We start from the raw sequence: 55,222 nt of genomic DNA, 5'->3' as shown, positions 1-55,222 counted from the left end.
CGGGGGCCGGTCCGCCGGGTTCCGGGGGTCAGAAGTCGAGCAGGCGCTGGGCGGTTTCGCGGTAGTGGCGCAGGGCGACGCGGAGCTGTTCGGTGTCGGCGTTGCCCTGTTCCCAGGTCGTGTGCAGGGCACGGCGGCGGGCGGCCAGGGCCTCCGGGAGGAGGGCGGACAGCTCTTCGTAGATGCCGTCGGCTTCCTGTACGGCCTCACGGGGGCGGTCGACGAAGCCGTTGACGGCGTGGTCGAGCCGCTGCCGCAGCTTGTCCCGGGCGTCGGAGGGGAGCAGAGGTTCGGAGGCTCCCGCCCGGCCTGAGGCTTCGGCCGGGGTGGTCGCGGAAGGGCCGCCGGGTGCGCCGGGCGTGCCCGCGGGGTAGTCGGTTTCGGTGCCGGGCAGGCCGGCGTACACACCGGGTACGGACTCGGTGGCACCCGACGTGGTGGTGGGCGGCGGCGCGGTCGGCTGCTGCGCGCCGCGGTCGCCCTCGTACGCCGCGGCTCCGCGCTCCGGCGGCGGCATACCCTCGCTCGCCGCGCGCTCGCCGGGCTTTTCGACGGGACCGGTTCCGCGTTCGTCGAAGGTGCTCATCGCGCACCGCCTTCCGCGGTGTCGTGCCCGTGGCCGCGGCCGTGCGTCCAGGGAGAACGCAGCCGGTCGCCGAGCCGCCGGGCGGTGGGCTTGTCGTGCCGGGTGCCGTGGTGGCCGGCCGACGGGGCGTGCCCGTCGCGGGCCGGGTCGGTACGGCCGTGTGCCGTGCCGTCGCGGCCGTGGCCGCGGGGGCCTCGCGGGCCGCCGGAACGGCCCGATCCGGCGTCGAGCAGTTCGGTGAACAGGGCGCGTGCGTGCACCACGGCGGCGCGCAGTTCCTCCGTGCCGGCGGCGTTCTCGGGCCGGTTGTTGCGGGCGCGTACGGCCGTCTCGTGGGCCTTGCGGTAGTCGTGGACGCCGTGCGCGTGGTGGACGGAGAGGGCGTCGGTCTGCTCGTCGTAGGTGTCGGCCGGGTAGCCGCGTTCGCGGGCGAGTCGGCCGATCAGCAGGTCGGCCTCGACGACGGCCTGTTCGGGCTCGTCGACGAACTGCCGCTGTACGGCCTCCCACCGCTCCTCGTACTGCAGGCGCAGCTCGGCGGTCAGCGGCGCCGGACGGAACGCGCCGTGCCGGTCCAGCCGTTGGTTCAGTTCGCGTTCGGCGGCCGCGTGGTCGCCGTCGTGCACGGCGACGGCCCGTTCGTACTCGGGGCCGAATCGCTTGCGCAGCCCTCTGCTGCCGCTGCGGGCGACCTTGGCGCGGGCCATGAGGACGAGAGCGGCGATCACCAGGAGCGCCACGATGGGGACGATGATCAAGGTGATGGACATACGGGGCGGGTAGCCCCGCCGCCGGGCGCCAAACCCCGCCTGGTGACGGGCCGGTGGGAGGAGAGAGGGGAGAAAAGAGGGGAGGGAGAGGGGGTGGGATCGGGGAGAGGAGCGGGGCAGCCCGGCCCGTAAATCGGGGGTGGCAGCCCGGCTCGTCAATCACGGGCAGCAGTCCGACCCGTAAATCGCGGGCGACGGTCCAGCTCGTAGATCACGGGCAGCGGTCCGACCCGTAAATCGCGGGCGACGGGTCCGGCTCGTACCGCACAATGCCGCCATGACTGACGTTGCCACCGGACTCCGTACCGGGACCTGGGATCTCACGGTCGAGCCCGATGACTCGCCCGCCGCCACGGCCCTGTTCCGTGAGTATTACACCGAGGTCGCTCAGCGATACCACACTCTGCACGGGTGGCCGCGGATCACGTCCGAGGAGATCGACGAGGGCGTGGCGGAGTATCCGACCGGCCAACTCGTGCCGCCGGGCGGTGCGTTGTTCATCGCCCGGCAGGCGGGCGAGGCCGCCGGGTGTGCCGGGCTGCTGCTCATCGACGGCGGGCGTACGGCGGAACTGAAGCGGGTGTTCGTCCGCGAGCCGTGGCGCGGTCGGGGCGCGGCGGGCGTGCTGATGCGTGCCGTCGAGCGGCGTGCGGCGGAACTGGGCGCCGAGCGCCTCCGGCTGGACACCCGGCGGGATCTGACCGAGGCCGTCGCGCTGTACCGCGCGTACGGGTACGCGGAGATCCCCGCCTATAAGGAGGACCGGTACGCGGACCTGTTCTTCGAGAAGCGGGTGATGGGCAGCGGAGGCTGACGCGGGTGGAGGGGGACGGGTGGACTGGGACGGGTGAGAGAAGGCGGCTTCGGCTCGGCGGAGTGCCGGATTCAGTGCGGCGTCGCCGGTGGCCGCCGCTTCCGCGCGTCGCCGTGGTGCGGGCTCTCCTCGTCCGAGCCGCACAGTTCCGTCGTCAGCTCGTCGACCAGTTCCGTGAGGTCGGTCGGCCGGTCCTCGGTCCACCAGTCCCCCAGCAGTTCGGCCAGTGACGCGCGGCGGGCGGTGGCCAGCCGCTCCGCGACCGTACGGCCCTTGTCGGTGAGGACCAGCGGCAGCCCTTCCCGTACGGCCAGGCCGCGCTCCTCGATCTGCCGGGTGGCCTCGGCGATCACCCGGATCGGCACGATGCTGCGTTCGGAGAGCAGTGCGGGCTCCACCGAGCCGTAGCGGTTGATGCGCAGCAGCATCCAGCTCGCCGTGGGCTTCAGGTCCAGCCCGGCCTTCTCGGTGATCCGCTCGTAGACCGCCTTGCGGCCCTCCAGGCTGCCCAGCTTGGACAGTGCGCGGCAGACCTCCTCGTACGAGGAACGGTGTACGGGGTTCGAGGAGAGCACCTCGGAGGTGTCGGGTGCGGTGACGCCGCGGCGCAGCGGCTCCTCGCGCAGGAACCAGGCCAGGACGAAGGCGATCAGCACGACCGGGACCGCGTAGAGGAAGACGTCGGTGATGGAGGTCGAGTAGGCGTCGAGCACGCCGGACGCGGCGTCGGGGGGCAGCTGTCCGACCGTCCGCGGGTCCTCCGCGATCCTGGACGGGTCGGTGCCGGGCGGCAACTGCTTGCCCGCGAGGGCTTCGGCGATGCGGGGCCCCAGCTTGTTGGCGAAGATCGTGCCGAAGATGGAGACGCCGAAGGAGGAGCCGATCGAACGGAAGAAGGTGGCGCCGGAGGTGGCGACGCCGAGGTCCCGGTAGTCGACGGCGTTCTGCACGATCAGCACCAGGACCTGCATGACCAGGCCCAGCCCGAAGCCGAAGACGAAGAAGTACAGGCTCATCACGGCGGTGCCGCTGGACGGGCCGAGCTGGTGCAGGAGCAGCAGGCCGACGGCCGTGACGGCGGTGCCGGCGATGGGGAAGAGCTTGTAGCGCCCGGTACGGCTGACGATCTGCCCGGACCCGGTCGAGGACAGCAGCATGCCGATGACCATCGGCAGCATGTGCACCCCGGACATGGTCGGGGAGACGCCCTGCACCACCTGGAGGAAGGTCGGCAGGTAGGTCATCGAGCCGAACATCGCGAAGCCGATGACGAACCCGATGACCGCGGTGAGGGTGAACGAGCGCAGCCGGAACAGGCGGAGCGGCAGGACCGGTTCGGCGGCCCGCCGCTCGACGGCGACGAACACGGCCAGCAGCACGAGCCCGAGCACGCCGAGGCCGATGATCTGCCAGGAGCTCCAGCCGTAGCTGACGCCGCCGAGCGAGGTCATCAGGACGAAGCAGGCGGCGACCGCGGCGATCAGGACGGTGCCGGGGTAATCGATGCGGTGCGGGGTGCGGCGGACCGGGATGTGCAGCACCGCGGCGATGACGGCCAGCGCGACGATCCCGATGGGTACGTTGATGTAGAAGACCCAGCGCCAGCTCAGGTGGTCCACGAACAGGCCGCCGAGCAGCGGCCCGAGCACGCTCGTCGCACCGAACACCGCGCCGAACAGGCCCTGGTAGCGACCGCGGTCGCGAGGCGGCACGATGTCGCCGACGATCGCCATCGACAGCACGATCAGTCCGCCGCCGCCCAGCCCCTGCACCGCGCGGAACGCGATCAGCTGCGGCATGTCCTGCGCGATGCCGCACAGCACGGACCCGATCAGGAAGATCACGATGGCGGTCTGGAACAGCCGCTTGCGCCCGTACTGGTCGCCCAGCTTGCCCCACAGCGGGGTCGCGGCGGTCGAGGCCAGCAGGTACGCGGTGACCACCCAGGACAGGTGGTCCAGGCCGCCGAGGTCGCTGACGATGGTGGGCAGCGCGGTGGCGACGATGGTCTGGTCGAGTGCCGCGATGAGCAGGCCGAGCAGCAGCGCACCGATCGCCACGAGGACCGTCCGGCGGGACTGTCCCTCGCCGGGGACGGCCGGAGCGCCGGTGTCCTGCGCCATGAGCGTCTCCCTTCGTCCGGGCGGGGGCGGGCTTCCTTCCATCCTGTTCGTTTCGGTGGGATACGGCCTGCTGAGGGGCGTGGGGGCCCGGTGGCTGCCGGAGGCTCCCTGTGCAGGAAGGGACCGAACCGGGATAATCACTGACCGATCGAGGGCTTCAGGAGGGGGAACGCTCGTGACGGCTGAGACCTGCCCGCACTGCTCGGCACCCGCGCGCGACGACGGCCGCACGAGGTGCCTGTGCGAGGCGGCCGGCGCCGAGGACTTCGATCCTTTGCGGGTACGTCCGTACGTGCGGCTCCCGGAGGGGGCGGACGCCGCCGGGGCTGCGGCGGGCGCGGCGGCGGAAACGATGCGCCCCGAACCGCGTCCCGCGCCGCGGTTCGGCTCCCGTACGGTGCCGCCGTCCGGGTCGCGGACGGGGGCGCGGGCGGCGGCGCGGACGGCGCGGTCCGGGTTACGCGCGGGCTCGGGCTCCGGCGGGCCGGGTGGGCCGCAAGCCGGTTCGTACGCTGGTTCGCATTCCGGCTCGCATTCCGGCTCGCACGATGATTCGTGCGCTGATTCGTGCGCCGATTCGTATGCCGGTTCGCACGCCGGGGTGGAAGCGGGCGGGGAGGCCGGGGTGGAGTCCGGTCCGTACGGTGCCTCCCGCCGCCGGAGGAAGCAGGCGGCCCTGGCCGCCATGGCGGTCTCCGCGGCGGCCCTGGCCGCGGGCGCGGTGCTGCTCAGCGGCGCGCTGCTGTCCGACTCGGACGAGGACCATGCCCTGCCGCCCGACCACCGGCACATGCCCAGCGCCGCTCCGGCACCGGGCACCGGCGGCGACAGCCTCGGCGGCGGCCCAGGCCGCAGCACCGCGCCGCCGTCCACCGTTCCCACACCGTCTCCTCACCGGGTGAGCCGGGCGCAGCCGCCGCCCAGCCCGCCCGGCGCCCCGTCCCCGTCACCCAGCCCTTCGACGGCCTCGCACACGGCCACGGCGTCCGGCAGCATCACCAGCGCGCCGGAGAGCCGTGCGCCGAGCAGTCCGCCGGGCGGGCCGATCGTGCTGCGGGAGGGGGCCAGCGGGCCGGAGGTCGTGGAGCTGCAGCGGCGGCTGGAGCAGGTGGCCGTGTACCCGGGCCCGGAGGACGGCCGCTTCGGCTACGCCGTACGCGAAGCCGTCGCCTCCTACCAGCGGTTCTACGGGCTACAGCAGGACCCGTCCGGTGTCTACGGGGTGCAGACCCGCCGGTCGCTGGAGGCCCGTACGGTCGAGCCGTGAGGCGGGGGTCGGGGGCATGGGGCCGTGAGGCGGGGACCTGAGGGCCGGGGGCCGGGGCTGGGGACCGGGACCGGGGACCGGGGCCAGGGCAGGGCCGGAGACCCGGGGCGCGCCGCTGCGGTGCGCGCCGTTCGAGGGGGCGGTTGACCACCGCCGGGGTGCTCTTTGTATCGTGTAGGAACAAAGTGGTTCCGCCCGCACTCCCTGACCGGCGGGCGGAGCCGCTTGACTCTTTCCTCAGCGCCCAGGAGCCCGCCGATGCCGGCAACGACCACGCTCATAGCCCGCGCCCTGCTGCTGGACATGGACAGCACCATCGTGAACTCCGAGGCCGTCGTCGAGCGCTGCTGGCGCCGCTGGGCCGCCGAGCAGGGCCTGGACGCGACCGAGGTGCTCAAGGTGGTGCACGGCCGGCAGGGCTGGGCCACGATGGCCGCGCTGCTCCCCGACCGCCCGGTGGAGCTGAACCACGAGGACAACCGGCGGATGCTGGCGCAGGAGACCGCCGACGTCGAAGGCGTCGTGCCGGTCCCGGGCGCGCCCGCCTTCATGGCCGCCCTCGCCACGCTCCCGCACGCGCTGGTGACCTCCGCCGACATCGCCCTCTCCGACGCCCGTATGGGCGCGGCCGGGCTGCCGATGCCGGCCGTACGGATCACCGCCGAGTCGGTCAGCGCCAGCAAGCCCGACCCCGAGGGCTTCCTGAAGGGCGCGGCCGAGCTGGGGTACGCGCCCGAGGACTGCGTGGTCTTCGAGGACTCCGAGGCGGGCATCGCGGCCGGGCGGGCGGCGGGGATGCGCGTGGTCGGCGTCGGCGAGCGGGCCGGGGCCTTCGGTCCCGACGTCCACGTACGCGACCTGGAGCAGATCCGGGTCGAGGCGCTCGCGGACGGGTCGATCGCGCTGCACGTCGAGGGCTGAGCGGACGGGTGGGGCCACCGGACGGTGGCCCCTGGTCCTCGGCCGTGAGCCGTGAGCCGTGAGCCCTCAGCCGTCACCCCTCAATCTTTCAGCGGTCAGCGGTCAGCGGTCAGCGGTCAGCGGTCAGCCCACGATCGCCTCGTACAGGCTGAACCCCGCCAGCAGCACCATCACCCCCGCCGCCACCTTCGTGATCAGCTTGAGCGGTACGTACTTCATGAGGGTGCGGCCGCCGAGGATGCCCAGGCCCGCCACCGCCCACAGGGCCAGCACCGCGCCGACACCCACCGAGACCGGGTCGTCGTAGCGGGCGGCGAGGTTCGCGGTCATGATCTGCGTCAGGTCACCGAACTCGGCGACCAGGATCATCATGAAGCCCGCCCCTGAAACCTTCCAGAAGCTCTGGTCGGCGGGCTTCTTGACCTCTTCCTCGTCCTCGTCCTTCTTGAAGAGCAGGACCGCCGCGCCGGCGAGGAAGAGCACGCCGACGACCGCCTGGACGAGGCGGTGCGGGAGCAGGGACAGCACGCTGCCCGCGGCGATGGCGAGCGCGACGTGCACGGCGAAGGCCGCGGCGACGCCGACGAAGACGTACGAGGCGCGGTAGCGGGTGCCGAGCATCAGCCCGGCGAGGGCGGTCTTGTCCGGCAGCTCGGCCAGGAAAACGACGCCGAAGACGACGGCGGCGACGGTGAAACTGAACACGGGGTGTCTTACCTCGATCGGTCGGGCCGCACCGAGGGGCCCGGAAAAGGGGTCGCTTCGGCACGGCAGCGTCCCTTGCGCAGACGTGTGTCTGCGCAAACACTGCGGCCGAAGGTCTCGCTGGCGCGGCAGGGACACCGGTCACCTGTCGCGCTCCGGGCGCCGGCCCACCGCGGGCGGCCTGTCACCTGGGCGGTGACGGCCGACGGGCGGGCAGTATGTCGACGGTCCGGCGAAGAGCTACTCCCCTTCTGCTGTGACCAAGGGTACGCGGTGCAGCCGCCCGCGGGCCACCAGCTCCAGCACCACCGCGACGGCCGCGGCCTGTACGGCGAGCAGGGCGACGAGCACGAACATCTGCACCGCGCCCGCCTGAACGGGTGAGGCGCCGCCGAGCAGCATCCCGACGAATGCGCCGGGGAGCGTGACGAGTCCCACGGTGCGGGTCTGGTCCAGGCCCGGCAGCAGCGCGTCGGACGCGGCCGGGCGGGCGACCTCCATCCGGGCCTCCCGGTCGGGCAGGCCCAGCGCCAGCCCCGCCTCCACCTCCCCGTGCCGCGTCTCCAGCTCGTCCAGGGCCCGCCGCCCGCCGAGGACGGTGGCGGTGAGGGCGCCGCCGATGAGGATGCCCGCGACGGGGATGAGGGTGATGCCGCGCGGCGGGACCAGGCCGGTGAGCAGCAGGGCGCCGACGACCGGGACGACCCCGGCGGCGAGGGGCGCGGCCGCCCACCACCAGGTGCGGTTCGGGGTGAGGCGGCGGCCCGCCGTCCGTACGGCGACCGTGAACATCAGTACGAGGAAACAGAGCAGCCAGGGCACGGACCGTACGACCCAGCCGATGAGGTACGAGACGGCGGCGAGCTGGAGGGCGGCGCGCAGGCCGGCGAGGGCGATGGCCCGCGCGTGGCCGAGACGGGCGAGCGCGGCGACGGCCACGGCGGCGGCCAGCAGGGCGGCGAGGACGACCGCGAGGGTGGCGTTGACCGGCAGCAGCACGCGCTCACTGTAGGGCAGCCGTGGATGTGTGCGGCGCGTGCGCCACGGCGGAGGGAGGCGTTCCGTACGGCGGAGGCGGGCATTCCGTACGGCGGAGGCAGGCACTCCGCGCGACGGAGGCGGGCGTGCGCCACGACGGGGGCGGGCGTTCGATTCGGCGGAAGCGGGCGCTCCGGAGAGGGCGCACGCGCCCGCGCGCGCCGCGTCCCGGTCCGCCGGGGGCGGGTGACGTCATGTCAACCCCTTGAACTGACGTGGGCATGTCGTCACTCTGTTACCTGGAGCCCGTCCGGTGGTAACCCCACGGCGCCACCATGGACTCCGTCCCGCACCTCAACTTCCCCCCACATACAGGGAGTTACGATGCCCAAGGTCTACGCGCGTCGCGTATCGGTCGCCGCCGGTTCCGCCGCCGCTCTCGTCTGCACGCTGGTGCTCGGCACCCAGAGCGCCCAGGCGGCGCCGCCCACCCCGCCGGACGCCGCCACGGCCCGTACGTACCTCGCCCAGATCAAGGAAGCGCCCCAGGGCTCGCAGGACGGCTACAGCCGCGACAAGTTCCCGCACTGGTCCGACCAGGGCAAGAACTGCAACACGCGCGAGGTCGTGCTCAAGCGGGACGGCGAGAACGTACAGACCGACGGCAAGTGCGCCGCGACGAGCGGCACCTGGAAGTCGGCCTATGACGACGGCGTGTGGACCAAGGCGTCCGACGTGGACATCGACCACGTCGTACCGCTGTCGGAGGCGTGGAAGTCCGGCGCCTCGAAGTGGACGACCGAGCGTCGCAAGCAGCTGGCCAACGACCTCACCCACTCGCAGCTGATCGCCGTCACCGACAACGTGAACCAGGAGAAGGGCGACAAGGACCCGGCCAAGTGGCTGCCGCCGAAGACCTCGTACCACTGCACCTACGCTCGGATGTGGGTGTCGGTGAAGCACGAGTACGGGATGACCGCCGACTCGGCCGAGAAGGCGGCGCTGAAGAAGGTCCTGGACGGCTGCTGAGCACCGTCGAGAGCTACTGATGAATGGTTACTGCCGCGGTCGGTCGGCCCTATTCGGAGGCTGCCGCCGAGGGCTGCCACTGAGGGCTGCCGCCGAGGGCCGCCCGCGAGGACCTGCCCGGGGCTGCCGCCGAGGGGCGCCCCTGAGCGGGTCCTCAGCAGGACCTGATCGGCTTGTGACCGAATAGGGCAACCGTACGACCGGATGGCTCCGTCTTTCTCCGGGAGGAGGCCGGAGCTGTCCCGTCGCCCTGCGACCGGCTCCTATCCTCTGAGCACAGACGTACGGGCACCGGCCCGTACGAGGGGAGGATCGCCGATGGCCGTGCTGCTCCTGGGGCCGCTGCTGCGGTACGTGGACGAGATCAGCGCGACGGTGTGGGTCGAGACCGACCGGCCCTGCGAGGTGCACGTCCGCTGCGAGAACGGCGCCGGCGGTGCCGAACGCACGTGGCAGGTGGGCGGGCACCACTACGCGCTGGTGCCCGTCGCCGGGCTAACGCCGGGCAGCGAGACCCCGTACCGGGTCCTGCTGGACGGCGGGCAGGTCTGGCCGCTGCCCGACAGCCGCTTCCCGGACAGCACGATCCACACGCCCGCGGCCCCGGGCGACGATCCCGCGGACCAGCACCTGCGCGTCGCGTTCGGCTCCTGCCGCTGGGCCGCGCCGCCCGCCGACTCGCACGACCCGGTCGGCCCGGACGCCCTGGACACCCTCGCCGCCACGCTCGCCGCCGATCCCGCGCGACAACGCCCGGACGTCCTGCTCCTGTTGGGCGACCAGGTGTACGCCGACCAGACCTCGGACGCGACCGCCCAGCTGCTCGCCGCCCGCCGCGACACCTCCGAGCCGCCCTGGAAGCAGGTCGCGGACTACGAGGAGTACACCCATCTCTACGCCGAGTCCTGGCTCGACCCCGAAGTGCGCTGGCTGCTGTCCACCGTCCCCAGCTGCCTGATCTTCGACGATCACGACGTCATAGACGATTGGAACACCTCCGCCGCCTGGCAGACCCGGATGCGCGCGACCTCCTGGTGGCGGGAGCGGCTGCTGGGCGGCCTGATGTCGTACTGGGTGTACCAGCACCTGGGCAACCTCTCCCCCGCGGAGCTGGAGAAGGACGAGCTGTACGCCCGCGTCCGCGCGCTGCCGGACGGCACGGACCTGGTACGGGAGTTCGCCGCGGCGGCCGACGCCGACCCGGGCTGCGCGCGCTGGAGCTACCGCCGCGACTTCGGCCGCGTACGGCTCGTCATGATCGACACCCGCGCCACCCGCGTCCTGGACGAGGGGCGGCGGGCGATGCTCGACCCGGCCGAGGCGGAGTGGCTGCGCGAACAGATACTGGCCGACCACGGCGCGTACGACCACCTGCTGATCGGCAGTTCGCTGCCCTGGCTCCTGCCGAACCTGATCCACGACGCGGAGGGGTGGAACGCCGCACTGTGCGCCGGGGCGCGCGGCGCGCGCTGGGCACGCCGGAGCGAATCGCTGCGACAGCGGGCCGACCTCGAACACTGGGCGGCGTTCCCGGAGTCGTTCGCCGCGCTCACCGACCTGCTCGTCGAGGCCGGTTCGGGCGACGCGGCACCGGCGACGGTGTGCGTACTGTCCGGAGACGTGCATCACGCGTACGTGGCCGAGCCGCACTGGCACGACGGCTCCGAGCCCGCAGGGCGCGTACTCCAATTGACCTGCTCGCCCGTGCACAACAGCATCCCCGCCACCATGCGGGCCGGCTTCCGCTTCGGATGGAGCCGCCTCGGCCGCCGACTGGGGCACGCACTGGCCCGGCACGCCCGGCTGGACCGGCCGTCGATCGGCTGGCGCCGTACAGGAGGCCCGTGGTTCGGCAACCAGCTGATGACTTTGACGCTCAACGGGCGTGCGGCGCGACTGCGGCTGGACCAGGCGCAGGACGGGAAGAGCGGGAAGGACGGGAAGAGCGGGAAGGACGGGAAGGACGGGAAGGACGGGAAGAGCGGGCAGAGCGGGAAGAGCGGTGGGGTGCGGCTGGTCTGCGCGTGGGACGAGGTGCTGACGGGGCGCCAGGAGCGGGACGGGTAGGCGTTGGGGCGGCTGACGGAGGGGCCCAGAGACTTCTGGGGCTTCTGAGGCTTCAGGGACCCCCGTGACCTTCGGGGCCACCATGGCCTTCGTGGCCCTCGTGACCCCCGAGGCTTCAGGGCACTCCGGAGCCTTCGGTGCCGCCCAGGACCGGATTCGGTGGCCCTTACAAGCACAAGTGCCCGGCACGCAGGCGACACTTCACGCCATGACCATTTTCGGCCAACGGCCGGAAGTGGCCAGATGTTGAACTTGCAAGTACCGTTTAGGCCTCCCTAACCTTTCCCCTTGTCGGTTCCCGTCCCCGAAACCGCAGGAGTCACTTCATGTCCGCTCACTCTCCGGTGACCGAGTTCACCGAACGAATCAAGCCGCACGTGCTCTCGCTCTTCCGCATCGTCACCGGACTGCTCTTCGCCTGCCATGGCGCGTCCTCGCTGTTCGGCATCCTCGGCGGCGCGATGGGCAAGGGTCTGACCGTGCCCGCGGGCACCTGGCCCGGCTGGTACGCGGCCGTCATCCAGCTCGTCGGCGGCGTCCTGGTGATGCTGGGCCTCGGCACCCGCGGCGCGGCGCTGATCAGCTCCGGCTCCATGGCGTACGCGTACTTCTCCGTGCACGCGGGCCAGTCCCTGTGGCCGCTCCAGAACGGCGGCGAGCTGTCCGTGCTGTTCTGCTGGGCGTTCCTGCTGCTCGTCTTCACCGGCCCCGGCACCTGGTCGCTGGATCGCCTGTTCTTCGGCGCACAGCAGCCGGCCGAGGCCACGGCGGGCGCCCAGCGCGAGCCGAGCGCGGCCTGACGCGAGCCCGGCGGCCTTCCCGGCTGCCACCCGGCGATGAGCGGCGGCCCCCGGTGTGCACCGGGGGCCGCCGCTCGTTCGTACGGGCCGGGATCGGGCCGGGCCGGGTCGGGACCAGGCCGGGTCGGGTCGGGTCGGGCCGGGCGGGGCGTCGTCAGAAGATCTTCGACAGGATGCCCGAGACGGCCTTCGCGGCCTCCTTCGACTGGTTGAACGGCACGGAGTAGCACGCCACCACCCGGCCGGCGGTCCCCGCCACCCCGGCTCCGGTCGCGGTCCGCCGCTCGTGGATCACCACGGACCGCGCCTCGCCCGACCGGAAGCGCCAGGCGTGCCGGGACTCGGCGACCCCCTCACCGCGCTCGTTGGTCGTGAAGTCCAGCCAGACCTCGTTCCTCGGGTTGGCGTAGGCCGGGTTCACGGACGGCGTGCGCGGGTCCTTGCGGTGCTGGTAGTGCGGCCCCGAGGAATCAGGGCGGACACCGCACGTACCCGTGTGGACGTGTGCTCCGTAGGTGCGGTTCGCCACCAGGTCGGCCACCCGCAGGCCGACCCGGGTCCGCTTGCCGTCGGCGCGCTCGCTGACCGTGACGCGGGAGTTCACCGGCACCAGCCTGGGGTCATAGGTCAGCGCCCGGCTCAGCATCGCGCCGTTCGGCTTCGTGAACTGCGCCGCGATCGTGACGGAGTAGTCCTGGTTCACGGTGTTCTTCGTGACCTTGTCGCCGTCCGCGGCCGCGGCCGCCGGTGCGAGCAGGAGTCCGCCCGCCGTGGCGAGGACCGCCACGGAGGCGCCTGCCGCCCTGGCTGCCGCCCTCGTCCGCGGCCCGCCGCTCCCGGCCCGCTCCCCGGCCTGCGCCCCGGCCGTGGCCCGCTTCTCGTCCGCGGGCGGTTCCGCCGCGCTTCCCGGCGTCGTCGATGGCTCCCTCAACCTCTGCATCCGTGTCTCCATTCGTGTGCCGTTCCGCTCCGGAGCACCCTGTTTGCGCGCTTCACAAGGCACTTATATCGGCACATACCATTCCCAAAGCTGCGCTCTTTTGCGCCACGGCCGGAGCAGACGGGTGACCGTGTCGCCCGGGGTGGTTCCTCAGGGGTGTGAAGCCAACAACACCGTCCGCCCCGGAACGTCACCGTGGCCACGCCAGGCGTACGCTGTATGGCGGTATAGCCGCCCCAGCCGCCGATGCGACGTCGCGGCAGGGGTTCGGACCGGGAGAAGGACGTTGTTGGAAAGCCTGGGGCCGTTGAGCGGCACCCCTTGGGTCTACGCGATCGTCGGTCTCTCCGTACTCCTCGACGTCTTCGTGCCGATCCTGCCCAGCGGCGTTCTGGTGATCACCGCGGCCACCACGGCCGCGGGCACCCGCACCGCGGCCGGCGCGGTGGGCGTCTCCAGTTCCGTTCGCGGTGACGCCGACCTGGCCGAGATGCTCGCCCTGGTGCTGTGCGCCGCGACCGCCTCCGTACTCGGTGACATGGTCGCCTACCGGCTCGCCTGGCGCGGCGGCGACCGGTTCGACCGCGCCATCGCCCGCTCCCGCCGCCTGACCGCAGCGCAGGAACGACTCGGCGCGGCACTGATCCGGGGCGGCGGCGGCATCGTCGTCCTGGCCCGCTTCGCGCCCGCCGGACGCTCGGTGGTCAGCCTGGGCGCGGGGGTCGCGCACCGTACGATCCGGGAGTTCCTGCCGTGGTCCGCGCTGGCCGGGCTGGCCTGGGCCGTGTACGGGGTGAGCCTGGGTTACGTGGGCGGCCAGTGGCTGGGCGCGTCGTGGATCAGCGCTGCCGTGTCGGTGTTCGCGCTGTTCGCGGCGGGGTCGGCGGCTGTCTTCCTGATGCGCAGGCCGGAGCGCCGGGCGGCGGCGTTCCCGGCGGCGGGCACGGACTGACCGGCTGTCCGGCTGTCCGGCTGTCCGGCTGTCCGGCTGTCCGGCTGTCCGGCTGTCCGGCTGTCCGGCTGTCCGGCTACGGGCCGTTACCGCAATGCAACGGTCCTGATCACCGGCTACCGGCCACGTACCGGCCGACCGGATTCCGCCCTGCGGGGGACGGGTCCGGGGCCGGATTGTCAGACCCCGGTGCGACCATGTGGGTATGAACAACTGGCAGTGCCGCCCCGAGACTCCTGAGGACATCCCGGCCGTCCGCCGGGTCAACCTCGCCGCCTTCGAGACCGCCGGCGAGGCGGACCTCGTGGACGCGCTGCGGCGTGACCCGGCGGCCTGGCTGCCGGGCCTTTCGTACGTGGCCGGGCCCGCCGCCGGGTCGTACGTGACCGAGTCCGCCGCCGGGCCGTCCGGCCGCGCAGCGGCGCCCGCGCCCGAGGCCACACCCGTCGACGCGCCCGTCGCCACACCCGTCGTCGCGCACGCACTGCTCACCCGCTGTCACATATCCGGCGAACCGGCCGTCGCTCTCGCGCCCTGCGCCGTGCTGCCCGAGTACCACAAGCAGGGCGCCGGCAGCGCCGTCATCCGCGCCCTGCTGGACGCGGCCCGGGCGGCCGGCGAGCGGACGGCCGTCGTGCTGGGGCACCCGCCGTACTACCCCAGGTTCGGCTTCGAGCCCGCCTCCCGCTTCGGCATCCTGCCGCCCCAGGAGTGGCCGGACGAGGCGTTCCTGGCACTGTCCCTGGACGGCGGCGCGCCCCCGCGCGGCACCGTGCGCTATGCGGAGGCGTTCGGCATCGAGTGAGGAGGGGGGCCGGGAGGCAATGGGGGCTGATCCTGATGGCTCTGATGGCTCTGATGGATCTGCCGGCTCCGTCTCCCCTGCCGGCTCTGTCTCCCTTCCTTCCGCTCCTCTTCCTCCCGTTCCTCTTCCTCCTGCTACTCCCCCTGCTCCCCTTCCGTGCTCCGCTCCGGCTCCTCCGGGACGACCGCTACCGGGCACACCGCGTGCAGCAGTACGGCATGGGCGACCGAGCCGAGCCGGCGGCCGACGGGCAGGCGCCTGCGGTGCCGGGCGACCACGACCAGGTCGCTGGCCTTGGACGCCTCGACGAGCTGCCCGGCCGCGTCCGCGCCCCGCAGCTCGACCGTCACCGGCACTTCGGGGTGCCGCTCCCGGTGCGGCGCGAGCGTCTGCGTCACCTGCTCGGCCAGCGCGTTCTCGTACTCCTGCTGGGTGCCTTCATAGGCCGCCACGTATTCGAAGGCCGGCGGGGTCAGCATCGGCCAGGCATAGCCGGAGACGACCTTGAGCCGCGCATCCCGGCGGCTCGCCTCGGCGAAGGCGAAGCCGATCGCGCCCGGCTCGTCCGAGGAGGCGTCGACGCCCAGCGTGACCTGCGGCGGGCTGGGGCGGACCACCTCGCCGTCCGGGCCGAGTTCGGCGCCGGAGCGGTCCGGGCGCGGTACGACCACCACGGGCCCTTCCGAATGCGCCGCGCACGCCATGCCGTTCGAGCCGAGCAGCAGGCTGGCGAAGCCGCCGCGCCCGCGCGAGCCGAGCACGAGCAGCTGCGCCTCGGCACCGAGGGCGGGCAGCAGGGTGTCGGTGAGCCCGCTGAGACTGCGGAATTCGATGCCCGGCAGACCGGCCGTGTCGGCCTGCCCGTCCAGCGTCTTGCGCAGTTCGTCCAGGACCGGGTCGCCGATGCCGGATTCCGCCGCCGCACGGCCCTCCGAGGTGACGTACGGCCAGACGTGTACGACCTGGAGCGGCGCGGAGCGCAGCCGGGCCGCCTCGATCGCCCAGCGCAGCGCGCGTTCGCTGTCGGGAGATCCGTCCACCGCGACAATGACCGGCAGGGTGTCCATATACGCCTCCATACGACCAACAGCGTGTGCTATGCCCAACTATTTCCATACTCCTACCCCGTGCGGCCACGGCGACAGGGGACAAAGGTCCCTCCCCGGCACGGAGTAGAGTCGAACGTCACTTCTCAGCCCCTTACCTGGGACGCAATGAACACACTTCAGGCCCCGCAGGCCGTCACGTGGACCGAGGCCGGTGCGAACCGCTCCGCGCGCTGGCGTTCCGAGAGCGGCACGCCGGCGCCCCGCCGGGTGGTCGTCGCGGACGACCGTACGAAAGCGGACGACGCCTACAAGCTCGCCTGCGAGGGCACCGCGCTGCTGTGGCGCGGCGACTTCCACAACGCCCGTCAGCTGCTGACGGCGCTCGCCCGCCGTATCGACCGCCGCCCGCGCAAGCGGCCGCCGGCCGACCCCGCCCAGGCCTTCCACCAGCACCGGGCCGCGCAGAGTCAGCGCTCCCGCATCCTGGGCATGCTGCTGGTGCCCCTGGACCCCGGGTACGGCCTCGCCCTGCGCCGCGCGCCCGACGTCCGGGAGGCGTGCGTCCAGGCGTACGGCCCGGATGACGCGGGCGGCCCGGATGGCCCGGACGGCCCGCGCGGCCAGAACGATGCGAATTGCACGGATGGCGCGGATGGTCCGGATGGCGCGGACGGCCCGGACGGTGCGAGGGGCGGGCGCGATGACGCGGATTCCGCCCTGCCGCTGATCGTTTCGCTGCGCGAACTGCTCGGTGTGATCGGCGCGTACGAATGGCGCAGAAACGGTGTGGGCATTCCGGCGCTCGGCGGCGACCGCGTCCACCCGTACTACGGCGTCTTCTCGCCGGTGCGCGGCGAGTACGTCGACCTGGTGGCCCGCGCACCGCTCCCGTCCGTCGCGGGTCCGGCGTTCGACATCGGTACCGGCACCGGAGTCCTGGCCTCGGTGCTGGCCCGGCGCGGCATGGACCGGGTCGTGGCCACCGACCAGGACCCGCGGGCGCTGGCCTGCGCGCGGGAGAACACCGAACGGCTGGGGGTGGCCGACCGTGTGGAGGTCGTGGAGGCCGATCTGTTCCCGGCCGGACGCGCGTCGCTGATCGTCTGCAACCCGCCGTGGGTCCCGGCGAAGCCCACCTCCCCCGTCGAGTACGCGGTCTACGACCCGGGCAGCCGCATGCTCCTCGGCTTCCTGAACGGCCTGGCCGCGCACCTCGAACCGGGCGGCGAAGGCTGGCTGATCCTCTCCGACCTCGCCGAACACCTGGGGCTGCGCTCCCGCGCCGAGCTGACCGCCGCGTTCGACGCGGCGGGGCTGACGGTGCTGGACCGCCTGGACATCCAGCCGCGGCACCCCCGCGCCCGCGACGCAGCCGACCCCCTGCATGCGGCCCGCGCCGCCGAGGTGACGTCGCTGTGGCGGCTGGGGGTGGTGGGGATGGTGGGGGCGTGAGCATGGGAAAGCGTGCGCACATGAGCACGTGAGCACGTGAACTTCCGTGCCCGGGGCCGGGCACCGAGCACCGAAGCACCGAAGCACCGAAGCACCGAAGCACCGAAGCACCGAAGCACCGAAGCACCGAAGCACCGAAGGAGGATCAGGGACCGCGATCATGGAACCGCAGCAACTCACCGCACGTGCCCGGCGCCTTGCCGCCTCCGCCACCCCGGACCGCCGCCGGATCCTCGGCATCGCGGGGCCGCCCGGCGCGGGCAAGTCCACCCTGGCCGCCCGCCTGGTGTCCGAGCTGGCCGGTTCGGCGGCGCTCGTCCCCATGGACGGTTTCCACCTCGCCGAGGCGGAGTTGCGCCGCCTGGGGCGCACGGACCGCAAAGGCGCCCCTGACACCTTCGACGCCGCCGGGTACGCAGCCCTGCTCGCGCGGCTGCGTACCCCCGCGCCGGACACCGTCGTCTACGCCCCGGCCTTCGACCGCCGCATCGAGGAGCCGGTGGCCGGCAGCATTCCCGTGGCGCCGGGCGTGCCGCTCGTCGTGACCGAGGGCAATTACCTGCTGCTCGACGAGCCGTCGTGGGCGCGGGCCAGGGACTGCCTCGACGAGGTCTGGTACGTGGATCTGGACGACGCGGAACGGGTGCGGCGCCTGATCGACCGGCACGAGCGCTTCGGGAAACCGCGCGCACTCGCCGAGCGGTTCGTACACGCCTCGGACGAGGCCAACGCGCGCCTGGTGGCGGCCGGGCGGGAGCGCGCCGATCTGGTCGTCGGATTCGGGCCGGAGGCGGAGGCGGGGGCGGGGGCGGAGCCAGGGCAGAAGCCGGGGTCTGAGCCCGAGCCGAGGCCGGAGCCGGGGCAGGAGCCGAGGCCAGGGCCGGAGCCGAGGCCAGGACCGGGACCGGAGCCGAGGCCAGGGCCGGAGCCGAGGCCAGGGCCGGAGGGGTAGGCGTAGATGCAGGCGTAGGCGGAGGCGTAGGCCGAATCGGTCTCGCGGCGGTCGGTTTCCGTCACCGCGTCTTCTCGTAGACCTCTATGCGGCGGCCGACGCTGTCCGTCCGGTCGGTCCGCTGGAAGTGCTGGTCGAGGACGCGGAGCTTCTCGGCCTCGCGTACCGGGGCCGGGGGCGCGGCGCGGCGGGTGTCGGTGACGACGATGATGCGGGACTTGGCCAGCATCGCGGTGCGTATGTGCTCGGCGCTGCTTTCGACGCCCTTGATGGTGGCGGAGGCCGCCGGGTCCTCAGCCAGCGCGAGATCGTCCAGACCGGTGAACGCCGACGGCGTCACCAGCGCCGTGTCGCGGCGCGCCGCCGGTATGAACACCACGCCGTCGCCCGTGTGCGCGGCAGCCGCGACCCGGTCGGCCGCCCGCAGCACGTCGTCCGCCCGGCTCTTCGGCTCACGCAGGCCGGTCTCCACGGGCAGCAGCGCCACGAAGGCCAGCGCCGTGACGCCCGCGAGCAGCGCCCACGTACGGAACGGGAGGGCCTGGACGGCCGCGGCGATGCCCACGCCGAGGAGCAGGGCGAAGCCGATGTTCGTGTAGAGGACGTAGCGGTCGAGGTAGACGGGCTCCACGACGACGGAGGTCAGCAGCAGGCCGCACTGCGGCACGGCGAGCAGCGGCAGTCCCACGGAGGCCGGTGACAGGGGCGCGCGGCCACGGCCGGGGTACGGAACCCGAGCGCACACCAGCGCCACGAGCAGCAGAACGGCGATGCCCAGCAGCGTGGAAACGGCGACGGGCTTGATCCACGACACCTGGTCCGACTGGGCCCGGCTGGCCTGGATGAGGGGCAGCGCGCCCGCCAGCACCACAGCGGCGGACACCGACCAGGGCGCCAGCAGGGAACGTTCACCGCGGCGGCGGGCGATCAGCACCGTGACGGCGTGCGCGGGCAGGGCGAACAGCGAGAACCAGTTCAGCAGGGCCGTGATCAGCATGATCGCGACGTACCCCGCCCAGTGCAGCCGGCGGCGGCGCGCGGTGGCCGACGTACGGGATGAGGCGTGCGAGGCGCTCACCAGGAGCTGGGTGGCCATCGCCGTACCGGCCGTGACCAGCGCGTATGCCCGGCCCTCCTGGGCGTAGTGCTGGATGTTGGGTATCAGTGCGAGCGCCAGTCCGGCGGCGAGGCCGGCCCACGGCCCGGCGAGGCGGCGTCCGGCCGCGGCGGTGGCGGCAGCGGCCGCGGCGACGGCCAGTACGGACGGCATCCGGAGCACGGCCGGGCCGGTGCCGAAGAGCTCGAACACGCCGTGCATCAGCACGTAGTAGAGGCCGTGCACGATGTCCACCTGGCCGACCATGTCCCAGATCTCCGCCACCGAACGCTGCCCGACCTGCCAGGTCACGGCCTCGTCCCGCCACAAGCTGTCCTCCCGCCGGATGCCCCACAGGCCGAGCGCCAGCCCCAGCAGCGCGGGCAGCACCGGCACGGCGAGCCGCACGAGCGCGGGGGCGGAGCCGGTGGACGCGGAGCCGGAGAGTGCAGAGCCGGTGGACGCGGATGTGGTGGAGGCGCCGCGTTGCGCGGGAAGGGCGGTTACCGGTGTGGCGGGGGCGGCTTCAGCGGACATGACGAGGACTCTACACTGCACGTATACACCAGATGTATACGCCTCGTGTGCAGTCCACTGCCTGCTCAACTTCGCAGGTGCCGGGGTGCCGTCCCACCCGTACGAACGGAGCCCCGGCACAGTGCTCGACCAGACCGCCGCCCCGACCGCCGCCCCGACCGCCGTCCAGGCTGCTGACCGGACCGCCAGCCGGGCCCCCGGCCCCCCTCACCTCGATGCCGCCCCCCGCACCCGCCCCCGAAAACGCACGGCGCTTCTGCCGCTGCTCGCCGTCTGGTTCCTCTCCCGGCTCTGGCTGGTGCCGGCGGCGCTGAAGATCAGCCCGTTCGTGGGCGGCGGCGGCCTCGATCCGTCCGTGAGCAAGGTCTACACCGGCTGGTACGCGGTCCTGAGCGGCGGCAGCTTCCCGCTGCACGACGTGAGCTGGCAGTACCCGCCCGGCGCGGCCCTGCCGATCCTGGCCCCCGGCCTCGTTCCCGGCCTCGGTTTCGGGCACGCCTTCATCGTGCTGGCCGCCCTGTGCGATGCCGCGATCTTCGCGCTGCTCCTGTGGGCGGCGCGGCGCCGCGGCCGTTCCCTGGCCGCGCCCTGGCTGTGGACCGCGGGTCTGGCCGTACTCAGCACCATGCCGTGGAACCGGTTCGACCTGCACGTGACCGCCCTGGCGATGCTCGCCCTGGTGGCCGCGTCCGCGCAGCGCGTCCGGGCCGACCGGGTCTTCGGCGCCGTGACGGCGGTCGCCGCCGTCATCAAGGTCTGGCCCGCGCTGCTGCTCGCCGGTACGTCGCGGGGCCGTCGCACCCGTACGGCCTGGACGGCCGCCGCCGTCACCGGCGCCGCCGTGACCGCCGGATTCGCCCTCGCCATGCCGCACGCGTTCGCGTTCCTCTCCGCCCAGGAGTCCCGCGGCATCCAGATCGAGTCGGTCGGCTCCCTGCCGTTCCATCTGGCCCGGCACCTCGGCTGGAGCGGTACGTGGGCGGCGAAGGACGGGTCGCACGAGTTCGTCGGACCGTGGGTGAGCGGGGTCAGCATCGCCATGCAGGCGTCGACCGTGCTGGCCTTCGGCTGGCTGCTGTGGTGGCGGCACCGTTCGGACCGCGCCGCCGCCCGGGTCCTGCCGGACGCCGCGCTGACCGCCACGCTGCTGTTCGTGGTGACCAGCCGGGTGATCAGCCCGCAGTACATGGTCTGGCTGCTCGGCCTGGCCGCGGTCTGCCTGCTGCGGGGCGACACCACCCAGCGCCCGGTCGCCCTGCTGATCCTCGCGGCCTGCCTCTTCACCACGCTGGACTTCCCGCTGCTGTACCGCGGGCTGCGGGACGACGCGTCCTGGCTGTCCATCGCCAACCTCTACGTGCGCAACCTGCTGCTGCTCGCCGCGGCCTGGCTGTCCGCCCGCCGCCTGTGGCACGGGACGGTGCCCGCACGCCACCCTTCCTGACGGGGTGACGGGGTGGCGGGGTGACGGGGGCGGGCGGCAGGAAGCGGGTGGCAGGGGGCGGGCGACGGAGCGGCGAGGTGGCGGGGATGCCGGGAACTTCGGCGCGCTCTCATCCGTACATTCAGCGGATTCCGCGGAACCCGCGCGGTTTTCCCGGTTGTGGCACGTTCAGTGACACCGTCGATGTCATCATGACACCATGAGTGTCACCGAAGGCAGCGCGGACTCCGCCGAGCACCTCGCGTACGAGGTGATCCGCCGCCTCTGGCCGCTGCACCGGACGGTCGTACGCGCCGTGGAACGGGAACTGGCGGGTACGGGCCTGACGGCCGGTCAGTACGCGCTGCTGGACGCCCTGCGCGCGCAAGGCCCGCGAACCGTGCCGGAGCTGGCCCGCGCCCTGGAACTGGACCGGCAGCCGGTGCAGCGCTGGGTGAACCACGCGACGGAACTGGGCCTGCTGGAGTCCCTCCCCAACCCCGCCCACCGGCGATCCCCCCTGATCCGCCTCACGCCCGACGGCTCCGAGGTCATGAACTCCCGCCGGCAGTCCGAGGCGGCCGGACTGCGACGCGCGCTGGCCGGAGTGCCGGCCGCCGACGTGGCCACCGCGCTGCGTGTGCTGGACCGCCTCGGCGAGGAGTTCCGGGCACCGGCCCGGGACGATCCGGCACACCCGCCCCTCTCCCCGGCGATCCCGGCGACCCCAGCGGCCCCGGCAGCCCAGGCACCCCAGGCACCCCAGGCACCCCAGGCACCCCAGGCACCCCACCCGACACCAGCACCCCACACAGGACGGCACGGAGCATGACGACCGAAGAAATCCAAGAAGCGCACAGCGGCGTCTGGCCCGGGGTCGAGGTCGAGAACGACACGGTCCCGGTCGAGAACGGTGAGCTGTTCTACGAGGCGGCGGGCACCTGCGCCGAGGGCGACCCTTCGGTGGTGCTGCTTCACGGCGGGATGCTCGATCAGCGCATGTGGGACGAGCAGTTCACCTGGCTCGTCCGGTCCGGTCTGCGCACGGTCCGCTACGACGCGCGTGGCCACGGCCTGTCCTCCACCGTCGACGGCGACTACGCCAACCATGAGGACCTGCGCACCCTCCTGGACCACCTCGGCATAGCGAGCGCCATCCTCATCGGCCTCTCGCACGGCGCACGCATCGCCCTGGACATGGCGCTCGCCCACCCGGACCGCGTCTTCGCGCTGGCCCTGGCGTCGCCCGGGGTGAGCGGCCGGGCCTTCACCGACCCGTTCCTCCTGGAGCACATCAAGGAGCAGGTGGCCGCCGTCACCGATGAGGAGGACGGCACGGAGCGCTACATCGAGCATTTCCTGCGCATGTGGGTGGACGGTCCGCACCGCGGCCCCGACGCCGTGGACCCGGCCCTGCGCGAGCGGATGCGGGCGTCGGCGGACGCCAACGTGGTCGTGCACGCGGATGGTGCGGGCGCCGGTATGCCGATCGAGGTCGGCGCGTACGAGCGGCTGGCGGAGATCCGCGTACCGACCCTGGTCCTGGACGGTGATCTGGACAGCTCCGACATCTCCGCCAACGCCCACGCCATCACCCTCGCCGTGCCCGGCGCCCAGCGGGTACGGATTCCGGGCGCGGCCCACATGGTGAACCTGGAGAACACCAGCCACTTCGACCACGCCCTTCACGGGTTCCTCTCAGGGCTGCCGTACTGAGCCCTGCGCGCCCCCTTGCCCGCCACCCACCACCCGCAACAACCCGCGCCCCGCGGCCCCGCGCGCGCTCTGCACCCCGCCCCTGCCGTCCGGCGTCCGAGACGGGGTGCAACGATGAGCGGGTCATGATTGCGGGGCGTGTTCTCAGGGGCTTGCGGGCCGGGGCGTTCGCGGCGGTGTGTGTGCTGCTCGCCGCCCTCGGCCACGCCCTGATGTCCGACGCGCCCGTGCCCTGGTGGGTGTTGCTCGGCGCGCTGGCGCTAACGGCCTGCGGGGCGTGGTGCCTCGCCGGACGCGAACGAGGGCCGCTGTTCGTGACCTCGCTGACGCTGGCGACGCAAGCCGCACTGCACTCCGCCTTCTCCTTCGGCCAGTCGGTGGCGGCCGGGATGTCCGCCGCCGGCACCGGAGGCGAGCAGGCGTCCCTGGCCCAGCGGTGGGCGGCCTCGCTGATGTGCGGCACGCTCGGCCCGATCCCGCAGCACGAGGCCGTACGGATGCTGCACGACGCGGGAGTCGGACGGCGGTACGGCGAGGCCATGGCCGAGATGCAGGGGATGCAGGGGATGCAGGGGGCTCATGGGATGCACGACATGCACTCCATGCAGTCCATGCACTCCCTGCATGACATGCCGGGCATGGGCGGCAGCATGACCGGCATGGTCGCTGCGCACGTGCTCGTCGCGCTGCTGAGTGCCTGGTGGCTGTGCGGCGGCGAGCGGGCGGCGTTCCGCGTCGTACGCACCGTCTCCGTACGGCTGTTCGTGCCGCTGGTGCTCGTCCTGCGCGCGATCCTGCCGGTGCCGCCCCGGCCTGCCCGCCCGGTACGCCGCGAACCCCGGCAGCCGCTGCGGCGGCTGGTCCTCGTCCACGTCATCTGGCTCCGTGGCCCGCCCCGGGAGACAGCTGTCTGCTGACAGCACGGTCACACCCAGGACTTGCCACCTCTTACGCCAAGCCGCGTGCCTCGTGCACCGCGCCGCGTACTTCGTGGTCCCAGGTCCTGGTCCTGGTAATCGTCACCGGTCCCGATCGCCGTCGCCCCTTGTGTCCGCGGCCGGGCCGGATCTCCCGAAGGACTTCTGATGATGACTCCTGTCCTCGCCGTCGCCGTGCGCGGCGGACCGCCGCAGCCGGTCGAGCAACCCGTCCGACGCCAAGGCACCCGACGCCAGGGCACGCGGCTTCAGGGCGTCCGACGCCAGAGCACCCGGCGTCAGAGTGCCCGGCGCATCCGTGGCATCGGCCGCTTGTCGCGCGGCCGCCGAGGTGAGCTGCTGCAGCCGGGCGGCCCGCTCCGACCAGAGACGGCAGTCCGCACACCCCGCCAGGTGGGCGTCGAGCAGCCCGCCCGTGACACCCGGCGGCAGCTCTTCACCGTCCAGGCGGGCGGACACGGCGGTTCGTACGCGCGAGCACTGCATGCCCCCATCCTCCCCGACATGCGCAGCCTCGGCTCCGCGGCCAGCGACAGGGAGGTGCGGCGTGCGCGATGACGGCGCGGTGACGGCCTGGGCCCTGGCGGCCCGTACGGGAGACGAGACGGCCGTGGAACGGTTCGTCCGCGCGACACAGCTGGACGTACGCCGCTACGTCACGCACCTCAGCGGCGACGCCCAGGCCGCGGACGACCTGGTGCAGGACACGTATCTGCGGGCCCTGCGCAGCCTGCCCCGTTTCGAGGGGCGGTCGTCGGCCCGTACCTGGCTGCTGACCATCGCACGCCGGACGGTCGCCGACCGGCTCCGGTCGATGGCCAGCAGGCCCCGGCTCGCCGGGACCGACGACTGGCAGGCCGCGGTGGAGCGGGCGCAGCCGCGTGGCGTGCCCGGTTTCGATGAAGGCATCGCCCTCGCCGAACTGCTGTCGGCGCTGCCCGCGCCCCGCCGGGAGGCGTTCGTGCTGACCCAGTTGCTGGGCCTGCCGTACGCGGAGGCGGCGGTGATCGCGGACTGCCCGGTGGGGACGGTGCGTTCCCGTGTGGCGAGGGCCCGCGAGACGCTCGTGGCGTTGCTGGCGGAGGAGGAAGGGGAGGCGTACGCCGGGCGCCTGCCTGCGTCGGCGCGCGCCCGCGTGCCTGTGCCAGCGGGTTCCGCTGCCTGAATCGGCCGGTTGAAGAATCCGGGACCTGGGGCTCGGGGCCTGGAGCATATGCCCCAGGCCCCGGGCTCCGGGCGCCCCCGCGGCGTCCGACCGGGTCAGGGCCGCAGCTGTCCCGGCCGTACGGCCACGGCCTCCACCGTGACGGGCCCGCTGTCGCGGAAGTGCAGCGTGAACGTGAGCCGGTCGCCCGGTGCGAGACGCGGCGGCGGGCTGACCATGACGTCCACACCGGTCGGCGCCATGCGCAGTTCGCCGCGCGCCGGGACGGTGACGGCGCCGGCCATTTCCATCCGGTGCGCCCCTTCGGCGACCTCGACGTCGCGGCCGACCATGGCCCGGAGCCCGGCGGGCCCGGTGACGCCCGTCAGTTCGTCAGGGGTGGTGCCGGTGTTGCTGATGGTGAAGAAGGCGGCGGTGACTTCCGTGTTGGAGGCGGTGAGGATACGGCCGTCGGTCACGCGCAGCCGGGGCGGAGTGCCCGCGTTGCCGGTTGCGGTCCAGGCGGTGAGGCAGCCGAGCGTCAGCACGCCCGCGAGGAGCGGTACGGCGGCTGAGCGGAGGGCCGCGCGGGCGGCGCTCGGGGTATGCGTGCTGTCCGTGGCACGTGTGGTGAAGAGAGTCATGGGGTGTCCCCGGAAAGCGCGGAGGGAGTACGGGAGTCAACGGAAGGAGTGCGGAAGCCGTCGGAGGGAGTACGGGAGTCGGCCGAGGGAGTACGGGAGCCGTCGGCGGGAGTACGGGAGCCGTCGGCGGCCGGGGGGCGCGTACCGCCTGCGGCGGCGTACGCGGCACGTCCGCCGCCGCCCCGCTGCCCGCCACCCCGCGCCCCGCCACTCCGCTGTCGGCCGCCCGGCCGCCACGCCCGCAGTCGCAGGCTGTTGCCCACCACCAGCAGCGAACTCGCGGACATCGCGGCAGCCGCGATCATCGGGTCCAGCCGCCCCACGGCGGCGAGCGGCACGGTGACGAGGTTGTAGCCGAAGGCCCAGACGAGGTTGGCGCGGATGGTGCCCAGCGTGCGCCGGGCCAGCCGTACGGCGTCGGGTACGGCCTGAAGGTCCTCGCGCAGCACGGTGACGTCGGCGGCGCCGATCGCGGCGTCCGCCCCGCTGCCCATGGCGATGCCGAGGTCGGCGTGTGCCAGGGCGGCGGCGTCGTTGATCCCGTCCCCGACCACCGCGACCCGGCCGCCGTGCTCCTTCAACGTGGTGACCAGCGCGGCCTTCTCCTCCGGGAGGGCCCCGGCGTGGATCTCGGTGATGCCGAGGTGCCCGGCGACGGCCCGCGCGGTCGCCTCCCGGTCCCCGGTGGCCAGCACCGGGCGCAGGCCGAGCCGGCGCAGGTGGTCCACGGCCCGGTAGCAGTCGGGCCGCAGTGTGTCGCCGACGGCGATGACGGCTTGCGGGGTGCCGTCGACGGTCACCAGTACGGCGGTGTGTCCGGCGGTCTCCGCGGTACGGACCGCGTCCGCGAGCCCGGCGGGCAGCTCCGCCGGCTCGCCGGGCCGCCCGACGGCCACCGAGCGGCCGCCCACCTCGCCGGTCACACCATGGCCCGCGGTCGCGGCGAAGTGGCGTGCCGTGGGTGGCGGCCGGTGGTCGGCGAGGGCTTTGCGGCGCAGGTCGCCGTATGCCGTGATGGCACGTGCCAGAGGGTGTTCGGAACCGTGCTCCACGGCGGCGGCCAGGCGAATGGCTTCGTCGGCTTCGGAGTTATGCGCTGTCCCCGTTGCCTGTGTTGTCCCTGATGCCGGTGTTGCCTCCGCTGCCTCGGCTTCCCCCGTTACCTCCGCTGCCTGCGTTACCCCCGTTGCTTGCGTTGCCTCCGCTGCCTGCGTACGAGCCGTCACGGCGACCACGCTCATCCGCCCGGTGGTCAGTGTGCCGGTCTTGTCCAGCACCAGGGTGTCGATGCGCCGCAGCCGCTCCAGGGCCTGCGGCCCGCTGACGAGGATGCCCAACTGCGCGCCCCGGCCGGTGGCGGCCAACAGGGCGGTGGGGGTGGCCAGTCCGAGGGCGCAGGGGCAGGCGACGACCAGGACGGCCACCGCGGCGGTCACCGCGGCCTGCGGGTCGGCGCCCGCGCCCAGCCAGAAGCCGAGGACGGTGACGGACACCGCCAGCACGGCCGGGACGAAGACGCCCGCGACCGCGTCGGCCAGGCGCTGCACCCGGGTCTTGCCGGTCTGCGCCTCCTCCACGAGGCGGGTGATCCGGGCCAGCCGGGTGTCCGCGCCGACCGCGTCCGCCCGTACTTCGAGGAGGCCGCCCGCGTTCACCGCGCCGCCGACGACCGCCGAGCCCGGCGCGACCTCCACCGGGCTGCTCTCGCCGGTGACGAGGGAGAGGTCGAGGGCGGAGCTGCCGTCCACCACCGTGCCGTCGGTGGCCACCCGCTCCCCTGGCCGTACGAGGAACCGGTCGCCGACTTGGAGCCGGTCCACCGGGATACGGCGCTCCACGGTGGCGGCGCCACCCTCGGCGAGGCCGCCGGAGGCACTGCCGGAACCGCTGCCCGCGGCGTCGGCCGGTACCCGTACGGACACGTCCTTGCCGACCAGTTCGGCCAGCGCCCGCAGCGCGGACCCCGTACCCCTGCGCGCCCCGGCCTCCAGCCGCCGCCCCGCAAGGACGAACAGCGGTACGCCGACGGCCGCTTCCAGGTAGATGTGCGCGGTGCCGCCGCTCAGGAAGAGCGCGTACGTGGACCAGGCGAAAGAGGCGGCCACACCGAGGGACACCAGCGTGTCCATCGTCGCGGCGCCGTGCCGCAGGCCGCGTGCCGTGCGGAGGTGGAACGGCAGCGCGCCCCAGACGGCGACGGGTGCGGTCAGCGCGAAGCAGAGCCACTGCCAGTTGCGGAACTGCCAGGCGGGGACCATCGACAGGACGAGTACGGGGACGGACAGCAGCGCGGTGACGAGGAGACGACGGCGTTCGGTGTCCGACGTCTCCTCGACGGGGGAAGCCGACCCGGCGGGGGAAGCCGACTCGGCGGGGGACGCAGATTCGGCTCCCCTCGCTGAGGCCGTTGCCGGGTCGGGAAGTTGGCTCTCCGGGAGCTGCGCCGTGAATCCCGCGCCCTCGACTGTCGCCACGAGTTCGCTCACGGCCAGTGCGGCCGGGTGGTGGACACGGGCCTTGCCGGTGGCCAGATTCACCGTGGCGGTCACCCCGTCGAGTCGGCCAAGCTTCTTCTCCACCCGGTTCACGCACGCGGCGCAGGTCATCCCGCCCACCGTCAGAACGGTGACACGCTCGCTCATCCCATCCCACCCATGCCGTTCATACCGTCCACGCCGTCCACGGAGCCGCTGCTCCCGGGTTGTTGTGGGGCGCCGGGAAGCGTGCCGCCCGGCCGGATGCCCGGCGCCACCGGACCGGCGGCCGACCCCGCCGCGTACGCGCACACGAACAGGACGGCGAGCAGCGCCACGAACCCGATCACCGGTTTCGCGGGCAATACGAAGGAATAACGCCGCACGAGAGGCATGGCCGCTCCGATACACAGACGACGGAAAGCCGAAAAGGCTGAAGGGCGAGAAACAAGAGAATGCGAGGAGGCGGGGAGGTGAGGAGACGAGGAGGTGAGGAGACGAAGCAGCGAAGCGGCGAACCGGCGGGAAAGCCGGAAAGGCCGAACGCCCGAAGCGGCCATCGTGGCACGGCAACCGGCCCCCGACCCCTCCGGAACCGCCTCCCCACCCACGTGAGGTTTGTCCTGGCCACACACCGGAACCGGCCCGGCCACCCGCCCGACTACCTAAGGTTCCGACCGCAATTCGCAACGCCCGGCGACGCCCCGCGCCGCAATCCCCGAACCGCGCGGCAATTCCCGTACACAACGCCGGGAACTCACCGCTCTTTCCGCCCGACCTCTGAGTGAAGCGTGCGCACGCATCGTCGACCGGGCGCTGTGACTGGTCGCTATGTCCGGTCGCTGTGGCCGGACCACCGCCCCCCCCGCCCGGAACTCGCCTTCTGACCAGACTCCCGCTAGGAGCCCACCCGCCCATGCACTCGCCCTCGCGCCTGCCTTCGCACCTGACTTCGCACCCGCCTGCACACCCGCCTCTGCGCCTGCCCGAACCGCTCCCCTTGTACGGAGCGGACTACAAGCGTGACCCCTACCCCCTCTACGCCGAGCTGCGCGAACGCGGACCGGTCCACCGAGTCCGGTTCCCGAGCGGGGTCTGCGCCTGGCTCATCACTGGCTACGAGGCCGCCCACCAGGCGCTGAACGACCCCCGGCTGGGCAAGCACCACTCCCGGGGCAACGCCGCCTGGCGGGACCGCGCCTCGATCATGCCCGAACCGCAGCACTCACAGCTCCAGGTCCACCTGCTGCACCAGGACCCGCCCCGGCATACGAGCATGCGCCGCCTGATCACCGACGCCTTCGCCCCCAAGCGGATCGCGGAACTCCGCCCGCGCTTCGAGCAGCTGGCGGACGCGCTGCTGGACGAGTTGCCGCCCGCGGTCCCGGAGCACGGCGGCAGCATCGACCTCGTCGCGTCGTTCGCCGCCCGCTTTCCCTTCCTCGTACTCGCCGAGGTCATCGGCCTGCCGGACGCGTTCACCGCCCGCTTCGACCGGGACTGGGGCAAGGTCGTCCAGCCCGTCGGCCCCGACGATCCCGGCCGACCGGCGTACGAGGCGAGACTGCGCGGCCTGCAGGGCTACATAGCCGGGCTGGTACGCCACAAACGGCAGGAACCCGGCGCCGACCTGCTCTCCCGTCTCGTCACCGCCCATGACGAAGGCGCCCTGGACGGCGCCGAACTGGACTCCATGATCTTCCAGCTGCTCGTCGCCGGGCAGGAACCCGTCACCAACCAGATCACCACGGCACTGACCGCTCTGCTCCGCCACACTCACCACACTCACCCCCCGCACCGTCCCCGTCACTCCGACCACTCCCACCCCCACTCCCGCCCCCTCGCGGCGCTGCGCGACAACCCCGCACTCCTCCCCCGCGCCGTCGACGAACTCCTCCGCTACGACAGCGCCTTCGAGCTGACGACCTGGCGCTTCCTCGCCGAGGACGCGGACGTCTCCGGCACCCGTATCCCGGCCGGCGACTCCGTGATCGTCTCCCTGTGCGCGGCCAACCGCGACCCGGCCCGCTTCCCCGCGCCCGACACCCTGATGCTCGACCGGTCCCCCAACCCCCACCTCGCCTTCGGCCACGGCATCCACTTCTGCCCGGGTGCCACGCTGGCCCGTACCGAACTGCACATCGCTCTGGAGACGCTGCTCCGCCGACTGCCGAACCTCCGCCTGGCCGTACCGGACAGCGCGCTGAACTGGGTTCCGGCGGTGCTCGCACGGGGCGTCAGCGAGCTTCCGGTCACGTACGGCCCGGTCACGTACGGCTCTCCCCCGGTCACGTACGGCCCGGTCACGTACCAATCCCCTCCGGTCACGTCCGGCCCCCTCACGGAGGAACGTTCCGGTGCCGCTCGCGGCTGCCCCTTCGGTGCCACCGGAGAGGCCCGGTGAACAGTACGGCAACCGACATCCTCACCGCCCTCCTCCCCCACCTCCGCACCCTGGAGCCACCGGCTCCAAGCGAGGCCGCCCCCGTTCCCACCGGCGCCCCCGCCCCCGCGCCCGCGCACTTCCCGTACCAGCTACGCCAGCTGGAGGAACTGGTGGCCGCCCGGCGTCCCATCCGCTTCACCCTCCCCGGTTTCCCCTGCAAGTCCCCCAACCCCGCCAAGGTCCTCGGCCGTCTCCCCGACGAAGGCGAACGCCTGGCCCTGCGCTTCCTCGACGACCTCTGCGCCGGGATGAGCGAGCGGTACGCGCCGGGCGTGCAGCTCGTCATCTGCTCGGACGGGCACGTTTTCAGCGATCTGATCGGCGTCCCCGACCCGCACGTCGACGCGTACAACGACGCGCTGCGCGCCATGATCCGTACGGCCGGACTGTCCCACCTCAGCACCTTCGACCTGCGGGACGTCTACGGAGACCTGCCCTGCGACGTCAAACGCGCGCAGGTACACCGCCGGTACGCCCCGTCCCTGGACTCCCTCCGCGCCGAGACCCGGAGTACGGCCGCCCGGGGCGGCGAAACGTTGCGCCTCTATCGCGGCATCACCCGTTTCCTGTTCGAGGACGCCACCGGCTTCGAGGGCACCCGCTCCGCCCTGCAACGTACGTGCCGCGGCCGCGCTTACGGGGTCATCCAGCGCAGCCGCGCCTGGGGCGCGCTGATCGCCGGGCACCATCCGGACGCCGTACGGCTGTCCATCCACCCGCAGCCGCGCGGCGCGGCGAAGTTCGGCATCCGGCTGCTCGACGCGCCCGACGTGTGGATGACGCCTTGGCACGCGTGCGTGCTGCGGGATGCGGACGGCGGCGTACGGCTGATGCGCGCGGCGGACGCGGCGGAGCACGGGCGGCTCGTCCATCGGGACGGCCACCCGAGCCACTACCTGTCCGAGGCCGGGCGGCCGGTACGGGGACAGACCGCGGGGCCGGTACAGCGGGGCCTGTACCCGGAGCCAGTACGGAACCTGCCCCCGGAATCGGTACGGAGTCAGGCCGCGGGGCCGGCGGTCCCGCGCTGATCGACGGCGATCAGCGGGTCCCCCGTCAGCGGGTGGTCGACCACCGCCGCCCGCACCCCGAACACCTCGGCCAGCAGCTCCGGCGTCAGCACGTCGCGCGGCGCGCCGGACGCCACCACCGCCCCCTCGGATAGCACGTGGAGCCGGTCGCAGACCGCAGCCGCCGCGTTCAGGTCGTGCAGCGAGACGAGCGTCGTACAGGCCCGGCCGCGGAGCAGGGCCAGCAGCTCGACCTGGTGCCGTACGTCCAGGTGGTTAGTCGGTTCGTCCAGTACGAGGACGTCCGGGGCCTGGGCGAAGGCGCGGGCGAGCAGGGCCCGCTGCCGTTCCCCGCCGGAGAGTGCCGAGAACCGCCGCCCGCCGTGCTCCGCCAGCCCCACGTCGGCCAGGGCGCGGGCCACCGTCTCCCGGTCGGCGCGGTCGTCGCCCGCGAACGCCCGTTTGTACGGGGTGCGGCCCATCGCCACCACCTCGTGGACGGTGAGTTCGAAGTCGCCGCCGCGTTCCTGGGGCAGGGCGGCGATGTGCCGGGCGGCGCGCGTCGGCGGCATGGCCCGGATGTCCTCCCCGGCCAGCAGCACACGGCCCGCTTCGGGGCGCAGGTGCCGGTAGACCGTACGCAGCACCGTGGACTTGCCGCTGCCGTTCGGGCCGACCACCCCCGCGATCTCGCCCGGCGCGGCCATCATGCGCACCCCGGCCACCACGCACCGTCCGGCGTAGGACACCCGCAGATCCTCGATGTCGATCCGCAGTCCCTGCCCCCGGCCCTGCCGCAGCTCACTCATGCTCGTGCTCGTGCTCGTGCTCATGTTCCCGCTCCCGCTCCCGCTCCCGACCGCCGGTCGAGGACGTACAGCAGCACCGGCGCGCCGATCAGCGCCGTCACCACGCCCACCGGCAACTCCTGGCCGTCCATGGCGGTACGGCACACGATGTCCACCACGACCAGCAGAAGCGCCCCGGTCGCCGCGGCCAGCGGCAGCAGCCTGCGGTGGTCGCCACCGACGAGCAGCCTGCACAGGTGCGGCACCATCAGCCCCACGAAGGCGACCGACCCGGACACCGACACCAGGACGCCGGTCAGCAGGCTGGTCACCACGAACAGCAGCCGCCGCAGCCGGACGACGTCCACGCCGACGCTCGCCGCCGTCTCGTCCCCGATCGTCAGCGCGTTCAGCGCGCGGGCCCGCGCCAGGAGGACCAGCAGCCCGGCCGGCACGACGAGGGCCGGCAGGACGAGCGTGCCCCAGGTGGCGCCGCCCAGGCTGCCCATCAGCCAGAACAGCACGCCGCGCGTCTGCTGCTCGTCCCCGGCCTGCAGGACGAGATAGCTGGTGAACCCGGCCAGGAACTGCCCGATGCCGACCCCGGCCAGCACCAGCCGCAGCGGCGCGAAGCCACCGCCCCGGCGGGCCAGCGTCCACACCAGCACGAACGACGCGAGCGCCCCGGCGAAGGCAGCCATCGACAGGCCCATGCCGCCGCCCAGGCCGAACACCCCGCCCGTCCCCGCCATGGCGCCCGCCCCCAGCACGATCGCGGCCACCGCTCCCAACGACGCGCCGTTGGAGATGCCCAGCAGGTACGGGTCCGCCAACGGGTTGCGCACCAGCGCCTGGGTGGCCGTACCGACGAGCCCGAGGCCCGCGCCGACCAGCGCGGCGAGCAGCGCTCTGGGGACCCGTAGCTGCCAGACGATGAGATCGTCCGTACCCGGCCGGGGCGGCTCACCGCCCAGCCGCCGCAGCACCACCGACCACACTTCGGCGGGAGTGATGTCGGTGGCACCGAGCGCGACGGCTGCGGTCAGCGCGACGAGGAGAGCTGCCAGCAGCCCGAGGACGAGCCAGACGGTACGGGTACGGAGTGCACCGGAGGCCATCAGCGGCCCGCCCCGGCCTCAGCAGGAGATTCGGCCCCAGCAGGAGACCCGGCCTTGGCCGGAGGCCCAGCCTCGCCCGGAGACCCGGCCTTGGCCAGACGATCCGGGTAGAGCGTCTCCGCGATCCGCCGCACCGTATCGGCATTGCCCACCCCGGCGATGGTCGTCCGCTCCGAACCGATGCGCAGGAATTTGCTTTCCCGCACCGCGCGCAGCCCCGCCGTGGCCGGGAATTCCCTGAGGAACTTCTCGGCCTCGTCGAACGCCTTCGTATTGGCCGCGGCGCTCCCCCGGTTCCGTACGCCGAGCTGAATCCAGTCCGGGTCCTTGCCGACCACGTCCTCCCACGACACCGCCTTGAAAGCGCTCGCACAGTCCGCGAAGACGTTCCGCGCCCCGGCCTCGGTCAGCACCGCGTTCGCCACCTGCCGGTTGCAGACGGCGACGGGCTGTTTCGTGCCCGCGTCGAAATCGAAGAAGAAGTACGACGGCCGCTTCGCAGCGGGTACGTCCGCGATGGCCTCGCGCACCGAGGAGACCTTCTTCTCCATCTCCGCCACCAATTGCACCGCACGCTGCGAGGTACCCGTGACCTGCCCGAGCCGCCGGATGTCGCCCTCCACAGCGGACAGGTCCCGCTGTGGCACCTTCTTGCGCGGCGCGCACGCAGTCGAGGCCAGCTGGACGTGCTTGATTCCCGCCGCGGTGAATTCCTCCTCGGTCGGGCCGGCCGCCGCGCCGCCCATGTTGCCCATCGACGCGAACGTGTCGATATAGACGTCGGCTCCGGAACCGAGCAGCTTCTCCTTCGGAATCACCGTCTTTCCCAGTACCGGAATCTGCTGCGCCCGGACGTCGAGCGCGGGCGGCAACGTCCCCTTCCCCGGCGGGAATCCGGTACCGATGACCCGGTCGCCCGCTCCCAGCCGGAGCAGCATTTCCAGGCTCGCCGCATTGCTCGTGACGATTCTGTGCGGCGCTGCGGAAAACGTCGTCCGCCGCCCGTCGCAATCGGTGACCGTGACGGGAAAACCACCCGCCGCACCGGCCCGGCCGTCCGCGGCGTCCGCCGCCGTACGCCCGTCGGCGCTGCCGCAGCCGGTGGCCAGCGCCGCCACCACCAGCACCGCCGCCACCGCCGCCGTCACCGGCCGGCCCCCGTTCACCGGCCGATTCCCGGCCACCGGCTTCACCAGATCCACGCGTGGACGCATACGTCCGCTCTCCCTGCCTCTCGACTGCCCGGCGGCCCGCGCGTGCGGGCCCAGGACCAGGTAGTCGAGCGGACGGCGCCCCGGGTTCCCGTCATATCGGTCCGACGATCACGGCGCTACCGGACGTTAGAGTGTCCGGGCCGTGGTGTCGGGAAGACCGGTGAAGACCTTCGGGTCCAGGCCGGAGCGGCCCTCGCCACTGTGATCGGGAAGTTCCCGCCCCGTTCCGTACGCGCCTGCCGCCCGTACGGAGCCACTGGCCGCAGCCCGCGGCCGGGAAGGCAGGGGCGGGCGCGTACACCCGTCAGCCAGGAGACCGGCCACGGCATCTCACGAACTGATCCACGAGGTGCTGGAGCGTGACCACCGGATGCCCCTGTCCGCCGATTCCCCTTCCCCTTCCCCAACTCCGCCCCCATCCCCATCCCCTTCCCCGTCTCCTGCCTCCCCTCCGTCCGGATTCCGGTGGCGGCGCCAGGACACCGTGCGGACCGCGGGGCTGATGGCGGTCATAGCCGCTCTGCACGTCGTCGCCTTCGGCGTGCTCTTCCTGCTGGTCGTCCCGCAGCACTACACGGTGGGCTCGCAGGTCTTCGGAGTCGGCCTCGGTGTCACCGCGTACACCCTCGGCATGCGGCACGCCTTCGACGCCGACCACATCGCCGCCATCGACAACACCACCCGCAAACTGATGGCCGACGGCAAGCGCCCGGTCTCCGTGGGATTCTGGTTCGCGCTCGGGCACTCCAGCGTGGTCGTCGCGATGGCGGCGCTGGTCGCCGGCGGCGCGCAGCTGGCGGGCACCCTGCTCGACGACGGATCGAGCGCCCACCAGGTACTCGGCACCGTGGGCACCACGGTCTCGGGCAGCTTCCTCTACCTCATCGCGGCGCTCAACCTCGTCGCGCTGGCGGGCATCTGGCGGGTGTTCCGCGCGATGCGGCAGGGGCGGTACGACGAAGCGGAGCTGGAGCAGCACCTCGACTCCCGCGGCTTCATGAACCGCGTACTGGGCCGCTTCACCCGCTCCATCACCCGGCCCGGCCAGATGTACCCGCTCGGCCTGCTCTTCGGGCTCGGCTTCGACACGGCGACCGAGGTGACGCTGATGGTGATGGCGGGCAGCGGCGCGGCGGCCGGTCTGCCCTGGTACGCGATCCTGGTCCTGCCGCTGCTGTTCGCGGCGGGGATGAGCCTGTTCGACACCTTGGACGGTACGTTCATGAATTTCGCGTACCAATGGGCGTTCTCGAACCCGGTGCGCAAGGTCTACTACAACCTCACGATCACCGGCCTGTCGATCGCCGTCGCCTTCTTCATCGGGACCATCGAACTGGTCACCGTGCTGCACGAGAAGCTGGACCTGAAGGACGGTCTCACCGGCTGGATCTCGTCGATCGACCTGGACGACGTCGGTTTCGTCATCGTCGGCCTGTTCGTGGTGGTCTGGGCCGCGGCTCTGGCGTACTGGCGGCTGGCCGGGGTGGAGAAGCGCTGGTCGGCGCGGGCCGCGGCGGCCCGGGAGGCCGCCTGACCCGGCATGTGCCCCGTAGGGCCGTAGAGCTGTAGCGCGGTACGACAGGGCCCGGGGCGGAACCCGTATCCCGACCTCCCCGTCGTCTCAGACCGCCTCAGGCCGCCTCAGATCGCCTCAGGTCGCCGAGCCGGCCGCCGCGCCCGTCTTCAGATCCCGCCCCCAGCGCGCCAGCTCGGCTTCCAGGTCGAGCGGGCGGAGCCGGTCCGGTTCGTCCGGACCCGGCCAGTCCTCGCGCGGCACGCGCCACATGACCTCGAACTCGTTGCCGTCCGGGTCCTTGGCGTACAGCGACTTGGACACCAGGTGGTCGGTGGCGCCGACCAGCGCGCCCCGTCCCGCCAGCTCTGCCGCCACGTCCGCCAGCTCCCCGAGGGTGCCGACCTCCCAGGCCAGGTGGTAGAGCCCCACCCGGCCGTGCTCGGGGCCGGGCGCCGCGGCGCCGACCGCGAACAGCCCGAGATCGTGATCGTTGGCGGTCCCCTCGGCACTGAGGAACGCGGCCCTCCCCGGGATCTCGGTGTCCACCCGGAACCCCAGCGCCTCCGTGTAGAAGGCCACGGCACGCGTCACGTCCCGTACGTAGAGCACCGCGTGATTCAACCGCCGTACAGCCACAGCAATCCCTCACCTTTCCGCTTCGCTCCACTGCGATAGCGTTCAAATTCACCCGTCTTGCTCGGCTTGTCCAGCCTGCTCGGCTTATCCAGCCTTGCTCGACTTGTCCCGCCCGATCGGCTCGTCCAGCCCAGCTCGGCTCTACTTGCGCAGCAGCAGAATCACCAGCGCCACGACCACGCCGAACACCACGGCAGCCACCCCGTACGCGAGCCGGTGCGACCGCAGGACCGGGAGCAGCCGGTCGACCGCGTACCGGCCGGGGCCGGTCAGCGCCAGGGCCGCCGCGCCCGCCGTGAGCAGCAGCTCGTACTCCACACCTTCGGGCGCGAAGAAGCCGCCGCCCCACTTCACGGCCAGCGCGTTCACCATCGTTCCGACGATCGCCGCGCCCGCCAGCGGCGTCAGCAGCCCGAGCGCCAGTCCGAGACCGCCCAGCGTCTCGCTGAGGCCGGCGACCACGGCCATGGCCTTGCCGGCCGGGTAGCCGCTGGCCGTGAAGAACTGGCCGGTTCCGTCCAGCCCGGGCCCGCTGAACCAGCCGAACAGCTTCTGCGCGCCGTGCGCGGCCATGGTCAACCCGACCGCGAGGCGCAACAGCAGCAGACCGATGTCGTACGCGTGCGGAGTCGCGGCGTGACGGTTGTCGACGCCGCTGCCGTAGTCACGGAGGGGGCTGAGGGGGGAGGACATACGAGCGCTCATTTCTGTCTGGGTCGGCGGGCCCCGCTGGAGGACCGGACCGCCACCGCCGGAAGTACTTGAAACTTCAAGTCACACATCGACGATACACACCACTTGAAAGTCGAACAACAACACCACGCCCGACACCCTCACTCTTCGGACACCCAGCCGCACGATGCGTAACCCACATATCCGCCCGTATCCCACCCACGGGCATACCCATGCCCGCCCCTCGGGGGATCGCTCAGCCCGTACCCCCCGGAACCGTCCACGTGTCCTTGTCCCCACCCCGCCACTCGACGAGCCCCGGGGCATCGAGGTCGATGTCCTCGGCATCCGGCGCCAGGCCCGCGTGCCGCAGAAACTCGGCGACATCGCCGCGTCCGTGTGCCAGCCCGACGATCTGCCCGTGGACGGTGACCCGTCGCCCGCCGGACGACGAGGGCGGGTGAACGATCACCGGCGGATGCTCAGCCATGTTTTCAGCGTGCACCGGGACCGACCGCCACGCATGTCGGCCGCGCGCCGCCCGGCCGAAAAGGCCAGCGGGCCCCGCCCGGCCGGTAAGCCGAGCGGAGCCCGCCGCTCATCTGCGGATCACCGGCCCCAGGTGGTCATCACCGGACCCGGACGGTCATCACAGAACCCGGGTGGTCGTGACAGGCCCCAGATGGTCATCACAGGACCCAAGTGATCGTCACAGAACCCGAACGGTCATCACAGGACCCGAGCGGTCAACTGCACCGGCGCGAGACGGCCCACGTTGACCCGCCCGTCGGTGGACTGGCTGCCCGGCCTGGCATCGGACAGGGCCTTGACCGAAATCGTGTGGATCAGGGCGGTCTTGTCGGTCGTCCCGGTGTTCAGATGCGGGTTGGACTGGATGACCAGCGTCTTGCCGCCGTCCTCCAGGCGGGTGTCGAGGTTCCCGGTGACGTACGGCTTGACGTTGTAGTAGCCGTACGAGGCGCCGGCCGTGAAGACGAAGCCCGTCGGGGCGGTGAGGCGCTGCTCGATCGTGCCGGGGTTGACCGGCTGGTTGTTGAGCGAGCGGAACTCCAGGTTGAACTTGGCGGTCTGGCCCGGCGACGCGGAGGGCACCGACGCCTGCGTCACGCGCAGCGCGGTCTCGTCCTGCGCCGTACCGGTGACGACGCCGGAGAGCTGGACGGGGGTGTGCCTGCCGACACTGGCGGAGCCGTTGTCGTACCGTCCGGGCACGGCGTCGGCGCGGGCCTGCACCGGGATGGTGTAGATCACCGAACCGGCGTCGCTGGTCGTGGTGTTGACGTGCGGGTTGGCCGTGATGATCAGAGTCCGGCCGTCGTCCTCGATGCGGTGGCCGAGGTCCCCGGCGATGACACCGTGGATGGTCTCGAAGTACGCGTACGAGGGCCCGCCGGTGAAGATGAAGCCGGTCGGAGCGGTGTAGCGCTGGACGATGGTGCCGGGGTTGACCGGCTGACCGGCGGCGGAGACGTACCGCATGGTGAAGACGGTGCGCTGGCCCGGCGCGACGTCCGGCACGGTGTCCTGGTAGATCGTCAGTGCCGTCTCGTCCGCCACGGGGGCGGGGACGACGACCGTGACGGGCAACGAGAAGATGTTGTCCTTCAGGTTCAGGTCACCGCCGTACTGGATCTCCAGCGTGGACTCGTACGTGCCCGCCGGCGTACCTTCCGGCGCGCTGACCCGGAACACGCCGTCCAGAGTGCCCTGATACGGGATGAGTTCCCGACCGGTGAACGTACGGCTGAGCCGCCGCCCCGACGTGCCGGGGCCGCCGACCAGCCCGTCCGCCAGGGTCAGCACCACGCTCACCAGGCCGCCGTCCGCCGCGTTCGGGCCGCGGTTCGCGACCCGGGCGCCGAGGTCGAACTCCTGGCCGCGCTGCACCCGGTACGGGCTGACGACCTCGCCGTACAGGTCGGCGTTGGGCGGGGGCGGCGGGGTCATGCTGGCTACGCCGGTGACGCCGCGGATGCGGTGGTTGTTGTAGTCGGCGACGTACAGGTTGCCGGCCCGGTCGAGCGCCAACCCGAACGGGTGGTAAAGACGCGTGCCCACGGCGGGTCCGCCGTCGTCCACGTACCCGGCGGTGCCGTTGCCCGCCACCGTCGTGATGATGCCGTCCGAAGTGACCTTGCGGACGCGGTGGTTGTGGCCGTCGCCGATGTACAGGTTGCCGGCCTCGTCCAGGACGACGCCCCAAGGGTAGTGCAGGCGGGTGCCCACCGCGGGGCCGCCGTCGGAGACGTATCCCGCGATGCCATTGCCCGCCACCGTCGTGATGATGCCGTTCGGCGTCACCTTGCGGATGCGGTGATTGTGGCGGTCGGCGATGTACACGTTGCCGTCGGCGTCGACCGTCACGCCCAGGGGGTAGTAGAGACGGGTCGATATCGCCGGGCCGCCGTCGGAGACGTACCCGGCGGTGCCGTTGCCCGCCACCGTGGTGATGAGGCCGTTCGGTGTCACCTTGCGGACGCGGTGGTTCCCGTGGTCCGAGATGTAGAGGTTGCCGCTACGGTCCACGGCCACGCCGTAGGGGTGGGAGAGCCGGGTGGCCACGGCGGGGCCACCGTCGGATATGTACCCGGCCTGCCCGTCACCCGCCACGGTGGTGATGATGCCGTTCGGGGCGACCTTGCGGATGCGATGGTTGAGGGTGTCGGCGATGTACAGGTTGCCCGAGTCGTCCACCGCCACATCCGCGGGATTGTAGAGCCGGGTGGCGACGGCCGGGCCGCCGTCGGACATGTACCCGGCCTGCCCGTCACCGGCGACCGTGGTGATGATGCCGTTCGGGGCGACCTTGCGGACGCGATGGTTGGCGGTGTCGGCGATGTAGAGGTTGCCGGCCTTGTCGACGGCCACGCCTTGAGGGGCGTAGACCCGGGTCAACGCCCCGGGACCACCGTCCGAGATGAACCCGGCCGCGCCGTTGCCCGCCACCGTACCGATGGCGCCTTCGACGAGCCCTGCGGGCTGCGGGCCGGTTCCGGTGCTGGATGTGGTTGCCATGAGTGGGTGCTCCTGCCTCTGGTCGGGGGACTTGAGCGCTCGGGGTGGGGGGCGGGGTGGAGATGGGGTGGAGATGGGATGGGAGCGGGATGGGGACAGGTCGGGGGGATGGAAGGGAGGGCGGGAGATCTATGGCCGCAGACCGAGGGGGACCAGGTGCCAGGAAGCTCACGGGGCCGGGGCCGGGGCCGGGGCTAGGCCGGGACCCAAGGGCCCAAGGAGCCAGGGAGCCGGGGGGCGGGGGAGGCAGGAAACCCAGGGAGCCAGGAAGCTCACGAGGCCAGAAGTCTCAGGGAGCCAGAAGCCCCATGCCCGCCCTCGTGCCCGACCTCGCACCCGACACCACGCCCGACCTCGTACCCGACACCACGCCCGGCGCCACCTCCGATGCCACGTCCGATGCCACCGCCGATTCCGCCTCCGGTTCCACTTCCGGTTCCACCTCCCATGCCATCTCCGGTGGTCGGGGGGCCAGCCCCAGCAGCCATCCGCACGCGGCCGCGCAGCGCCGGGCCGCCCGCCCGTCTCCGTAGGGATTACGCCGTGGAAACGGCCGGTGCGTCACCGCCGACAACGCGCCCTCGTACGCGAATTCCTTTTCCGCGGCCGCCACGATCTCCGATTCCCGCGTACCGACGAGCCGGGCCAGGCCGGATTCGACCCCTTCGGTCCGCTCGGTACTGTCCCGGGTCACCAGAACCGGTATGCCGAAGGCGGCGGCCTCTTCCTGAATACCGCCCGAATCCGTGACGGCCAGTACGGACCGGGCGAGCAAGCGGGCAAACGCGTCGTACGGAATGGGGCCCGGCAGATAGACATTGGGGCGCCCGTGCAACGACTCCTCGACGGCGGAACGCACCAGCGGATTCATGTGCGCCGCCACCACGAAACCGACTTCCGGGTACTGTCGGCTGAGAATCGCCACCGCCCGGCCGATTCGCCGGATCGGAGCGCCCCAGTTCTCCCTGCGGTGCGCGGTCACCAGCACCAGCGGGGCCGAATCCTGCTCGATACGGCGCAGAGCGGGATCGTCGGTGGTCGGCGGACACCGGCTCGCGGTGACGACCGCGTCGATCACGGTATTGCCGGTCACCAGGACCCGCTCGGCCGCCACGCCCTCGGCGAGCAGATTCCGGTGGGCGGCGCGGGTGGGCGCCAGATGGAGGTCGCTCACCTCCGCGATCATGCGGCGGTTCGCCTCCTCGGGGAACGGATTGCGCAAGTCACCGGAGCGCAGCCCGGCCTCCACATGCACCACGGGAATCGAGGAGTAGAACCCGGCCAGCGCCCCGGCCAGCGCCGACGCGGTGTCGCCCTGGACGACCACCGCCTGAACCGCCGGCGCCCGCAACCGCTTGCCCAGTCTGCTCAGCAGCCCGGCCGTCAGCTCACTGACGGAATCCGCACCGGGCGCCGCGGGTAACTCGACCTGCGCACGCAACCCGAAACAGGCGAGGGTGTCGCGGACCACCGCACCGTGCTGCCCGGTAGCGATGACCATGGGCTCCGCCCATCGCCGCCGGTGCAATTCTCTGACGAGCGGCGCGAGTTTCACGGCCTCCGGCCGGGTTCCCACGACAATGGCGATGCTTCGTCGGCTGTTCAACGTCCCCAGGTCTCCGTCCGTCGCACGAGAAATACGGCAGCGTCCCTGACGGCAACGTCACAAGAATGGCAGCACAGAAAATCTCCCCCCACACGCAGTACGGAAGATCGCACGACAGCGCACAAACCCGCGCCCTGCCACCAAGATTGATAAAGCACCTTCGCACCGTCGCGCCGTCGCACGTCCGCCACTCAGCGCACGAAAGGCACCCCTCCGCCGAAGCTAGCCCCCGCTCCACACACCGTGCAATGCCACCCCCTCATCACGAACGACCGGTTCCGGACAGACTCCCCTCCCACTCCCCGAAATACCCACCCGTCCCCCACCCCCAATAACCCCCTTTTCCAGCCACCACCCACACCCCACTCCCCACCCACAAACCCCACAAGCCCCCCACCCCTCCCCCGCCCCCAGCACCAGCCCTGAACACCCCCGAACGCCAAAGACCCCCCGTCAAGATCGACGAGGGGTCTTCGCGCTGGTGGGCACAACAGGATTTGAACCTGTGACATCTGCTTTGTAAGGGCATAGTGTCCGATCTTGTGTAGTGGTGAGTACTGTCGAACCTCGGCGAGTCTCGACACCTCCGAAGTGATCACTCAAGTGCGAGCCTCAGAGAGGCTGATCGAACCTCGCCGAGAGGGCTTTGTGGACTCTTCGCGGACTCCGGCGCTGCACCTCACGACACGGCCCGGAGTCCACATTCACCGCCAAGAGCTGCACGAACACGCTCCCGTGCGTCCTCGCTCTCATGGGTGTAGACCCACGTGACGCGCCCGGCACGGTCATGGCCGAGTACTGCTTGAGCGTCCGCCTCCGGGACTCCATGCGCATGGAGCCGACTCGTCACGTCGTGCCGGTAGAGGTTCAGCTCCGGCCACCAGTCCGTCCGCCCCGTCTCCGGGTCCACGATCTCCCGAGCGACGCCCGCCTGCGTGATCGCCGCGCGCCACACCCTGCCGCTCAAGTTATTGATGTTGAGGACTCCGCCCCGCGGGCCCCGGAAGATCAGCTCCTCGACGTGCAGGTCGAAACCGTCACCGATGGCCGATCGCGTCCGCGTCGGCTTCCACTTCTCCCGCATGACGGCGATAGCGCCAGCCGCCCGCGGAGTGAGCGGCACGGTGCGGAAGCCCGCTGAAGTCTTCGGCGCAGCCTGCCTGCGGAGTCGGCCCCGATCGCTGACGATGATCTCCTTGATGTGCACGATCATCTCGTCCTCGTCGAAGCAGTGCAGGCGCAGGCCTGCGTACTCGCCCGGCCGCATCCCTGACTCCGCCGCGAAGTCGCGCAAGATGATCTGGTAATACGGCGGCAATGCGGCGTGAATCAGCTCGTACTGCGCGGCCGTCGGCGGCTTGAGGTCGTCGGGGTGCTTCTGTACCCGTGTGGCCGTGAGTACCAGTGTGTCGGCTGGATTCTCCGGGATGCGCTTCCCGTCCAGGACTGCGGCCCGAAGAAGGGCGGTCAGGGTCTCCTTGCACTTCTTCTGTGAGTCGTAGCCCTTCACCTCGTGGGTCAGCCACCGCTGAAGCTCCATCGTCTCAATGCTGGCCAGCGGGTAGTCACCCCACTTCGGCTCGATGTGCGCTCGCCACACGGCGAGGATGCGGTTCCGCGTGGTGACGCGGCCCTTTTTCTGGCGGATCTCCCACCACTTCTCCCACCACTCGCGCAGCTTGATCTGCCCGCGCTTCGGATCGTGGTACGTACGGCGCCGGACGCTGGTGCGGACCTCGTCGAGGAAGTCCTCCGCCTCCGCCTTCTTCAGGAAGTTCCGCGCGCATTGCTTCCCGGCGGGGTCCCGGTACCGGGCCTGCCACGAACCGATGCAGTCGCGGCGCGGCCGGCGCTTCGGCTCCGGGTACTCCTCCAGGCACAAAGCGCAGCCGCAGCTCTTGCTGCGGACCTGTCGCGGGTTGTTGGTCGCTCTACGCGCCAATGTCGATCACCTCTTCAGTGTGTCGCTGCTGCGGTATCAGCCCCAGCCCAAGGAGCGGGGCCCCGCAGAAGCAGCGTGCACCGAACTGGCTCTGCACCGCACCGAGTTCGCACAGTACGGCGCGTAGCGCCTTCACAGAGAGTTCGGGAGAGAGGTTGGATGGGATGGATATGACCAGTCGGTCAGCGTCCCACGGACGCGCCGGAGCCGAGACGCGTTCAACGCTCACGCACATGCCTTACCCCCGTTATCGCAGGCAGACGAAATCGGATGCCGTGGGGGAGGACAGCGGCCGTGCGATCGAAGGTAGCGCCCTCTAGTGGAATATGCGACTACCGAGCCCAAAGTGACTGCAATTCAGCCACGTTGAGTGACGGGCTCCATTTAGCGGAGACTCACGAAGGACTGGATTGGTTGCGCTCGGCGAGCGCACGCATCTCGATTTCCTTCATCTCCTGCTGCTCCGCGGTGAGGCTGCGGAAGAGGCCGAGGATGCGCTCCTCGGCATCAGGGCTGAGCGGGCCGGGCGCGCGGCGGCCGGCGGCAGCGAAGATCTCGCGCTCGGTGAACCGAGGGAACTCCTCCGCGAGGCGGCGAAGCTTGTCCGGATTGGGCCCGCGGCCGGTGCCGCGCTTGCCGTTCACCCACGCGTTGACGGTGGCAGGAGACACACCGATGCGGTGCGCGATCTGCGTCTCTTTGACGTCGTACTCGATCTTGAGTCGCTTGATCAGATCCGCGAGGGTTTCGGGGCGCTCCTCGGTGCTCACGCCGTAAGGATGCCGGTCGCCTTCTACTTTTCGCAAGTAAAAGTAGAAGCGTGGCCAGTATCGGCGTGCTCCCGTGCGCCTCCCCGCGCCACTCCACAGTAGGACAGGTGTTCGAGTGCGGGCAATCCTCTCTGAAACTCGGGCGCCCTCTCTTGACCTAGCTACTACTGTGACAGTAGAAATGTGTCAGCGGCGCACCGCAAGGAGCGCAAGACACAACCGCACCGAGGTGCCCATGTCCACACTGATCCGCAAGGGTGACGGCCAGCCACTCAGAGCTGCGATGAAGGCGGCGGGGCTCTCCGGCCCCGCGCTCTCCGCGGCGACGAAGCGCGTCGACCCGACGGGCCGCGGCATCAGTCCGGCAGCGATCGGCGTTATCACCGGACGCGGCCGTACGGCCCGGCAGCAATGCCGACTCCGCACGGCATGGCTGATCGCTGACGCACTGGACGCGCCGCTCCAACAGCTTTTTGCCATGCCCACAGCATCTACTGACACAGTAGAAAGGTAAACCCCATGGCCACCAAGACCCTCGCCGCGCGCACCGCGCAGCTCGCCGAGGTCGGCCTCACCCCGCTCCTCACACAGGCGCAGGTCGAGGCGTTCTACGGCGTCTCGGACTGGACCGTGAACCAGTGGGTCAAGCGGGGGTGCCCCGTCGAGCAGACCCCGTTCCGCGGTCGGCGCTTTGACCTGGACCGCGTGAAGGCGTGGATCGCTATCGACGCCGCCGCGTCCGCCTGATCATTCCCGCGATGTGAGTCGGGGCCGCACCGGATGCAGCCCGGATGCGACCCCTCGGCTCACCTCACCCACTCACCTACCGAGAGATGAGGCTCCCCGTGAGCACACAGATTACGTCCCCGCCGGATGCTGCCGAGGTGCAGCGCCGCGGGTACACGGCCGCTCTGGCGGTCGTCGAGCAGATCCTCGCGCTCAGCCCGATCGTCCCCACCACGGTCACCGTGCAGTGCGCCCACTACGCCCCGGAGGAGCCGAGCGTGGAGGTGTACTTCCACCAGTCGGCCGACGGTGTCGAGGCGCTGGCGCAGACGCTCGGTGCGACGGTCACGACCACCCCGTTCAGGCCCCGCGACCCGCGTCCGTACGTGGAGATGAATGCGGTCGTAGCAGGGTTGCCGGTCCGCGCGTGGGCTCTGCTGGACATCCCGGCCTCGGCCGTCGAGATGCCGGAGCCGTACGCCTGCGCTTGGTGCGGGGTCTCGCTCCCGCACGGCCGTCAGTACATGAAGAGCGTCGGTATGCACAAGTGGGTGCGGCCGTCTGACGCACAGATCCTCGCACGCATGAAGGCCCGCCGCGCCGCCCGCGGAGGTGTCGGCCGTGGCTGACTCCCGTACGCCCGTTGACGGGCCGTTTCGTATCTCCGTCGAGCGCATCCCGGCCGGGGTCACGCTGGACCTGCGCCCCTTCGTCGAGGCCGTGCTCGTCGAGCTGGTCACCGAGCACGCGGACACAGTCGCGGACATCCTCGACGAGCAGGCCGACGCCCGGCCGTACGACGGTCACCGGGCCGAGTCGCTGCTCGTGGAGCGTCTGCTCGCCGAGGTGAGTACGCGCCTGCCGGTGTACGGGCGGCAGTGCTCGGCTCTGGCGGACAGCATCCGGGCTGCGGCCGGTCTGCGAGGTGCGGCGTGAGCGCCCGCTACCTGATCACGTTCGAGCGGATCGGCCGCCACGGTGGCCGCGACGACAGCCCGGCGCCCGCTCCGATCACCGTCGAGGCGACCGATGACACCGACCTCGCCATGCAGGTCCTCGCCCACAGCCGCCGGTACCTGGCGTCGCGCGGCGTCGAGGTCACCATCGACCTCGACGCGGGACGCGGCTGCCTGATCGTCGGCGGCGGCCGGGCGGCGGGCGAGTTCTCCGTCCAGCAGGTGGCTGACCGGGTGCGGGTGCTCGACGGACACGGCCGGTTCATCAGCCACACCGCCGATGGAGGTGCGGCGTGAGTGCCCGTACCTACCGCAGCGGTGGCCACGTCATGTGCGGGCACTGCGACTTGATCGCCGAGAAGCTGACGGCCGAGACCGCGCGCGTGTACCCCGAGCTGGGGGCGCCTGCGGAGGTTGGGAAGCCGTTGTGCTGTGACCGGGCGGCGGCGGACTGGCGGGCCGAGCGTGGCCGGTCGGGCGGTGCGGCATGAGCACCCGCGACGAGCTGCTGGACGAGTACGGCCGGTCCGACAAGGCGCCCCTCGGGACGCTCGCGGACCTGCGGGCGAAGCTCGCCGCCATCCGCGCCGAGGACCTGCGCGAGGCCCGCAAGGAAGTCATCCGGCAGGCGAACGCCCGCTTCAAGCCGAGGCGTCCGGCGCATGACGCCAGCCTCGAAGCGGCTGACGTACTGCGCCGCATGGCCGACGAGGCCGGGAAGGACACCCGCAAGGGCGAGTCCACCCGCGCCGCGTCGCCGTGGCAGCAGGCGGTGGACGGTCTCAACGCCCTCGTCGACGCGGGCATCAGCTTCCACATCGAGCCGGACGGCCACATCGCCAACCCCGCCGGGGACGAGCACATCGAGTGGGACCGCGAGTCCCAGCGGTGGCGGCTCGTGCACGACAACGAGGATGCGCCCGTACCCGACCCTGGCATGACGGCCGCCGAGCTGGCCGCCGCCGGGCCCGGTGCGTACCAGTGCCGGTGTGGCCACGGGAGCAACGTGCATGGCCCCTTCTGCTTCGCCGCCGGGTGCGACTGCGACGACTTCACGCACCCCGCGCCCCGGCACGAACGGGACCGCTGCATACACGGCACCTCGATCAACCTCGAATGCGGCGGCTGCGACGCTCTTGGACAGATCGGCGGTGACGCCGTATGACGAAGACCGCGCAGGCCGGGGCCACCACGGCCCCGGCCGCCGGTCGGCGGATCACCCCCACCGGCCGCCTCATCCTCCCCGCCGACGCCGACCGCACCGCATGGCTCACCGCCCGCCGCTCCGGCCTCGGCTCCTCCGACATCGCCGCCATCCTCGGCATCTCCCGCTACGGCAACGCGCTCAGCGTCTACCACGACAAGACGGGCGGCCTGCCGCTGGAGAGCGACGACTCCGAACCCGCCCTCTGGGGACGCGCGCTTGAGGAGACCGTGGCCCGCGAGTGGGCCCGCCGCAACAGGTCCGTCGTCCGCCGCGTCGGCCTCGTCGCCAGCACCGACCGGCCGTGGCAGATGTGCACGCTCGACCGCCGCGTCCTCGAATGCCCCCTCGCCAACGGCCGCGAACGCTGCGCCGTCGAGATCAAGTGCCGCGACAAGATGAAGGCTTCCGCCTTCCGCGCAGGCGTAGCGGACGATGTGCTCGTCCAGACGCTCTGGCAGGCCGACGTGTGCGGCTTCGACCACGTCCACGCCGCCGTACTGATCGGCGGAAACGACTACAGGCAGTACGTCATCAGGACGGCCGACCACGTGGACCTGATCGACGACCTGCGCACCGCTGGCGCCCGCGCATGGGAGCAGATCCAGACCCGGCGCCCGCCAGCCCTCGCGGCCGACGCCGATCCCGATGTCCTGCTCGACCTGTACGACCGATTGCACCCGGACCGGTCCGGCGCGATCGACATCACCCGCGATGTCGACACGCAGGACGCGGTGGCGGACTACCTCGACGCGCACAACGACGAGAAGGAAGCGGCGGGCCGGAAGGCGGCGGCCAAGGCGCGCATCCTCGGCACGCTCGGCGACGCCGCCGAGGCGGTCGTCCTGGACCGCACCTTCGTCCGCCTTGACGAGACCAGCCGCGAGCACTGCGACACCCGCCGCCTCGCCGAGCGCTGGCCCGAGGCGTACGCCGACTGCGTCGAGGACCGCGTCAGCCGCCGCTTGACCATCCCCCGCGTGATCCGTGAGGAGCACAACGCATGACGACCTTGCAGGAGCGCGCGGCGGCTGCGGCCGGCCGCGCCACCGACGCCCCGTCGGGCCCGTCCGACGACGCGTCGTCGACGCCCGTCGAGCCGTACGTCCCAGCGCCGGACCCGATGGCCGACTACGAGCCGGGGGACGGCGATCCGGAGATGGTGCCCGTGCACATCGCGTGGCTCCGCGCCCGCCGCGAAGTCCGCGCCATCGCCAAGAAAGAGCAGTACAACGGCGGCGGCACCCGCTTCAACTTCCGCGGCGTCGACACCGTCGTCAACACCTTCGGTCCCATCACGTTGAAGCATGGCATCAGCATCTTCCCCGTCGGCGTGGACGCGGAGCACCGCGACACCACCTCGGCCAAGGGCAGCAAGATGCGCGAGTGCACCGTGACCGTGTCGTGGATGGTCATGGGCCCGAAGGGCGACACGCTGCCCGCTCTGTTGAAGACGCGCGGTGAGGCGCTGGACTCCGCGGACAAAGGCACTGCCAAAGCGCAGTCTGTTGCCCTGCGCGTGCTGCTCCTCACCGGCGGCCTCACGCCCACCCACGACCCGGACCCCGACGTCTCGTACGTCGAGCGCGGCGAGGCGCCCGTACGGTCCGCCGTTCAGTACCTCGACGAGATCAGCCACCCGCAGACCTCGGCCGGGCGGCTCCGGCAGATCCACTACGAGCTGCGACAGTCCAACCAGCTCGGTGCGCTGGTCACCAACGAGGTGGGCGACGAAGAGCAGATCGGCGACATGGTCGTCCGCATCGGCAAGGAACGCGCCGGAGGTGGCCAGTGAGCTGGCACCTCTGCCGCATGTGCGGCTTCGATCTGGAGACCACCGGGCCCGACCCCGAGACCGCCCGCATCGTCACCGCCTGCGTCGTCCAGTGCGGCGGCGGCCAGCCCACCCAGTCCGCCACGTGGCTGACCGACGTGGACGGGCACGAGGTCCCCGACGAGGCCGCCGCGATCCACGGCGTCACCACCGAGCGGGCCCGCGCTGAGGGCGTCGACCTGCGCAAGGCCGTCGAGCAGATCCTCGGCACCCTCGGACAGGTCGTGTTGGCCGGCGTGCCGATCGTCGCGATGAACGCGCGGTACGACTTCACCGTCCTCGACCGCGAGGCGCGGCGGTACGGCATGACGCCGCTCGTCGATGGTCTCGGTGGGCTGCGGGTCATCGATCCCTTCGTGATCGACAAGCAGGTCGACCGCTACCGCCGCGGCAGCCGCAAGCTCACCGCGCTCTGCGAGCACTACGCCGTGCCGCTCGACGGCGCGCACTCCGCCGACGCCGACGCCCTCGCCGCGTGCCGCGTCGCCTGGCGGCAGGGCACCCGGTACGCGCAGCTCGCCGCGATGTCGCTGGACGAGCTGTACACGGCGCAGGTCGCGTGGGCCGCCGAGCAGGCCGTCAGCCTTCAGGAGTACTTCCGCCGCAAGGACCCGGCGGCGGTCGTCGAGGGCGCGTGGCCCGTCGTCCCACACCAGCGCGCGGGAGGCGACCAGTGATCACCGCCATCGCTGCTGGCCTCGCCGCGTTCCCCGCCGTTGGGTTCGCCGTGCTCGTCGACAGCGTCCTCCGGCCCGCGCCCGCCGGGCCCGTACGCGCCGCCCACCGCCGCGCTGCCGCGGCCCGCCGCCTCGACACCGCGGTGTTCGAGGAGATCCCGCCCGGCACCAGGTGGCTCGTCTGCGACACGACCGCGTGCGCGCACCTCAGTACCCGGCACGTGCCGGACGGCGACGGCCACCGCTGCACCGGCTGCGACACGGTGAAGGGGGACCGATGAGCCTCCACCGCGTCCCTGTGTCATTCGCCGACGCCTGCGCCTTCATCGCCACGTGGCACCGACACCACCGCCCGCCCCGCGGTTACAAGGGCTGCACCGGCGTCGTCACCGACGAGGCCGTCCTCGTAGGCGTCGCCATAGTCGGCCGCCCCGTCGCCCGCCACCTCGACACCGGCCACACGCTGGAGGTCACCAGGGTTGCCACCGACGGGACGCGCAACGCCTGCTCCCTCCTGTACTCCGCCTGCTGGGACATCGCCAAGGGCATGGGCTACCGCCGCTTGATCACCTACACCCAGCAGGGCGAGACCGGCACCAGTCTCCGCGCGGCGGGATGGCGGCTCGTCGCAGCCCGCCCGGCGCATCCGGGGTGGGACCGTCCTAGCCGCCCGCGCTGCGCTCAAGGGACGGAGCACATGCCCCGTTACCTCTGGGAGGCATCGTGACCACCCTGTTCGACGCCGCCCCGGCCGCCGCCCAGGCGGCCGGGCTCCGGCCTCGCCTCTACCGCGTCGCCGGACTCGACATCAGCCTCACCGGCACCGGCATCGCCACCCTCGGCGGCACCACCCGCGTCCCCACCACCGGCCGCCGCCGCGACACCATCATCCAGCGGCGGACCCGGATGCGGCACATCACCGAGACCGTCCTCACCGAGGTCGGACACGTCGACCTCGCCTGCGTCGAGGGCCCGTCGCACCACTCGGTGGGCGGCTCTGTGTGGGACCGCGGCGGACTATGGTGGCTGATCGTCGACGCCCTGTGCGCCCGCGACATCCCCGTCGCGGTGATCCCGCCGACCAGCCGCGCCAAGTACGCCACCGGCTCCGGCGCAGCCCGCAAGGCAGCCGTACTCGACGCCGCGCAGCGCCGGTACGGCGCCATCCTCCCGAGCGACGACGAGGCCGACGCCCTCATCCTCCGCGCCATGGGCCTGCACCACCTCGGCCAGCCGCTGGCGGAGGTGCCGGACGGGCACCGTGCGGCGCTCGCCGGGTGCCAGTGGCCCGACCTCGGGCCGGCCGCATGAGCACGCTGACGGGCGCGCTGTTCGTCGACCTCGGCGAGGGCCGCGAGGACATGCGCACCGGCCACGTCCGCTGGAGCCGCCCGCCGCGGGCCCGGTACGAGTGCCTGCTCTGCCACACCACTGAGGGCCCCGTCACCGGCCCCACGGCCGTGGCCCGGTTTGTAGCCACCGTCCGCACCACCCACCCCACCCGATGCACCACCACCCACGAAGGAGCACGCGCCGCATGATCAGCATCAAGATCGACAGCAAAGTCCTCGCCGACGTAGAGCAGGCCATCCGCCCCCACGCCAAGGCCCTATTCGACGACCTCGGCACCACCCGCATGGCCATCATCGAACTCGCCTCCGTCGAGCGCACCGAGCAGGGGCCCGACGAGGACAAGGACGACATCGTCAAGGTCCGCATCGTCGACATCGAGATCGCCGCCGACGAGTTCACGGACGAGAAGCTGCGCCAGCAGTCCAGCGCGATGTACCGACAGCGCAGCGCCGAGGGCACCCTCGACGAGGTCGCCTGATGGCCCGCTCCATCGGCATGGCCGCCGACGCCACCGTGTTCCGCGCCGTCATCACCAAGCGATACAGCAGCGACACGGTGACCACCTACGAGGGACCGTACGGCTCCATCGCCGACGCCCGCGCACGCGTGACCTTCTGGACCAACTACCTCGCCGACCGCGACGAGGACGGCGAGCCCACCGGCACCAGCCGCGCGAGCGGCCACGTCGAGCGAGGCGCCATCACCTGGGAACGCGCCTGATGGCCGGGCGCACGGCAGCCGACGGCACCACCCAATGCCCCGCCTGCCGCGCGCCCATCCTCCGCCAACTCGTCGGCCGCGTCGCCGCGCTCACCGTCACCGCAGACCTGCGGCCCCTCACCCCCGCCGAGCAAGCCGCCGCCCGGACCCCGAACCGCCTCATCTGGTGCCTCTACCGCGCCGGCCCCCACACGCCGCCCCGGCTCCGCTGGCTCGACCGCTGGCATCCCGCCGACTGCCCTCACCCGCACGTCACCGAGCACCAATGCCCCGGCCCCGCCCGGCAGCACCCGCTGTTCTGAACCAAGGAGCACCGTGGACAACGTCCGCCGCATCCCGCCGCGCAGCAACGCGGTCAACGACGAGGCACCTGACGCCCTCGCGCGGACACCCCACGACGCGGAGGCCGAGAATCTCGTAGCGGGCGCCATCATGCACAGCGAGCAGGCATACACCGACTGCGCGCAGGTCATCAGCCGCGATGACATCTACCAGCCCGCCGTCCGACTCATCTGGGACACCGTGGCCGGCATGGTCGCCGCCGGGCAGGGCCCTCACCCCGTCCTCGTACGCGCGGAAATCGACAAGCTCGGTCAGCTCCGCCTCGTCGACGGCGGCGCCCTCATCGACCGCCTCGGCACCGAGTACATCACCGCGAACATGGCGCCCTCGTTCGCCGAGCGCATCGCCGAGACCGCCCGCGAACGCCGCTACGACGAGCACTCGACCGCACTGAAGGCCGCCGTACTCCGCAAAGCCACCGGCGACGAACTCGCCGCAATCGTCGCCGCCTTCCAACAGGCCGAGCAGCTGCGCGAGTCCACCGGCCACGGCCCGAGCCACCTCACTGCTGCCCTCCTGGACTGGGACGCCTTCTTCGTCACCGACTTCGGTGCCATCCAGCTCCTGCCCGGCAAGCTCATGGGGCCCGGCCAACAGATCACCGTCGTCGGTGACGGCAAGGCCGGCAAGTCCCTCTTCGTTCAAGAGTGGATGTGGCGCATGGCCACCGGCCAACCCGTCCTCGGCGACGCTCCGCAGCCGCCCGTACGGGTCCTGTACCTCGACGCCGAGAACGGCCAGGAGCAGGTACAGGAACGCTTCCTCAGCTTCGGCGGCGGCCTCGGCCGCATGGGCGAACTCCGCTACGCCTCCTTCCCGCCCATCCGCCCCCTCGACACCGCGGGCGGCGGCGTCGACCTCCTCGCCCTCGCCAAGGCCACCGCCGCCGAAGTCGTCGTCATCGACACCGTGTCCCGCTTCATCTCCGGCCCCGAGAACGACGCCGACACCTGGCTCTCCCTCTACCGCCACACCCTCCTCCCCCTCAAGCGAGCCCGCATCGGCTCCGTACGCCTCGACCACTTCGGCAAGGACAAGGACCGCGGCGGCCGAGGCTCCTCCGCCAAGACGCAGGACGTCGACCACGTATGGGAGCTGGCCTCCCAAGGCGGCGGCTCCCTCACCCTCAAGCGCACCCACACCCGCACCGGCATAGGCCCCGATCACTTCGCCCTCCTGCGCCAGGCCCGCCGGGACGGCGACACCTGGGCCCCCGGCGGCACCCGCCACGTCCTCATGACGTGGGAGGAGGAGCCCACCGGCCTTGCCACCGTGCCCGGCACCGTCGAGCACATCATCGCCACCCTCGACGCCGCCGGCGTACCGGCCGACGCGGGCAACCGCATCGCCCGCCAGACCCTCGCCGACCGCGGCGTCCCCGGCGGCAACGAGAAGGTCGCCGAAGCCGTCCGCCGCCGCAAAGCACGGGCCACCACGCCCGCCCCAGACGTTTCCGGAAAGCGTTCCGGAGCCCCCGCCCAGCAACGTTTCCCGGAAACGTTTCCCGGAACGCACCCCCGGAACGCCGAAACCGCAGGTCAAACGTTTCCCGGAAACATCGCGGAAACCCCCGGAACGCCCTCCGTTCCCCCCGTTCCTCCCTCCAAGGGAGGGAACGGGGAGGGAACGCCGGAAACACCAGACGACGACACCCCCCTCTGCACCGTCTGCACCGACCCCCTCACCGGCTACCGACTCGACCGCGGATACGACACCCACCTCTCCTGCGACCCCACCACCGGCAGCCACCCCAACGGCCCCACCGACAACGCCCCCGCGCCCGAGGAGGACTGACCCCATGACCACCACCCCGCCCCTCGGCCGCCCCGCCTGCGCCACCGACCCCGCCCCGTTCTTCGGCACCACCGAACAGCAGCGCGCAGCCGCGACGCTCTGCGCCACCTGCCCCCTCGTCGAGCCGTGCCTCACTGCCGCCCTCGACGCGGAGGAACGATTCGGCGTGTGGGGCGGCCTCACCCCCACGGAGCGCCACCGCCTCACGCACGACGACGGCTCGTGGGTCGACGACGCCGGCACCGTCCGCGCCGCGTGCGGTACGGACATCGGGCACAAGCAGCACAAGGCCCGCGGCGAGCAGTGCGCCACCTGCCAGCAGGCGCACGACGAGCGCACCGCCGACGGCCGCCGGGCGCGGCTGATCGTGGAGCACGCTGCCGGTGGGTCGTTCTACGGCTACCAACTGCACCTCCGGCTTGGCGAGGACGCGTGCGGGCCGTGCACGGCGGCGCAGGCGAGGTTGTCGCAGAGGGGCCGGGACACGCGGGTGGCGCGGCTGGCGGTGGCTTCGTGAACGCCCTACGCGCCGTCGTGCGCGCCGCTGTGTGGCTCGGTGGACGCCCGGCCCGTCGTGAGGCGCGTGAGGCCGCTGTGCGCGCCGAGAGAGCCGCACGCCCCCGCCGCCCGGCCGAGCAGGCACCGCTACTCACCGCGTGCTGCGAGCGGTGGTGGCTCAC

At 72.0% G+C, this 55,222-nt stretch carries 59 protein-coding genes, 1 pseudogene and 1 riboswitch (1 of these 61 cut by a window edge); of the genes and pseudogenes, 38 read left to right on the top strand and 22 right to left on the bottom strand.

Annotated features, from left to right (window positions below):
- Positions 1–28: 28 nt before the first annotated feature.
- Positions 29–586, bottom strand: coding sequence for a hypothetical protein (locus A6A06_RS15460; protein ID WP_073761753.1), 558 nt, complete (start codon positions 584–586; stop codon positions 29–31).
- Positions 583–1,356, bottom strand: coding sequence for a hypothetical protein (locus A6A06_RS15455; protein WP_073761752.1), 774 nt, complete (start codon positions 1,354–1,356; stop codon positions 583–585). Before A6A06_RS15455 ends, A6A06_RS15460 begins: the two co-directional genes overlap by 4 nt.
- A 277-nt stretch (positions 1,357–1,633) precedes the next feature.
- Here A6A06_RS15455 and A6A06_RS15450 point away from each other — a divergent pair, with 277 nt between their 5' ends.
- Positions 1,634–2,170, top strand: coding sequence for a GNAT family N-acetyltransferase (locus A6A06_RS15450; RefSeq protein WP_073761751.1), 537 nt, complete (start codon positions 1,634–1,636; stop codon positions 2,168–2,170).
- 71 nt (positions 2,171–2,241) lie between these two features.
- Here the strand turns inward: A6A06_RS15450 and A6A06_RS15445 are convergent, their stop codons facing one another.
- Positions 2,242–4,293, bottom strand: a complete 2,052-nt coding sequence (locus tag A6A06_RS15445; RefSeq protein WP_073761750.1) for an MDR family MFS transporter — start codon at positions 4,291–4,293, stop codon at positions 2,242–2,244.
- 625 nt (positions 4,294–4,918) lie between these two features.
- Between A6A06_RS15445 and A6A06_RS15440 the strand changes: the two genes are divergently transcribed.
- Both A6A06_RS15440 and A6A06_RS15435 read left to right on the top strand, forming a co-directional pair.
- Positions 4,919–5,560: a peptidoglycan-binding domain-containing protein gene (locus A6A06_RS15440; RefSeq protein ID WP_073761749.1), complete on the top strand. Its 642-nt coding sequence runs from the start codon at positions 4,919–4,921 to the stop codon at positions 5,558–5,560.
- A gap of 258 nt (positions 5,561–5,818) precedes the next feature.
- On the top strand, positions 5,819–6,481 hold the full coding sequence (locus tag A6A06_RS15435) for an HAD-IA family hydrolase (protein WP_073761748.1): 663 nt from the start codon (positions 5,819–5,821) through the stop codon (positions 6,479–6,481).
- 123 nt (positions 6,482–6,604) lie between these two features.
- On the opposite strand, the gene A6A06_RS15430 is transcribed toward A6A06_RS15435, so the two are convergent.
- Together A6A06_RS15430 and A6A06_RS15425 are read right to left on the bottom strand one after the other, a co-directional pair.
- Positions 6,605–7,186 carry a TMEM165/GDT1 family protein gene (locus tag A6A06_RS15430; protein ID WP_073761747.1) on the bottom strand — a complete coding sequence of 194 codons (582 nt, stop codon included), beginning with the start codon at positions 7,184–7,186 and terminating at the stop codon, positions 6,605–6,607.
- Positions 7,187–7,426: 240 nt separating this feature from the next.
- Complete coding sequence (locus A6A06_RS15425; protein ID WP_073761746.1) at positions 7,427–8,185, bottom strand: ABC transporter permease; 759 nt, start codon at positions 8,183–8,185, stop codon at positions 7,427–7,429.
- Between the two features lie 363 nt (positions 8,186–8,548).
- Here A6A06_RS15425 and A6A06_RS15420 point away from each other — a divergent pair, with 363 nt between their 5' ends.
- The 3 genes from A6A06_RS15420 (at position 8,549) to A6A06_RS15410 (ending at position 12,060) form a co-directional block, all read left to right on the top strand.
- On the top strand, positions 8,549–9,193 hold the full coding sequence (locus A6A06_RS15420; RefSeq protein ID WP_073761745.1) for an HNH endonuclease family protein: 645 nt from the start codon (positions 8,549–8,551) through the stop codon (positions 9,191–9,193).
- 318 nt (positions 9,194–9,511) lie between these two features.
- On the top strand, positions 9,512–11,260 hold the full coding sequence (locus tag A6A06_RS15415) for an alkaline phosphatase D family protein (protein WP_242440748.1): 1,749 nt from the start codon (positions 9,512–9,514) through the stop codon (positions 11,258–11,260).
- Between the two features lie 326 nt (positions 11,261–11,586).
- Positions 11,587–12,060: a DoxX family protein gene (locus A6A06_RS15410; RefSeq protein WP_073761744.1), complete on the top strand. Its 474-nt coding sequence runs from the start codon at positions 11,587–11,589 to the stop codon at positions 12,058–12,060.
- A gap of 154 nt (positions 12,061–12,214) precedes the next feature.
- On the opposite strand, the gene A6A06_RS15405 is transcribed toward A6A06_RS15410, so the two are convergent.
- Positions 12,215–13,000: a superoxide dismutase family protein gene (locus A6A06_RS15405; RefSeq protein ID WP_242440747.1), complete on the bottom strand. Its 786-nt coding sequence runs from the start codon at positions 12,998–13,000 to the stop codon at positions 12,215–12,217.
- Positions 13,001–13,286: 286 nt separating this feature from the next.
- Between A6A06_RS15405 and A6A06_RS15400 the strand changes: the two genes are divergently transcribed.
- Positions 13,287–13,952 (top strand): DedA family protein, encoded by a 666-nt coding sequence (locus A6A06_RS15400; protein ID WP_073761743.1) that lies wholly within the window; start codon positions 13,287–13,289, stop codon positions 13,950–13,952.
- Between the two features lie 205 nt (positions 13,953–14,157).
- Entirely contained in the window at positions 14,158–14,757 is a 600-nt protein-coding gene (locus tag A6A06_RS15395) for a GNAT family N-acetyltransferase (protein WP_073761742.1), read from the top strand.
- 134 nt (positions 14,758–14,891) lie between these two features.
- On the opposite strand, the gene A6A06_RS15390 is transcribed toward A6A06_RS15395, so the two are convergent.
- Positions 14,892–15,824 carry a universal stress protein gene (locus A6A06_RS15390; protein WP_073761741.1) on the bottom strand — a complete coding sequence of 311 codons (933 nt, stop codon included), beginning with the start codon at positions 15,822–15,824 and terminating at the stop codon, positions 14,892–14,894.
- A 147-nt stretch (positions 15,825–15,971) separates the two neighbouring features.
- Between A6A06_RS15390 and A6A06_RS15385 the strand changes: the two genes are divergently transcribed.
- Together A6A06_RS15385 and A6A06_RS15375 are read left to right on the top strand one after the other, a co-directional pair.
- The gene (locus A6A06_RS15385) at positions 15,972–17,258 is read left to right on the top strand and encodes a methyltransferase (protein ID WP_073761740.1); all 1,287 of its coding nucleotides are present in this window, start codon (positions 15,972–15,974) and stop codon (positions 17,256–17,258) included.
- A 160-nt stretch (positions 17,259–17,418) separates the two neighbouring features.
- Positions 17,419–18,039 (top strand): annotated as a pseudogene (locus A6A06_RS15375) (nucleoside/nucleotide kinase family protein); the annotation flags it as partial.
- A 232-nt stretch (positions 18,040–18,271) separates the two neighbouring features.
- Here A6A06_RS15375 and A6A06_RS15370 read toward each other — a convergent pair.
- On the bottom strand, positions 18,272–19,843 hold the full coding sequence (locus A6A06_RS15370) for a glycosyltransferase family 39 protein (RefSeq protein WP_079194028.1): 1,572 nt from the start codon (positions 19,841–19,843) through the stop codon (positions 18,272–18,274).
- Positions 19,844–19,964: 121 nt separating this feature from the next.
- Between A6A06_RS15370 and A6A06_RS15365 the strand changes: the two genes are divergently transcribed.
- From A6A06_RS15365 to A6A06_RS15350, 4 genes are all read left to right on the top strand, one after another.
- Complete coding sequence (locus A6A06_RS15365; RefSeq protein WP_199930886.1) at positions 19,965–21,287, top strand: glycosyltransferase 87 family protein; 1,323 nt, start codon at positions 19,965–19,967, stop codon at positions 21,285–21,287.
- 199 nt (positions 21,288–21,486) lie between these two features.
- Positions 21,487–22,098, top strand: coding sequence for a MarR family winged helix-turn-helix transcriptional regulator (locus A6A06_RS15360; protein ID WP_073761739.1), 612 nt, complete (start codon positions 21,487–21,489; stop codon positions 22,096–22,098).
- On the top strand, positions 22,095–22,982 hold the full coding sequence (locus tag A6A06_RS15355) for an alpha/beta fold hydrolase (RefSeq protein ID WP_073761738.1): 888 nt from the start codon (positions 22,095–22,097) through the stop codon (positions 22,980–22,982). The genes A6A06_RS15360 and A6A06_RS15355 overlap by 4 nt, the downstream gene beginning before the upstream one ends.
- Positions 22,983–23,107: 125 nt before the next feature.
- Entirely contained in the window at positions 23,108–23,899 is a 792-nt protein-coding gene (locus A6A06_RS15350; RefSeq protein ID WP_073761737.1) for a hypothetical protein, read from the top strand.
- Between the two features lie 102 nt (positions 23,900–24,001).
- Here A6A06_RS15350 and A6A06_RS42780 read toward each other — a convergent pair whose 3' ends face one another.
- Entirely contained in the window at positions 24,002–24,406 is a 405-nt protein-coding gene (locus tag A6A06_RS42780; RefSeq protein ID WP_242440744.1) for a zf-HC2 domain-containing protein, read from the bottom strand.
- Positions 24,407–24,467: 61 nt separating this feature from the next.
- On the opposite strand from A6A06_RS42780, the gene A6A06_RS15340 reads away from it, so the two are divergent.
- Positions 24,468–25,085, top strand: a complete 618-nt coding sequence (locus A6A06_RS15340; RefSeq protein WP_073761736.1) for a sigma-70 family RNA polymerase sigma factor — start codon at positions 24,468–24,470, stop codon at positions 25,083–25,085.
- Between the two features lie 95 nt (positions 25,086–25,180).
- Here A6A06_RS15340 and A6A06_RS15335 read toward each other — a convergent pair whose 3' ends face one another.
- Genes A6A06_RS15335 through A6A06_RS15325 form a run of 3 tightly spaced genes read right to left on the bottom strand, consistent with a single transcriptional unit; the run spans position 25,181 to position 28,577 of the window.
- A complete protein-coding gene (locus tag A6A06_RS15335) occupies positions 25,181–25,708 on the bottom strand; it encodes a copper chaperone PCu(A)C (RefSeq protein WP_073761735.1) in 528 nt (175 codons plus the stop codon).
- On the bottom strand, positions 25,705–28,350 hold the full coding sequence (locus A6A06_RS15330) for a heavy metal translocating P-type ATPase (RefSeq protein WP_079194027.1): 2,646 nt from the start codon (positions 28,348–28,350) through the stop codon (positions 25,705–25,707). Before A6A06_RS15330 ends, A6A06_RS15335 begins: the two co-directional genes overlap by 4 nt.
- Positions 28,347–28,577 carry a hypothetical protein gene (locus A6A06_RS15325; protein WP_073761734.1) on the bottom strand — a complete coding sequence of 77 codons (231 nt, stop codon included), beginning with the start codon at positions 28,575–28,577 and terminating at the stop codon, positions 28,347–28,349. Before A6A06_RS15325 ends, A6A06_RS15330 begins: the two co-directional genes overlap by 4 nt.
- Before the next feature lie 521 nt (positions 28,578–29,098).
- Between A6A06_RS15325 and A6A06_RS15320 the strand changes: the two genes are divergently transcribed.
- The gene (locus tag A6A06_RS15320) at positions 29,099–30,586 is read left to right on the top strand and encodes a cytochrome P450 family protein (protein ID WP_079194026.1); all 1,488 of its coding nucleotides are present in this window, start codon (positions 29,099–29,101) and stop codon (positions 30,584–30,586) included.
- Entirely contained in the window at positions 30,583–31,659 is a 1,077-nt protein-coding gene (locus tag A6A06_RS15315; RefSeq protein WP_242440743.1) for an L-tyrosine/L-tryptophan isonitrile synthase family protein, read from the top strand. Before A6A06_RS15320 ends, A6A06_RS15315 begins: the two co-directional genes overlap by 4 nt.
- On the opposite strand, the gene A6A06_RS15310 is transcribed toward A6A06_RS15315, so the two are convergent.
- The 3 genes from A6A06_RS15310 to A6A06_RS15300 are packed head-to-tail and all read right to left on the bottom strand — an operon-like array spanning position 31,629 to position 34,692.
- The gene (locus tag A6A06_RS15310; RefSeq protein WP_073762176.1) at positions 31,629–32,414 is read right to left on the bottom strand and encodes an ABC transporter ATP-binding protein; all 786 of its coding nucleotides are present in this window, start codon (positions 32,412–32,414) and stop codon (positions 31,629–31,631) included. The genes A6A06_RS15315 and A6A06_RS15310 overlap by 31 nt on opposite strands.
- A 53-nt stretch (positions 32,415–32,467) precedes the next feature.
- Positions 32,468–33,544, bottom strand: coding sequence for a FecCD family ABC transporter permease (locus tag A6A06_RS15305; RefSeq protein WP_073761733.1), 1,077 nt, complete (start codon positions 33,542–33,544; stop codon positions 32,468–32,470).
- On the bottom strand, positions 33,544–34,692 hold the full coding sequence (locus A6A06_RS15300) for an ABC transporter substrate-binding protein (RefSeq protein WP_242440781.1): 1,149 nt from the start codon (positions 34,690–34,692) through the stop codon (positions 33,544–33,546). Before A6A06_RS15300 ends, A6A06_RS15305 begins: the two co-directional genes overlap by 1 nt.
- A 192-nt stretch (positions 34,693–34,884) precedes the next feature.
- Positions 34,885–35,097, top strand: a riboswitch (cobalamin riboswitch).
- Between A6A06_RS15300 and A6A06_RS15295 the strand changes: the two genes are divergently transcribed.
- Positions 35,096–36,292, top strand: coding sequence for a HoxN/HupN/NixA family nickel/cobalt transporter (locus A6A06_RS15295; RefSeq protein WP_073762175.1), 1,197 nt, complete (start codon positions 35,096–35,098; stop codon positions 36,290–36,292). (Overlaps the previous riboswitch by 2 nt.)
- A 117-nt stretch (positions 36,293–36,409) precedes the next feature.
- Here A6A06_RS15295 and A6A06_RS15290 read toward each other — a convergent pair whose 3' ends face one another.
- The 7 genes from A6A06_RS15290 to A6A06_RS15240 all read right to left on the bottom strand — a co-directional run bounded on the left by A6A06_RS15290 (position 36,410) and on the right by A6A06_RS15240 (position 44,936).
- Entirely contained in the window at positions 36,410–36,910 is a 501-nt protein-coding gene (locus tag A6A06_RS15290) for a VOC family protein (RefSeq protein WP_073761732.1), read from the bottom strand.
- 141 nt (positions 36,911–37,051) lie between these two features.
- A complete protein-coding gene (locus tag A6A06_RS15285; RefSeq protein WP_073761731.1) occupies positions 37,052–37,603 on the bottom strand; it encodes a DoxX family protein in 552 nt (183 codons plus the stop codon).
- Between the two features lie 235 nt (positions 37,604–37,838).
- Entirely contained in the window at positions 37,839–38,072 is a 234-nt protein-coding gene (locus A6A06_RS15280) for a hypothetical protein (RefSeq protein WP_073761730.1), read from the bottom strand.
- 239 nt (positions 38,073–38,311) lie between these two features.
- Complete coding sequence (locus A6A06_RS15275; RefSeq protein WP_079194025.1) at positions 38,312–40,618, bottom strand: NHL repeat-containing protein; 2,307 nt, start codon at positions 40,616–40,618, stop codon at positions 38,312–38,314.
- Between the two features lie 289 nt (positions 40,619–40,907).
- Positions 40,908–42,224, bottom strand: a complete 1,317-nt coding sequence (gene wecB / locus A6A06_RS15255; RefSeq protein ID WP_073761729.1) for a non-hydrolyzing UDP-N-acetylglucosamine 2-epimerase — start codon at positions 42,222–42,224, stop codon at positions 40,908–40,910.
- Between the two features lie 679 nt (positions 42,225–42,903).
- Complete coding sequence (locus A6A06_RS15250) at positions 42,904–44,166, bottom strand: tyrosine-type recombinase/integrase (RefSeq protein ID WP_242440742.1); 1,263 nt, start codon at positions 44,164–44,166, stop codon at positions 42,904–42,906.
- Between the two features lie 395 nt (positions 44,167–44,561).
- Positions 44,562–44,936 carry a helix-turn-helix domain-containing protein gene (locus A6A06_RS15240; RefSeq protein ID WP_073761727.1) on the bottom strand — a complete coding sequence of 125 codons (375 nt, stop codon included), beginning with the start codon at positions 44,934–44,936 and terminating at the stop codon, positions 44,562–44,564.
- A gap of 235 nt (positions 44,937–45,171) precedes the next feature.
- Here A6A06_RS15240 and A6A06_RS15235 point away from each other — a divergent pair, with 235 nt between their 5' ends.
- The 20 genes from A6A06_RS15235 to A6A06_RS41700 form a co-directional block, all read left to right on the top strand.
- Positions 45,172–45,450: a hypothetical protein gene (locus A6A06_RS15235; protein WP_073761726.1), complete on the top strand. Its 279-nt coding sequence runs from the start codon at positions 45,172–45,174 to the stop codon at positions 45,448–45,450.
- 5 nt (positions 45,451–45,455) lie between these two features.
- Positions 45,456–45,683, top strand: a complete 228-nt coding sequence (locus A6A06_RS15230; RefSeq protein WP_073761725.1) for a hypothetical protein — start codon at positions 45,456–45,458, stop codon at positions 45,681–45,683.
- Between the two features lie 98 nt (positions 45,684–45,781).
- Positions 45,782–46,291, top strand: coding sequence for a hypothetical protein (locus A6A06_RS15225; RefSeq protein WP_073761724.1), 510 nt, complete (start codon positions 45,782–45,784; stop codon positions 46,289–46,291).
- Positions 46,284–46,598: a hypothetical protein gene (locus tag A6A06_RS15220; RefSeq protein ID WP_199930884.1), complete on the top strand. Its 315-nt coding sequence runs from the start codon at positions 46,284–46,286 to the stop codon at positions 46,596–46,598. Before A6A06_RS15225 ends, A6A06_RS15220 begins: the two co-directional genes overlap by 8 nt.
- A complete protein-coding gene (locus A6A06_RS15215; RefSeq protein ID WP_073761722.1) occupies positions 46,595–46,915 on the top strand; it encodes a hypothetical protein in 321 nt (106 codons plus the stop codon). Before A6A06_RS15220 ends, A6A06_RS15215 begins: the two co-directional genes overlap by 4 nt.
- On the top strand, positions 46,912–47,109 hold the full coding sequence (locus A6A06_RS15210) for a hypothetical protein (protein WP_073761721.1): 198 nt from the start codon (positions 46,912–46,914) through the stop codon (positions 47,107–47,109). The genes A6A06_RS15215 and A6A06_RS15210 overlap by 4 nt, the downstream gene beginning before the upstream one ends.
- Entirely contained in the window at positions 47,106–47,783 is a 678-nt protein-coding gene (locus A6A06_RS15205; protein ID WP_073761720.1) for a hypothetical protein, read from the top strand. Before A6A06_RS15210 ends, A6A06_RS15205 begins: the two co-directional genes overlap by 4 nt.
- Positions 47,780–48,829, top strand: a complete 1,050-nt coding sequence (locus tag A6A06_RS15200) for a YqaJ viral recombinase family nuclease (RefSeq protein ID WP_073761719.1) — start codon at positions 47,780–47,782, stop codon at positions 48,827–48,829. Before A6A06_RS15205 ends, A6A06_RS15200 begins: the two co-directional genes overlap by 4 nt.
- On the top strand, positions 48,826–49,617 hold the full coding sequence (locus A6A06_RS15195) for an ERF family protein (RefSeq protein WP_242440741.1): 792 nt from the start codon (positions 48,826–48,828) through the stop codon (positions 49,615–49,617). Before A6A06_RS15200 ends, A6A06_RS15195 begins: the two co-directional genes overlap by 4 nt.
- On the top strand, positions 49,614–50,333 hold the full coding sequence (locus A6A06_RS15190; protein ID WP_073761718.1) for a 3'-5' exonuclease: 720 nt from the start codon (positions 49,614–49,616) through the stop codon (positions 50,331–50,333). The genes A6A06_RS15195 and A6A06_RS15190 overlap by 4 nt, the downstream gene beginning before the upstream one ends.
- Entirely contained in the window at positions 50,330–50,614 is a 285-nt protein-coding gene (locus A6A06_RS15185) for a hypothetical protein (RefSeq protein WP_073761717.1), read from the top strand. Before A6A06_RS15190 ends, A6A06_RS15185 begins: the two co-directional genes overlap by 4 nt.
- A gap of 17 nt (positions 50,615–50,631) precedes the next feature.
- Positions 50,632–51,060, top strand: coding sequence for an XF1762 family protein (locus A6A06_RS15180; protein ID WP_242440740.1), 429 nt, complete (start codon positions 50,632–50,634; stop codon positions 51,058–51,060).
- On the top strand, positions 51,057–51,644 hold the full coding sequence (locus A6A06_RS15175; RefSeq protein WP_079194024.1) for a hypothetical protein: 588 nt from the start codon (positions 51,057–51,059) through the stop codon (positions 51,642–51,644). Before A6A06_RS15180 ends, A6A06_RS15175 begins: the two co-directional genes overlap by 4 nt.
- Complete coding sequence (locus tag A6A06_RS15170) at positions 51,641–51,874, top strand: hypothetical protein (protein WP_073761714.1); 234 nt, start codon at positions 51,641–51,643, stop codon at positions 51,872–51,874. The genes A6A06_RS15175 and A6A06_RS15170 overlap by 4 nt, the downstream gene beginning before the upstream one ends.
- Entirely contained in the window at positions 51,871–52,164 is a 294-nt protein-coding gene (locus A6A06_RS15165; RefSeq protein WP_242440739.1) for a hypothetical protein, read from the top strand. Before A6A06_RS15170 ends, A6A06_RS15165 begins: the two co-directional genes overlap by 4 nt.
- Entirely contained in the window at positions 52,164–52,406 is a 243-nt protein-coding gene (locus A6A06_RS15160) for a hypothetical protein (protein WP_073761712.1), read from the top strand. The genes A6A06_RS15165 and A6A06_RS15160 overlap by 1 nt, the downstream gene beginning before the upstream one ends.
- On the top strand, positions 52,406–52,708 hold the full coding sequence (locus A6A06_RS15155) for a hypothetical protein (RefSeq protein ID WP_073761711.1): 303 nt from the start codon (positions 52,406–52,408) through the stop codon (positions 52,706–52,708). The genes A6A06_RS15160 and A6A06_RS15155 overlap by 1 nt, the downstream gene beginning before the upstream one ends.
- Before the next feature lie 13 nt (positions 52,709–52,721).
- Positions 52,722–54,542 carry an AAA family ATPase gene (locus A6A06_RS15150; protein ID WP_073761710.1) on the top strand — a complete coding sequence of 607 codons (1,821 nt, stop codon included), beginning with the start codon at positions 52,722–52,724 and terminating at the stop codon, positions 54,540–54,542.
- Between the two features lie 4 nt (positions 54,543–54,546).
- A complete protein-coding gene (locus tag A6A06_RS15145) occupies positions 54,547–55,059 on the top strand; it encodes a WhiB family transcriptional regulator (RefSeq protein WP_073761709.1) in 513 nt (170 codons plus the stop codon).
- A gap of 77 nt (positions 55,060–55,136) precedes the next feature.
- Positions 55,137–55,222, top strand: the 5' portion of a protein-coding gene (locus A6A06_RS41700) for a hypothetical protein (RefSeq protein ID WP_199930883.1). The gene runs 61 nt beyond the window's last position; the window shows 86 of its 147 coding nt (coding positions 1–86); its start codon is at positions 55,137–55,139; its stop codon lies off the right edge, out of view.

The sequence above is a fragment of the Streptomyces sp. CB02923 genome, from assembly GCF_001905005.1.
Classification (GTDB): Bacteria; Actinomycetota; Actinomycetes; order Streptomycetales; family Streptomycetaceae; genus Streptomyces.
Note: the sequence above shows the minus strand (reverse complement) of the source record. Positions and strands in the feature narration are given on the sequence as shown.

Coding starts and splice junctions, on each gene's coding strand:
- A6A06_RS15460 (WP_073761753.1), bottom strand. CDS start 586: ATGAGCACCTTCGACGAACGCGGAACCGGTCCCGTCGAAAAGCCCGGC.
- A6A06_RS15455 (WP_073761752.1), bottom strand. CDS start 1,356: ATGTCCATCACCTTGATCATCGTCCCCATCGTGGCGCTCCTGGTGATC.
- A6A06_RS15450 (WP_073761751.1), top strand. CDS start 1,634: ATGACTGACGTTGCCACCGGACTCCGTACCGGGACCTGGGATCTCACG.
- A6A06_RS15445 (WP_073761750.1), bottom strand. CDS start 4,293: ATGGCGCAGGACACCGGCGCTCCGGCCGTCCCCGGCGAGGGACAGTCC.
- A6A06_RS15435 (WP_073761748.1), top strand. CDS start 5,819: ATGCCGGCAACGACCACGCTCATAGCCCGCGCCCTGCTGCTGGACATG.
- A6A06_RS15420 (WP_073761745.1), top strand. CDS start 8,549: ATGCCCAAGGTCTACGCGCGTCGCGTATCGGTCGCCGCCGGTTCCGCC.
- A6A06_RS15415 (WP_242440748.1), top strand. CDS start 9,512: ATGGCCGTGCTGCTCCTGGGGCCGCTGCTGCGGTACGTGGACGAGATC.
- A6A06_RS15410 (WP_073761744.1), top strand. CDS start 11,587: ATGTCCGCTCACTCTCCGGTGACCGAGTTCACCGAACGAATCAAGCCG.
- A6A06_RS15405 (WP_242440747.1), bottom strand. CDS start 13,000: ATGCAGAGGTTGAGGGAGCCATCGACGACGCCGGGAAGCGCGGCGGAA.
- A6A06_RS15395 (WP_073761742.1), top strand. CDS start 14,158: ATGAACAACTGGCAGTGCCGCCCCGAGACTCCTGAGGACATCCCGGCC.
- A6A06_RS15390 (WP_073761741.1), bottom strand. CDS start 15,824: ATGGACACCCTGCCGGTCATTGTCGCGGTGGACGGATCTCCCGACAGC.
- A6A06_RS15385 (WP_073761740.1), top strand. CDS start 15,972: ATGAACACACTTCAGGCCCCGCAGGCCGTCACGTGGACCGAGGCCGGT.
- A6A06_RS15370 (WP_079194028.1), bottom strand. CDS start 19,843: ATGTCCGCTGAAGCCGCCCCCGCCACACCGGTAACCGCCCTTCCCGCG.
- A6A06_RS15360 (WP_073761739.1), top strand. CDS start 21,487: ATGAGTGTCACCGAAGGCAGCGCGGACTCCGCCGAGCACCTCGCGTAC.
- A6A06_RS15355 (WP_073761738.1), top strand. CDS start 22,095: ATGACGACCGAAGAAATCCAAGAAGCGCACAGCGGCGTCTGGCCCGGG.
- A6A06_RS15350 (WP_073761737.1), top strand. CDS start 23,108: ATGATTGCGGGGCGTGTTCTCAGGGGCTTGCGGGCCGGGGCGTTCGCG.
- A6A06_RS42780 (WP_242440744.1), bottom strand. CDS start 24,406: ATGCAGTGCTCGCGCGTACGAACCGCCGTGTCCGCCCGCCTGGACGGT.
- A6A06_RS15335 (WP_073761735.1), bottom strand. CDS start 25,708: ATGACTCTCTTCACCACACGTGCCACGGACAGCACGCATACCCCGAGC.
- A6A06_RS15330 (WP_079194027.1), bottom strand. CDS start 28,350: ATGAGCGAGCGTGTCACCGTTCTGACGGTGGGCGGGATGACCTGCGCC.
- A6A06_RS15325 (WP_073761734.1), bottom strand. CDS start 28,577: ATGCCTCTCGTGCGGCGTTATTCCTTCGTATTGCCCGCGAAACCGGTG.
- A6A06_RS15320 (WP_079194026.1), top strand. CDS start 29,099: ATGCACTCGCCCTCGCGCCTGCCTTCGCACCTGACTTCGCACCCGCCT.
- A6A06_RS15305 (WP_073761733.1), bottom strand. CDS start 33,544: ATGGCCTCCGGTGCACTCCGTACCCGTACCGTCTGGCTCGTCCTCGGG.
- A6A06_RS15285 (WP_073761731.1), bottom strand. CDS start 37,603: ATGTCCTCCCCCCTCAGCCCCCTCCGTGACTACGGCAGCGGCGTCGAC.
- A6A06_RS15280 (WP_073761730.1), bottom strand. CDS start 38,072: ATGGCTGAGCATCCGCCGGTGATCGTTCACCCGCCCTCGTCGTCCGGC.
- A6A06_RS15275 (WP_079194025.1), bottom strand. CDS start 40,618: ATGGCAACCACATCCAGCACCGGAACCGGCCCGCAGCCCGCAGGGCTC.
- A6A06_RS15235 (WP_073761726.1), top strand. CDS start 45,172: ATGTCCACACTGATCCGCAAGGGTGACGGCCAGCCACTCAGAGCTGCG.
- A6A06_RS15230 (WP_073761725.1), top strand. CDS start 45,456: ATGGCCACCAAGACCCTCGCCGCGCGCACCGCGCAGCTCGCCGAGGTC.
- A6A06_RS15205 (WP_073761720.1), top strand. CDS start 47,106: ATGAGCACCCGCGACGAGCTGCTGGACGAGTACGGCCGGTCCGACAAG.
- A6A06_RS15200 (WP_073761719.1), top strand. CDS start 47,780: ATGACGAAGACCGCGCAGGCCGGGGCCACCACGGCCCCGGCCGCCGGT.
- A6A06_RS15195 (WP_242440741.1), top strand. CDS start 48,826: ATGACGACCTTGCAGGAGCGCGCGGCGGCTGCGGCCGGCCGCGCCACC.
- A6A06_RS15170 (WP_073761714.1), top strand. CDS start 51,641: ATGAGCACGCTGACGGGCGCGCTGTTCGTCGACCTCGGCGAGGGCCGC.
- A6A06_RS15165 (WP_242440739.1), top strand. CDS start 51,871: ATGATCAGCATCAAGATCGACAGCAAAGTCCTCGCCGACGTAGAGCAG.
- A6A06_RS15160 (WP_073761712.1), top strand. CDS start 52,164: ATGGCCCGCTCCATCGGCATGGCCGCCGACGCCACCGTGTTCCGCGCC.
- A6A06_RS15155 (WP_073761711.1), top strand. CDS start 52,406: ATGGCCGGGCGCACGGCAGCCGACGGCACCACCCAATGCCCCGCCTGC.
- A6A06_RS15145 (WP_073761709.1), top strand. CDS start 54,547: ATGACCACCACCCCGCCCCTCGGCCGCCCCGCCTGCGCCACCGACCCC.